The 57,180-nt window shown below is 69.8% G+C and carries 48 protein-coding genes, 1 tRNA gene and 2 pseudogenes (1 of these 51 only partly in view); 25 read left to right on the top strand and 26 right to left on the bottom strand.

Going from position 1 to position 57,180, the window contains the following annotated elements; all coding sequences use genetic code 11:
- Nucleotides 1-696, top strand: the 3' portion of a protein-coding gene (locus O3W51_RS05130; protein WP_269284135.1) for a VC0807 family protein. The gene continues 84 nt to the left of window position 1, outside the view; 696 of the gene's 780 nt are visible here — the last part of the coding sequence; its start codon lies beyond the left edge, outside the window; the stop codon is at nt 694-696.
- 38 nt (nt 697-734) lie between these two features.
- Here O3W51_RS05130 and O3W51_RS05125 read toward each other — a convergent pair whose 3' ends face one another.
- Nucleotides 735-1,529 (bottom strand): VIT1/CCC1 transporter family protein, encoded by a 795-nt coding sequence (locus tag O3W51_RS05125; protein WP_138354751.1) that lies wholly within the window; start codon nt 1,527-1,529, stop codon nt 735-737.
- Between the two features lie 36 nt (nt 1,530-1,565).
- Nucleotides 1,566-2,642: pseudogene (locus O3W51_RS05120) on the bottom strand (PTS fructose transporter subunit IIC); the annotation flags it as partial.
- Between the two features lie 112 nt (nt 2,643-2,754).
- On the opposite strand from O3W51_RS05120, the gene O3W51_RS05115 reads away from it, so the two are divergent.
- On the top strand, nt 2,755-4,299 hold the full coding sequence (locus O3W51_RS05115; protein ID WP_269284132.1) for a recombinase family protein: 1,545 nt from the start codon (nt 2,755-2,757) through the stop codon (nt 4,297-4,299).
- A 130-nt stretch (nt 4,300-4,429) separates the two neighbouring features.
- Here the strand turns inward: O3W51_RS05115 and O3W51_RS05110 are convergent, their stop codons facing one another.
- The 6 genes from O3W51_RS05110 to O3W51_RS05085 form a co-directional block, all read right to left on the bottom strand.
- Nucleotides 4,430-5,875, bottom strand: coding sequence for a replication initiator (locus O3W51_RS05110; RefSeq protein ID WP_164294444.1), 1,446 nt, complete (start codon nt 5,873-5,875; stop codon nt 4,430-4,432).
- Nucleotides 5,876-6,118: 243 nt separating this feature from the next.
- Nucleotides 6,119-6,790 carry a DUF2637 domain-containing protein gene (locus O3W51_RS05105; protein WP_269284129.1) on the bottom strand — a complete coding sequence of 224 codons (672 nt, stop codon included), beginning with the start codon at nt 6,788-6,790 and terminating at the stop codon, nt 6,119-6,121.
- A gap of 40 nt (nt 6,791-6,830) precedes the next feature.
- The gene (locus O3W51_RS05100; protein ID WP_164294379.1) at nt 6,831-8,231 is read right to left on the bottom strand and encodes an FtsK/SpoIIIE domain-containing protein; all 1,401 of its coding nucleotides are present in this window, start codon (nt 8,229-8,231) and stop codon (nt 6,831-6,833) included.
- On the bottom strand, nt 8,228-8,428 hold the full coding sequence (locus O3W51_RS05095) for a hypothetical protein (RefSeq protein ID WP_164294378.1): 201 nt from the start codon (nt 8,426-8,428) through the stop codon (nt 8,228-8,230). Before O3W51_RS05095 ends, O3W51_RS05100 begins: the two co-directional genes overlap by 4 nt.
- Entirely contained in the window at nt 8,428-8,622 is a 195-nt protein-coding gene (locus tag O3W51_RS05090; RefSeq protein ID WP_203724910.1) for a hypothetical protein, read from the bottom strand. Before O3W51_RS05090 ends, O3W51_RS05095 begins: the two co-directional genes overlap by 1 nt.
- Nucleotides 8,619-8,966 carry a hypothetical protein gene (locus O3W51_RS05085; protein ID WP_164294377.1) on the bottom strand — a complete coding sequence of 116 codons (348 nt, stop codon included), beginning with the start codon at nt 8,964-8,966 and terminating at the stop codon, nt 8,619-8,621. The genes O3W51_RS05090 and O3W51_RS05085 overlap by 4 nt, the downstream gene beginning before the upstream one ends.
- A gap of 189 nt (nt 8,967-9,155) precedes the next feature.
- On the opposite strand from O3W51_RS05085, the gene O3W51_RS05080 reads away from it, so the two are divergent.
- Entirely contained in the window at nt 9,156-9,686 is a 531-nt protein-coding gene (locus O3W51_RS05080; RefSeq protein ID WP_164294376.1) for a winged helix-turn-helix domain-containing protein, read from the top strand.
- Nucleotides 9,687-11,767: 2,081 nt separating this feature from the next.
- On the opposite strand, the gene O3W51_RS05075 is transcribed toward O3W51_RS05080, so the two are convergent.
- The gene (locus O3W51_RS05075) at nt 11,768-12,004 is read right to left on the bottom strand and encodes a hypothetical protein (protein WP_164294375.1); all 237 of its coding nucleotides are present in this window, start codon (nt 12,002-12,004) and stop codon (nt 11,768-11,770) included.
- A 1,055-nt stretch (nt 12,005-13,059) separates the two neighbouring features.
- Here O3W51_RS05075 and O3W51_RS05070 point away from each other — a divergent pair.
- A complete protein-coding gene (locus O3W51_RS05070; RefSeq protein ID WP_164294374.1) occupies nt 13,060-13,902 on the top strand; it encodes a helix-turn-helix domain-containing protein in 843 nt (280 codons plus the stop codon).
- A complete protein-coding gene (locus tag O3W51_RS05065; protein ID WP_164294373.1) occupies nt 13,881-14,096 on the top strand; it encodes a DUF397 domain-containing protein in 216 nt (71 codons plus the stop codon). The genes O3W51_RS05070 and O3W51_RS05065 overlap by 22 nt, the downstream gene beginning before the upstream one ends.
- A gap of 294 nt (nt 14,097-14,390) precedes the next feature.
- Here O3W51_RS05065 and O3W51_RS05060 read toward each other — a convergent pair.
- The 4 genes and pseudogenes from O3W51_RS05060 to O3W51_RS05045 all read right to left on the bottom strand — a co-directional run.
- Nucleotides 14,391-15,392, bottom strand: a pseudogene (locus O3W51_RS05060) (fructose PTS transporter subunit IIA); the annotation flags it as partial.
- A gap of 145 nt (nt 15,393-15,537) precedes the next feature.
- Complete coding sequence (gene pfkB / locus O3W51_RS05055) at nt 15,538-16,482, bottom strand: 1-phosphofructokinase (RefSeq protein WP_138354753.1); 945 nt, start codon at nt 16,480-16,482, stop codon at nt 15,538-15,540.
- On the bottom strand, nt 16,479-17,240 hold the full coding sequence (locus O3W51_RS05050) for a DeoR/GlpR family DNA-binding transcription regulator (protein ID WP_138354773.1): 762 nt from the start codon (nt 17,238-17,240) through the stop codon (nt 16,479-16,481). The genes pfkB and O3W51_RS05050 overlap by 4 nt, the downstream gene beginning before the upstream one ends.
- 238 nt (nt 17,241-17,478) lie before the next feature.
- Nucleotides 17,479-18,474, bottom strand: a complete 996-nt coding sequence (locus O3W51_RS05045; RefSeq protein WP_138354754.1) for a sigma-70 family RNA polymerase sigma factor — start codon at nt 18,472-18,474, stop codon at nt 17,479-17,481.
- A gap of 514 nt (nt 18,475-18,988) precedes the next feature.
- Here O3W51_RS05045 and O3W51_RS05040 point away from each other — a divergent pair.
- Both O3W51_RS05040 and O3W51_RS05035 read left to right on the top strand, forming a co-directional pair.
- On the top strand, nt 18,989-20,158 hold the full coding sequence (locus tag O3W51_RS05040; protein WP_138354755.1) for a questin oxidase family protein: 1,170 nt from the start codon (nt 18,989-18,991) through the stop codon (nt 20,156-20,158).
- Between the two features lie 138 nt (nt 20,159-20,296).
- Nucleotides 20,297-20,920, top strand: a complete 624-nt coding sequence (locus tag O3W51_RS05035) for a hypothetical protein (protein ID WP_164294369.1) — start codon at nt 20,297-20,299, stop codon at nt 20,918-20,920.
- 162 nt (nt 20,921-21,082) lie between these two features.
- Here the strand turns inward: O3W51_RS05035 and O3W51_RS05030 are convergent, their stop codons facing one another.
- Both O3W51_RS05030 and O3W51_RS05025 read right to left on the bottom strand, forming a co-directional pair.
- Nucleotides 21,083-22,609 carry an MFS transporter gene (locus tag O3W51_RS05030; protein ID WP_138354757.1) on the bottom strand — a complete coding sequence of 509 codons (1,527 nt, stop codon included), beginning with the start codon at nt 22,607-22,609 and terminating at the stop codon, nt 21,083-21,085.
- Between the two features lie 57 nt (nt 22,610-22,666).
- Complete coding sequence (locus tag O3W51_RS05025; protein WP_138354758.1) at nt 22,667-23,311, bottom strand: TetR/AcrR family transcriptional regulator; 645 nt, start codon at nt 23,309-23,311, stop codon at nt 22,667-22,669.
- A gap of 225 nt (nt 23,312-23,536) precedes the next feature.
- On the opposite strand from O3W51_RS05025, the gene O3W51_RS05020 reads away from it, so the two are divergent.
- Entirely contained in the window at nt 23,537-24,019 is a 483-nt protein-coding gene (locus tag O3W51_RS05020) for a MarR family winged helix-turn-helix transcriptional regulator (RefSeq protein WP_138354759.1), read from the top strand.
- 83 nt (nt 24,020-24,102) lie between these two features.
- Here the strand turns inward: O3W51_RS05020 and O3W51_RS05015 are convergent, their stop codons facing one another.
- Entirely contained in the window at nt 24,103-24,519 is a 417-nt protein-coding gene (locus O3W51_RS05015; RefSeq protein WP_138354760.1) for an organic hydroperoxide resistance protein, read from the bottom strand.
- A 106-nt stretch (nt 24,520-24,625) separates the two neighbouring features.
- Here O3W51_RS05015 and O3W51_RS05010 point away from each other — a divergent pair, with 106 nt between their 5' ends.
- The 5 genes from O3W51_RS05010 to O3W51_RS04990 all read left to right on the top strand — a co-directional run bounded on the left by O3W51_RS05010 (nt 24,626) and on the right by O3W51_RS04990 (nt 32,709).
- Nucleotides 24,626-25,111 carry a MarR family winged helix-turn-helix transcriptional regulator gene (locus O3W51_RS05010; RefSeq protein ID WP_138354761.1) on the top strand — a complete coding sequence of 162 codons (486 nt, stop codon included), beginning with the start codon at nt 24,626-24,628 and terminating at the stop codon, nt 25,109-25,111.
- Between the two features lie 108 nt (nt 25,112-25,219).
- Nucleotides 25,220-25,292, top strand: a tRNA-Arg gene (locus O3W51_RS05005).
- A 208-nt stretch (nt 25,293-25,500) separates the two neighbouring features.
- Nucleotides 25,501-27,795 carry a right-handed parallel beta-helix repeat-containing protein gene (locus O3W51_RS05000; RefSeq protein WP_138354762.1) on the top strand — a complete coding sequence of 765 codons (2,295 nt, stop codon included), beginning with the start codon at nt 25,501-25,503 and terminating at the stop codon, nt 27,793-27,795.
- A gap of 72 nt (nt 27,796-27,867) precedes the next feature.
- Complete coding sequence (locus O3W51_RS04995; RefSeq protein WP_269284099.1) at nt 27,868-30,177, top strand: right-handed parallel beta-helix repeat-containing protein; 2,310 nt, start codon at nt 27,868-27,870, stop codon at nt 30,175-30,177.
- Nucleotides 30,178-30,180: 3 nt separating this feature from the next.
- Nucleotides 30,181-32,709, top strand: coding sequence for a right-handed parallel beta-helix repeat-containing protein (locus O3W51_RS04990; protein WP_269284097.1), 2,529 nt, complete (start codon nt 30,181-30,183; stop codon nt 32,707-32,709).
- Here the strand turns inward: O3W51_RS04990 and O3W51_RS04985 are convergent.
- The 4 genes from O3W51_RS04985 to O3W51_RS04970 all read right to left on the bottom strand — a co-directional run bounded on the left by O3W51_RS04985 (nt 32,624) and on the right by O3W51_RS04970 (nt 34,356).
- Nucleotides 32,624-33,058 (bottom strand): PRC-barrel domain-containing protein, encoded by a 435-nt coding sequence (locus O3W51_RS04985; protein WP_138359353.1) that lies wholly within the window; start codon nt 33,056-33,058, stop codon nt 32,624-32,626. The genes O3W51_RS04990 and O3W51_RS04985 overlap by 86 nt on opposite strands.
- The gene (locus O3W51_RS04980; RefSeq protein WP_138359351.1) at nt 33,058-33,669 is read right to left on the bottom strand and encodes a PRC-barrel domain-containing protein; all 612 of its coding nucleotides are present in this window, start codon (nt 33,667-33,669) and stop codon (nt 33,058-33,060) included. The genes O3W51_RS04985 and O3W51_RS04980 overlap by 1 nt, the downstream gene beginning before the upstream one ends.
- Nucleotides 33,666-33,821: a hypothetical protein gene (locus tag O3W51_RS04975; protein ID WP_187144907.1), complete on the bottom strand. Its 156-nt coding sequence runs from the start codon at nt 33,819-33,821 to the stop codon at nt 33,666-33,668. Before O3W51_RS04975 ends, O3W51_RS04980 begins: the two co-directional genes overlap by 4 nt.
- A gap of 130 nt (nt 33,822-33,951) precedes the next feature.
- Nucleotides 33,952-34,356: a hypothetical protein gene (locus O3W51_RS04970; protein WP_187144908.1), complete on the bottom strand. Its 405-nt coding sequence runs from the start codon at nt 34,354-34,356 to the stop codon at nt 33,952-33,954.
- A gap of 198 nt (nt 34,357-34,554) precedes the next feature.
- Here O3W51_RS04970 and O3W51_RS04965 point away from each other — a divergent pair, with 198 nt between their 5' ends.
- Genes O3W51_RS04965 through O3W51_RS04955 form a run of 3 tightly spaced genes read left to right on the top strand, consistent with a single transcriptional unit; the run spans nt 34,555 to nt 37,278 of the window.
- Complete coding sequence (locus O3W51_RS04965; RefSeq protein ID WP_187145296.1) at nt 34,555-34,830, top strand: heavy-metal-associated domain-containing protein; 276 nt, start codon at nt 34,555-34,557, stop codon at nt 34,828-34,830.
- Nucleotides 34,827-34,973 (top strand): hypothetical protein, encoded by a 147-nt coding sequence (locus O3W51_RS04960; RefSeq protein ID WP_164294349.1) that lies wholly within the window; start codon nt 34,827-34,829, stop codon nt 34,971-34,973. The genes O3W51_RS04965 and O3W51_RS04960 overlap by 4 nt, the downstream gene beginning before the upstream one ends.
- A gap of 58 nt (nt 34,974-35,031) precedes the next feature.
- The gene (locus O3W51_RS04955) at nt 35,032-37,278 is read left to right on the top strand and encodes a heavy metal translocating P-type ATPase (RefSeq protein WP_187145297.1); all 2,247 of its coding nucleotides are present in this window, start codon (nt 35,032-35,034) and stop codon (nt 37,276-37,278) included.
- 36 nt (nt 37,279-37,314) lie between these two features.
- Here O3W51_RS04955 and O3W51_RS04950 read toward each other — a convergent pair whose 3' ends face one another.
- Entirely contained in the window at nt 37,315-37,728 is a 414-nt protein-coding gene (locus O3W51_RS04950; RefSeq protein ID WP_138359345.1) for an SsgA family sporulation/cell division regulator, read from the bottom strand.
- 148 nt (nt 37,729-37,876) lie between these two features.
- Between O3W51_RS04950 and O3W51_RS04945 the strand changes: the two genes are divergently transcribed.
- Both O3W51_RS04945 and O3W51_RS04940 read left to right on the top strand, forming a co-directional pair.
- A complete protein-coding gene (locus O3W51_RS04945; protein WP_198358478.1) occupies nt 37,877-39,100 on the top strand; it encodes a winged helix DNA-binding domain-containing protein in 1,224 nt (407 codons plus the stop codon).
- Nucleotides 39,101-39,205: 105 nt separating this feature from the next.
- Nucleotides 39,206-39,895, top strand: coding sequence for a rhomboid-like protein (locus O3W51_RS04940; RefSeq protein WP_198358479.1), 690 nt, complete (start codon nt 39,206-39,208; stop codon nt 39,893-39,895).
- On the opposite strand, the gene O3W51_RS04935 is transcribed toward O3W51_RS04940, so the two are convergent.
- Complete coding sequence (locus O3W51_RS04935; protein WP_269284083.1) at nt 39,879-42,290, bottom strand: D-alanyl-D-alanine carboxypeptidase family protein; 2,412 nt, start codon at nt 42,288-42,290, stop codon at nt 39,879-39,881. The genes O3W51_RS04940 and O3W51_RS04935 overlap by 17 nt on opposite strands.
- A 260-nt stretch (nt 42,291-42,550) precedes the next feature.
- Here O3W51_RS04935 and O3W51_RS04930 point away from each other — a divergent pair, with 260 nt between their 5' ends.
- The 3 genes from O3W51_RS04930 to O3W51_RS04920 all read left to right on the top strand — a co-directional run bounded on the left by O3W51_RS04930 (nt 42,551) and on the right by O3W51_RS04920 (nt 44,931).
- Nucleotides 42,551-43,264: a GOLPH3/VPS74 family protein gene (locus tag O3W51_RS04930; RefSeq protein WP_138353593.1), complete on the top strand. Its 714-nt coding sequence runs from the start codon at nt 42,551-42,553 to the stop codon at nt 43,262-43,264.
- 391 nt (nt 43,265-43,655) lie between these two features.
- Entirely contained in the window at nt 43,656-44,513 is an 858-nt protein-coding gene (locus O3W51_RS04925; RefSeq protein WP_138353592.1) for a helix-turn-helix domain-containing protein, read from the top strand.
- A gap of 208 nt (nt 44,514-44,721) precedes the next feature.
- Nucleotides 44,722-44,931, top strand: coding sequence for a DUF397 domain-containing protein (locus tag O3W51_RS04920; protein WP_138353591.1), 210 nt, complete (start codon nt 44,722-44,724; stop codon nt 44,929-44,931).
- 112 nt (nt 44,932-45,043) lie between these two features.
- Here O3W51_RS04920 and O3W51_RS04915 read toward each other — a convergent pair whose 3' ends face one another.
- The gene (locus O3W51_RS04915) at nt 45,044-45,883 is read right to left on the bottom strand and encodes a hypothetical protein (protein ID WP_138353590.1); all 840 of its coding nucleotides are present in this window, start codon (nt 45,881-45,883) and stop codon (nt 45,044-45,046) included.
- A gap of 173 nt (nt 45,884-46,056) precedes the next feature.
- Between O3W51_RS04915 and O3W51_RS04910 the strand changes: the two genes are divergently transcribed.
- The 3 genes from O3W51_RS04910 (at nt 46,057) to O3W51_RS04900 (ending at nt 50,316) form a co-directional block, all read left to right on the top strand.
- The gene (locus O3W51_RS04910) at nt 46,057-47,298 is read left to right on the top strand and encodes an aminotransferase-like domain-containing protein (protein WP_232485312.1); all 1,242 of its coding nucleotides are present in this window, start codon (nt 46,057-46,059) and stop codon (nt 47,296-47,298) included.
- 267 nt (nt 47,299-47,565) lie between these two features.
- On the top strand, nt 47,566-48,348 hold the full coding sequence (locus O3W51_RS04905; RefSeq protein ID WP_138353588.1) for an SDR family oxidoreductase: 783 nt from the start codon (nt 47,566-47,568) through the stop codon (nt 48,346-48,348).
- Between the two features lie 387 nt (nt 48,349-48,735).
- A complete protein-coding gene (locus O3W51_RS04900; RefSeq protein ID WP_138353587.1) occupies nt 48,736-50,316 on the top strand; it encodes a sodium:solute symporter family protein in 1,581 nt (526 codons plus the stop codon).
- A gap of 47 nt (nt 50,317-50,363) precedes the next feature.
- On the opposite strand, the gene O3W51_RS04895 is transcribed toward O3W51_RS04900, so the two are convergent.
- The 3 genes from O3W51_RS04895 to O3W51_RS04885 form a co-directional block, all read right to left on the bottom strand.
- Complete coding sequence (locus tag O3W51_RS04895; RefSeq protein WP_138353586.1) at nt 50,364-51,467, bottom strand: ADP-ribosylglycohydrolase family protein; 1,104 nt, start codon at nt 51,465-51,467, stop codon at nt 50,364-50,366.
- 240 nt (nt 51,468-51,707) lie between these two features.
- Nucleotides 51,708-54,302, bottom strand: coding sequence for a bifunctional FO biosynthesis protein CofGH (locus tag O3W51_RS04890; protein ID WP_138353585.1), 2,595 nt, complete (start codon nt 54,300-54,302; stop codon nt 51,708-51,710).
- Between the two features lie 112 nt (nt 54,303-54,414).
- Nucleotides 54,415-55,239, bottom strand: a complete 825-nt coding sequence (locus O3W51_RS04885) for a TIGR03619 family F420-dependent LLM class oxidoreductase (protein WP_198357773.1) — start codon at nt 55,237-55,239, stop codon at nt 54,415-54,417.
- A gap of 164 nt (nt 55,240-55,403) precedes the next feature.
- Between O3W51_RS04885 and O3W51_RS04880 the strand changes: the two genes are divergently transcribed.
- Nucleotides 55,404-56,963, top strand: coding sequence for a CehA/McbA family metallohydrolase (locus O3W51_RS04880; protein ID WP_138353583.1), 1,560 nt, complete (start codon nt 55,404-55,406; stop codon nt 56,961-56,963).
- The last annotated feature ends 217 nt before the right edge of the window (nt 56,964-57,180 follow it).

Genomic DNA, 57,180 nt, shown 5'->3' with positions numbered 1-57,180 from the left:
ATCCTGCCGTGGGTCACCTACGGGATGCTGACGGACCACGGTGTCGCGCAGGTTCCCGCACTGCTGATCATCTCCGGCTGGCCGGTGGTGGAGATGGTGGTGTACTTCGCGATCCACCGCCGCCTGGACGAGTTCAGCATCATGATCCTCGGAACGCTGCTGCTGAGCGCGGTCAGCGCGCTGGCCTACAACAGCACCAAGATGGTGTTCATCAAGGACTCGGCGCTGACCGGACTGCTCGGACTGGCCTTCCTGCTCAGCCTGTTCGCGAAGCGGCCGCTGATCTTCTACTTCGGCCGCAAGTTCGCGACCGACGGCACCGACGCGGGCGTCACGGCCTGGAACGGCCTGTGGGACAAGTACGCGGGCTTCCGCGCCACCCAGCGCATGCTGACGGTGGTGTGGGGCGTCACCTTCCTCGTGGAGTCCGGCATCCGCATCGCCCTGACGTACGTGCTCTCCACCGACACGATGGTGGGCGTCTCCGGCGTGCTGCCGTTCGTGTTCACCGCTGGGCTGGTCTTCTACACGATCCGCACCGGCAGGAAGGGCGAGGCCCGGCGGGTGGCCGCGGAAGCGGCGGAGGCCGCGGCGGCTCCGGCCGACGCCCCGGCGGCTCCGGCCGGCTCCGTCGGTCCGGCAGCTCCGGCAGCTCCGGCAGCTCCGGCAGCTCCGGCAGCTCCGGCCGAAGCCTGATGGCCCCGCCACGGGTCTCATCGCATGGGAGAATCGCGTCAGAGACCCGTGGCACCGAGCAGTGATCCGGCCGCGTACGTGACGGCCATCGCCGTCGCCCCGCCCGCCATGTTCCGCAGGACGGCGGGGCGGGCCGGCGCGCTGCCCAGCCGCGCGCTCTCCCACCCGCACAGCGCGAGCGCGATCAGCACCGCCACCACCGTGACGGACAGCCGCAGCGGCGGAGGCAGCAGCACGATCGCCAGCAGGGGCAGGAGCGCCCCCGCGGTGAACGCGGCGAAGCTCGCGGCCGCCGCGTGCCACGGGTTGGTCAGTTCGTCGGGGTTGATGCCGAGCTCGACCCGGGCGTGCGCGCCGAGGGCGTCGCGTTCGGTGAGCTGCTCCGCGACCTCGCGGGCGAGTTCCCGGGTCAGCCCGCGGTCCTCCAGCAGACCGGTGAGCTCGGCGAGTTCCGCCTTCGGCTCGGTGGCCAGCTCCTCGCGCTCCATGGCCAGGGCGGCCTGCTCGGAGTCGCGCTGGGTGCTGACCGAGACGTACTCCCCCGCCGCCATCGACAGGGATCCGGCCAGCAGTCCGGCCAGCCCGGCGGTCAGGATCGCCGAACGGGAGTCGGTGGCCCCGGCCACGCCGACGACCAGCCCGGCCGTCGACACGACTCCGTCGTTGGCGCCCAGCACCCCCGCCCGCAGCCAGTTCAGCCGGCTCGCGAGCCCGCCCGCGTGGTGCGGCTCACCGTGCTCCACCTCGCTGTGCTCCACCTCGCCCTGCTCCACGGGGCCGGCGCCGCCGTCCCGCTCACCGCTGTCCTCGCCGTTCTGCCCGCCGTCACTCATGCCGCGAGGGTCTCATTCCTGACCGCCCGCGGGCGGTCAGGCCGCGACCGGTGTCCTGGCGTCGTCCGGCACCGGCGGCGCCGCCTCGGGCGCGGCGGGCCTGCGCAGCCCCTTCAGCAGGACGACGAGGGCCGCGGTGACGACCGTGCCCGCCGCGACGGCGACCAGGTACAGCCACGGGTTGCCGATCAGCGGCACCACGAAGATGCCGCCGTGCGGGGCGCGCAGCGTGCAGCCGAAGGCCATCGACAGGGCGCCGGTGACCGCGCCGCCGACCATCGCCGACGGGATGACCCGTAGCGGGTCGGCCGCGGCGAACGGGATCGCGCCCTCGGTGATGAACGAAGCGCCGAGCACCCAGGCCGCCTTGCCGTTCTCGCGTTCCGTACGGGTGAAGAGCCGCCCCCGGACGGTCGTCGCCAGCGCCAGGCCCAGCGGCGGCACCATGCCCGCCGCCATCACGCACGCCATGACCTTGAGGCTGCCGTCGTTCGGGTCGGCCAGACCTCCCACGGCGAAGGCGTACGCGACCTTGTTCAGCGGACCACCCATGTCGAAGCACATCATCAGGCCGAGGACGACGCCGAGGATGATCGCGTTCGAGCCCGTCAGGCCGTTCAGCCAGTCGGTGAGCTGCTTCTGGAGCCAGGCGATCGGCTTGCCGACCACCAGGAACATCAGGAAGCCCACCACCGCCGAGGAGATCAGTGGGATCACCACGACCGGCATGATGCCGCGCAGCACCGGTGGGATCGCGATCCGCTGGATCGCCATGACGACGGTGCCCGCGAGCAGACCGGCCACCAGGCCGCCCAGGAAACCCGCGTTGATCGTCAGCGCGATGGCACCGCCGACGATGCCGGGGACCAGCCCCGGCCGGTCCACCATCCCGAACGCGATGTATCCGGCCAGGATCGGGACGAGGAACGTGAACGCGGTGTCGCCGATCTGGAAGAGCAGCGCCGCCCAGCTCGCGCCCTCGTTCCAGAGGAAGTGATCGGTGACGGAGGGCGCGGCGTTGATCTCGTAGCCGCCGATCGCGAAGGCGAGCGCGATCAGCAGCCCGCCGGCGGCGACGAACGGCACCATGTAACTGACGCCGTACTGTACCCAAGACACTTCAGCTTCACAATGGGGGTTTTCGGGCATGGCAGCGTCGTCCAAGTGGACTCTCCACCCTTCACTAGAGAAGGCCCTACGGGCCGGCCAGACAGTCGAGGAGTACGTGGGCGACCGTAAGCCCTGCTGCTCCTACGCCCGCATCAGTCAAGACAAGAAGAAGGAGATGGGGGTTGCCCGGCAGCACCTCAATAATGACGAGTTCGCTGGCATGCATGGATGCGTGATCGTCTACCGGTACACGGACAACGACATCACGGCAGCAGACCCGGACATCGAGCGGCCCGCCTTCCTCCGTTTGGTTCGGGATCTCCGCGCCCGGCGTACGGCCGAAGACATCAGAGTCGAGGGCTTGTTCGTGGTCGAAGAGGAACGCGTCGTTCGCCTTCCCGAAGACTATTTGAAACTGCACCGAGCGCTTACGGTGGACAAGTCCGGCGCTTTCGCAATCAAAGACACGAACACCTTTCTTGACGTCCATTCCGATTCCGAAATGATCCGGGGACTCCTGAACTCTGCGATGGGGGAGAAGGAAGTCACGAAGACCCGGCGTCGAGTCACGAGAAACATGCGCGACCAGGCGCTTGAAGGTATGCCGACAGGACGTCGCCGCTTTGGATGGAAGGGCGCCGATCCGAAGCTTGATCGTCCTACAAACAAATTCCTCGAACCGAAGGAAGCAAAGATCCTTAGGGAAGCCTTGGATCTTGCCCTGAAGGGGAAAAGCTGGGCAACGATTGTGCACCACTTTGAGGACAGTAAAGTCCCAACGGTTCGCGGCACTCGATGGACGACTACTCCAGTTCAGTACATGCTCACCAACCCCGCCATATGTGGTTACCGAATGATGTACGGCGAACTGGTAAGGGATCGAGAGCACGGAGAACCCATTGTCGGAAAATGGGAGACCATTGCGACTCCAGCGGAATGGCACAAGATGCTTCGGCGGTGCGACTCCTGGTTCAACCTCGAAGGCGACACTGCCTACAGTCGCTACCGTGCGAAGGTTAAAACCGAAGGAAAGAAAAATTATCAGCAACTAGCCGAAGCCACCCGGAAATTCATGCTCACCAATATTGCCCGTTGTGGGTATGTAGACGATGACGGCAACATGTGCCTTGCCAAAATGAAGGGGAACGGGCCGGGCGGATCCAACAAGCACGCACGCTACCGTTGCGGCGACACCCGATGCAATAAAGTCAGCCGACGAGCCGACCTCGTAGACCTCGCCATTGAGATGACCGTAATCAAGGTCCTCGAAGAGCAATTCTCGAATATGCAGCCAGAAGAACAGCTTTGGTACGGCGAAGGCACCCTCACTTCCCTACTCGCGAAACGAGAGGAAATTAAGAGTGCCTATAACGAGAGCCGCATCGGCATGACAGAGTATTTGGATTTCAAGGACACGAACGACAAACAGATCGCGGACTCACAGAAGGACCGGGAAGACTTCTACGCCGAACAGGCGGCCAAGAACCTCCTTGCCGGATTCAAAAAGGAGAAGTGGGAAAGCTTCGACATCAGGCAGAAGAGAACAGCCATAGGGACAATCTACCGCGCTGTGATCATTCACCCAATTCCCAAGGGAAGGTCACGAAGCGCGGAGTTCGACCCTAATCTGTTGGATCCGATCCCTAGGGAAACTCACTGAATCAGATCACGCAAAATCTCAAGCTGCTCCCGGCCTAGGCGGGGGGCAGCTTTTGCCTTCTCTGTGGCCCAGGCATCAATTCGCGCTTGAACGTCGTCCGTGCACGCAGGCGGGGTGTCAGTCGCAGTTGTCATGACTTCCCCTCGTACTTGAGCTGGGCGGCGAGGCCGTGTTGTTGGCGCACAGTTGCGGCGAGGAGTTCTTCGCCGGGGCTGTAGCCGTTGCCGAGATAGGCCCAGGAGGATTCGGTGATGAGGGTGGTGTTTTCTTGTTCGTGCTCGGGTAGGCCGGCACGGATGCGTTCGTGGGCGCGTTCGGTGCGCCAAGTGCGGCGTGCGCCGCGCAGTTCGCCGAGGGTGGTGGAGTAGCGGCGGGATTTGCTGGAGAAGTGGCCCCGGAAGCCGAGCATGTGGGCCCAGTGGCGGAGCTTGAGGTGTGCCAGGTCGGGGATTCCGCCGAGGTCCCAGGCTGTGCGGATCATTTGGCGAACGTGTCGCTGCACCACGAGGTGGACGAGGGGTTGGCCTTGTCCGGTGCCGTCACAGGGTTGGCACTCGGTGCGGCGTCCGTCAGTGAGGCGAAAGCCGCGACCTTTGCAGGTGGGGCAGGTCACCGAGCGGTCGAGGGTTCCCGCGGTTTCTGCTCCCTTGGTGGCGTACTTCGCGACGTAGGCCGCCACCTTGTGATCGGAGAGCTTGGTGGGTGACCGACTCAGAGATCGTGCGTCGATCTGACGCCCCCAGCGAAAGACGCGGGAGCCGATCGCGTCGTTGTCGTCCAGGCGTACGAACACGGCTTTCGCGGCGGCCCGGATCGCCTTGATCAGAACGAGGGTCGTGGCCTCCTCAGGGGGCTCTTGGTCGCTTCCCTCCGGCCCGTCGAAGCGGATGATCGCGTGATAGTGGACCAGGCCGCGCTTTTGGTACTCGGCGACTTTGGCGAACGAGATCCGCAGGACCTTGTTCAGGGCGCGCACGGTCATTTCCAGAGCGGCAGCGACAGCGCGGCGCAGGTAGACGGTGAAGCGCTGCCACAGGGCGGGGGCGTGCGCGTTCCACAGCACGGCGCCGCTGTAGTCGTAGCGGGTGGGGTTGATCGGGGTGCCCAAGGACGGGTCATCGGGGGTGTGGCGGTGTCCGCACTTGCAGGTGAGGCGGGTGCCGGTGGCGTTCTTGGCCCGGTTGTGGACTGCGCCGAAGGAGGGGGCGGTGAAGGTGGCGAACACCCGGGGGTGCCCGGAGACGGTCTCCGGGATGCCTTTGCCGCCGGAGAGCCCGGCTTTGATCAATTGGTAGGTGTCAGCAGCGTAGATACGGGAGCAGGCGGGGCAGCGCGAGGCACGGCGGTTGCCGCACGGCAGCAGGAGCCTGCCCGTGGGGTGGTCATCGGTGTTGAACACGTGCAGGGCTTCACCGGTGGCCGCGTTGAGCGTGGCGGAGTACCCGACGAGCTGAACGGGGTGGGTGCAGCCGCCGAGGCGGCCAATCTGCTCCTGGACGCGGTCGAAGTCGGGGAGCTGAGCCAGGGTGAACAGGTCACGCATGGCGGTGGTCATGACCGGGGCGGCCGGAGCCATCGGTTGGGGCAGGGCCGGGGGCGGGGTGCTGAGGGTGGCGTGTTGGGCAGGGGGGCACCACCGGGCGAGCAGTTCGTGTGCGGCCCGGCTGATCTGTTCCGGGGCGGTGGTGGTCATGGTGGCGGTGTCCTTCCTTGTGGGCAGGGGTGGCCCGGCCAGGAACCGTGCGTGTGGGCATGGCGGTTCCTGGCCGGAGCCACAGGGGGGGTTGTGCGGGGTGGGGGTTAGGCCGGCACGCAGGTCTCAGGCGGTGAGGTGCGCGTGCACGGCACCGGCCAGCGACGAGGCAACCCCGAGACGACTGGCCAGCTCCGGGGCGGTGATGTGCTGCCCGTGCCGTTGCTGATGGTCGGCAGCGATCCGGCGCCCGGCTTCCAGGAGCGGAGCGGGGACAGGACGGACAGCCCCAACCGGGACGGGTGCCGGGGCCGCAGTGGCGACCGTTGGGGCCGCAGCGGCGGGCATGGCCGGTTGCGGCGTAATCGCGGGAGCGGTTGCGGGGTCCGGGATGGTGGTGTGGAAGTGGGCCAGGAGCAGGGGGCCGACCTTGCCCCAGCCCAGGAGCAGGAGGGGTGCGACGGTGTCGAGGGCGGCGCGGCCGTAGTGCCGGGCGGCCAGGGGTTCGGCAACGTTGAGCGCCAGGGTGAGGAGTCCGCACACGTGCATGAGGCGTTGTGCCGGGGCGAGTTCGGCCGGGGCGACGCCATGCAGGGCCAGGTGGCGCAGGGCGACCAGCAGGCCGACCACGGACAGATCCACCATGGGGGCGATCAATGGTGCGATCGGGTGTGGGACGCCCAGGCGAAGCGCCAGGGACCAGACGTTGCCGAAGGAGAAGGTGAAGGCCAGGGCCGCGATGACCGCCATCACGGCCGTGACGATGCGCTGTGTGTTCCGGTCGGCGGTGGCGGTCATCGCGGGGTGTCCTCCCTTCGTTCTGTGGTCGGGGTCGGGCTTAGCGGCTGCCACGGGGGCGAGGGTGGTTCTTGAACATGACCGGGGGTGCGGCCAGGGACACGGCGAGCAGGTCCGTGGGGTCGGCGGTCAAGTGGGCGGTGTCGGCGGCGATCTGCGCGGCGTAGTACGGATCGACCTCCGGCATCCGGACCCGGATGAAGCCCTCCTGCCCCTGGGTGACCATCGCGGCAACGCCGACGTATCCGGGGTCCTGCAACAGCACCGGATTGGCGTCCGGCCAGTTGCGGATGTCCTCCCCCAGCGCGGCCACGGAGGCTTCCGCCGTCTTCTGTGCGAAGGACAGTCCGACCGGGCACACATCCCGGATGAACGTCGGGATCGCATCACCCGTGGCTTTCTGGGTGGCGAGGATGACCACCATCCCGATGGAACGGCCCTTCTTGACGAGGTCTTCCACCAGTCGGGCGTTTTCCGCCGCCAGCGCCGCAAGCGCCTTGGTCTTGGGGTCGCTGCCCTTGTGGTCACGGAAGTACGTATGCGCCTCATCAATGATCACGAGGACCAGCGGCCATTCCGGGGACGGGCCGACGTGCCACATGTTGGCCACCCCCAGCACCCGCCGGATGGTCGAGGACCGCTCACGCCGCAGCGCGACGAGCCGCTTAAGGAGCCGGTTGGCTTCCTCCAGGTCGTCACCGGCGAAGGCGAAGAAGCGTTTCACCATGTCGGCGTAGTCGCCCTCATCGGCCGAGGACACCTTCCCGTCCAGGACAACGATCTGTACCGCGCCCGAGGGCGCCAGGCGGCACACGATGGCGTTGACCAGGGACGTTTTCCCGTACCCGGGCAGGCCGGCCACGGTGATGCCGGGGATGTTGGACACCCGCAGCGTCACCAGCTCGGCGTACTCGTCCACCCCGAGATCCCACAGGCTCACGTCCGGCAGCGGCAGGCCGGAGGGGATGAACGTGGTCGGGACGATCAGGGGGTCGGTGCGCACCGCGCGCATGATGACCTTGCCGGGGCCGTTCTGCCGTACCGACAGCCGGGTGCATCCCCAGTCGTCCGCCAGGTATGCGGCCTTGTTCTTGAAGTCCTCCAGGCCCACGTTCGGCAGGCAGTTCGCGTGCACGATGACGCCGAATCGGTCCGGGACTGTCGAGATCTTGGGAGTCTTCTCCCGGGGCTTGGGTACCTGCCCGTCCTTGGCGGTCATCGAGGCCACGAGCGTGGGCTTCTTGTCTACGACCGACAGGCCCAGCATCAACGCCAGACGCACCCAGCGCCGCCGTATCCGTGCCGCCTGGCGGATGCTGGCCCGCATCTCGGTATCGGCCCGCAGGTAGCGGACGGCGATCCGGATGCCCAGCACCAGGAGCACCACCAGGCCAAGGGCCACGAGCAGCGGCGCATAGTGGGTGGCCGTTTCGGGGGTCATACCGCCCTCCTTTCGTTGTGGGTGTCGAACAGGAACTCGACCAGGGCCAACTCGAAATCGCCCCAGTCCGTCAGGTTGTCCAGCGGCGGATAGCCATGGGCCACGAGCAGCGCGCCCATCGACTTCACGAACTGTTCGGTGAACCGGTCATCGCCGGGCACGTGGTCCAGCGGGTAGGCGCGTGGCGGGCCGAACATCACGCGGCACCACCCCGGTAGAGGAACCTGAACAGGCCCACGTGCAGGTCGACCAGGTCCGGGCCCGTAGTGACGGGCGGGTAGCCGTGCGCCTCCAGGACCTTGACCACGTCGAGGAGCAGACCCGCCGTGAAGCGGGGATCGTCGTCATCCGATGCGAGCGGATAGACGCGCTCGGCAGGCACGGCGGTCACTTGACCAGCTCCAGGCCCTCAGCGCGGTAGGACAGGCCCACGTTCACCGAATCGCCCATGCCCTTGATCCCCCACGGGGCCGCGATCAGGCCCACAGGCCGCACCACCGCACCCGGGGCGAGCTTGTCCGGGATCTGCGACGCCGGAACGGTGATCTTCAGGATCTGTGCGCGCCCGTCAAACATCTCGACGAGGTTGACCACCGACAGCGCCTCACCAGACATCCGGTCGAAAGCCCGCTCCGGCGGCATCCCCTCAGCGGTGTCCTTCAGCTTGTCCACCGCCGCGACCGCGACCATGAACATCGATCCGGCGGTGTCGACCTTGGCGAATGCACGTGCCATGACTTGCTCCTTCGTTGAGCCGAACCCCGTTGGGTGCGGCGTGAGATCAACAGTGCCCGAACACTCTGGAGGAGTCAAGCGATCTAGATGACTCGGTTCGTTCGGAACGGCCTAGAGGTCATGCGGGCCGGGTTATCCACAGGGCGCGACAGGTGTTCAGGGTGGTCTAGATCGGACTATCCTCGGCCTATGACGCTGCCTGCCCACGGCCCGCGACCGCCGTACCAACTGGCCGCAGACAAGATCCGTGAGGACATCCGGACCGGGAAACTGCGCCCTGGCGAGCGTCTGCCGTCTGCACGTGAGCTCAAGGACGAACTCGGCATCGCCAACGCCACCGTGCACGCGGCGCTAAGGGTGCTGAAAGACGAAGGCTTGGTCTACTCCGTCCACGGCCGAGGCACCTACATCGCCGAGTCCAACTACAAGCCCGACCCCGTCGGCGAGTTCAAGTTCGACTACACCCCGCCCGCTTGGTACACGCAGAACACCGGCGAACCCCAAGCGACCGGCGAGAGCGACGAGGAAGCCGCGGAACCGGATCAGCCGGCCCCGGCCCCCGGAGGCGATCAGGCGTCCGCGATGACGGAATTCCTGATCGGCCTCCGAGACCAGATGCGCTCCATGAGCGCTCAGGTCACCGGGCTCACGCAGCAGGTGACCGAACTTGAGTCGAAGGTCCAGCGCCTAGAGCAGCAATCCGCACCTGAACACCCGTAAGGCGCTCGCGCACCTCGTCCAGCTCGGCCACCATCCGGGATCCCAAATCGGCTATCTCCCGCATCAGCCGTAGATCCTGTTCCGTCATCACCATTCCCCCGCTTCGCTGCGAACCCGTCCCACCACTGCTCTCACGCATCGCCAGCCCCCGCACCGCCGCCGGTTACCTCCGCAGGATCACGGACTGTAGAGCGGAAATCCGGCCGCACCAAACGACCTTGATCAACTTCGCGTGAGCGCGTTCCAGTCCCCCGTACGCAGTGGGACGCAGGCGGACGCAGCCGTACACAGGCGGACACAACAGCCGCTCCCACGCCGCTCATTCGCGTGATGGACATCACATTCCCTCCCCGTTAGATAGGCGCTTCGCGGTTCCTTCGACGACGACGGCAAGAGCCGCGCTTCGCTGTCCGCACGAGAAGCCTGGAACGGCAACATCACTGAAAACGTCACTGAAAAGCGCTCTCAAAGTCACAGTTCGGCATCTCCGTTCAGTGATGTTGCGAGTGCCGCTCCGCAGCAGTGGATTGCCCCAGAAACGCCGCACTCTCGCCGCCCTTCGTGCCGCTTGCTCGCCCACCGCACCCGCTAGCGGACCAGACACCGGGACACGGCGGATCTCGTGCCATGTCGGCAGCCTGGCACTCGCGCACACGAACAACCGGCCCTCACCCCCACCAAGGCCCTCTCCTCCCGCCAGGCGGTTAAGAACTTCGCTTTCGCGCCCGCCACACGGGACGACCCCTCTCCCGCTCAACGCCTGTCGCCTCACGCCATCACCTCTCATCGACCGACCCGCGAACTGAAATCGGTGCATTTGTTCAGCACCGCTTTTTTGTTCCTCACCCTGAGGAAGTGGCGAAAAAGGCCCCGATGTGACAGCGCGGCCCACGCGACTTGATATGACCTGCATCACAAGCGCGTCACTTCCTTCCATCGCCCGCCCCACGAACCGCCTTCCGTGGGGTCGGCAATAGAGGTGCCGAGAGCGGCGCATGCGTGACCCCCTCACCGCCCGAAGTTCTGTGACACCCGTCACGCACATGCGGATCCGCCTTCCTCCAGAGCCGCACTGCGCGGCCGAAGGGCCATCCACCCGGGGAAAGCGGACACCTCCCCCCTGTGGACAACTTTTCGCGCCGAAGGGACCGGTTCGCAGGCAGCACAGGCCAGGCGCACCGGTGACCTGGGCAAACGGGCGCCAAGGGGAAACTCTGGCCGTGTTCATGAACGAATCTTGCAAGGAAATGCCTGTGGATAGATTTCCGTGAACGCTCCACCAAAAGACTTGAAGGCCGCCAAAGGCCCATGAAACGTAAGAAAACTTTCCACGAATGTGGGGCATGACGCGCTATCGCATTGACGCGGCGCACGAGGAGGAGCCGACCGGCCGGAAGCGCATGACCGGGCTATCCAGTGCCTTCAACCGGTCGCAGACGACGAGGGGCACGCGCAGGACGAGAAGGCCGACCGACGGCACCAGCCACGTTCCGCAGCAGTGGCCAACGCCGGTCAGCGGCAGAGCTGTTAAGAGTTTCTTTACTGGATCAAGGCGGCCCGCTGACGCGGGCCGCGCGCGCTGGCGGCCCGTGGCCGCCGACGCTCCTGTCTCCGCCCCGCTCCGGCGACCTCGGGCCGCTCAGCGCGCAAGGACAGAGAAGCGGACAGCCAAGAGCAGGAAGCAACCCCGACAGCCCCACAGCAGCCCCACCAGGCCGCACCACGACACGCAGCAGACGCAGCCGGACAACCACACGACCAGCGCAGCCCACGACACCGCTACCCAGGAATCCGCAGGAAGCCTGCGCAGCAACAACCACCACCAGGACCACCGCCACTCAGGACCGGAGACCACGGCCACGGCCGACACCACGACGCGCCGTCACGCACAAGCCCATGGAGTGGCTGAGCACAGTGGAACTGCGGCGAGCCTCCCGCGCCAAGCAGGCCGGCACCCCGCCATCGTGGCTAGCGTTCCGTGGCTGGGGCCCAATCCGCCAAGGGGATCCAGCTCCGAAAGCACAGAGCCCCGGCCACGCACCACGGAGGGGAGTGCGTGACCGGGGCGACCTTGGGTTGTCCTAGGCGGACTGTTTCCGTTCCTTGCTCAGCCGCCGCACCTCGGCTCGTTCCTGGCGTGCCTCGGCCGCGCGCTTGACGCCTTCCTTGCGGCGGACCTCATAGCCATCCGGTTCGACCAGGTGGTAGCAAAGGCCGCAGACGTAGCCACCTTCCGGCCCTTCGATCACCGGTTGCAGACAGTTGCTACACCGCATGGTGGGGGACATATAGGCCCCCGTATTGGCGTCATTGCTCATGACTTCAGTGTGCCGCAACCGAGATGAACGGCAACAGCGGACGCGGACCGGGGTTGACACCGCCGGATGCTCCGCAGTTGCAGGACCAGCGACCGTCCGGACCCTGGATGACTGAAGCTCCACAGACTGTGCAGTTCATGACGACTCTCTCTGATATCGAAGTCTGATGATGCTTACGCGCTCGGCTGGATAGCCCACATGTGCGCCCTCCCTTCCTTGACGATGGCTGGCCCGCTCCCGGGCGGGGAATCTTCCTGCCGACCGGGAACGGGGGCATAGGGGCCACTACAGGCCGTGGGGTCTCCGCCGGTGCCGTCCGGGGCGCACGCCCTCGTGAGTAGGCCCACCAGGCCGGAACGCTTGCTGTCGGGGATCGGGCGCTTCCGTCTCAGCGATCATGAGTGAGTCAAAGATCTGATCGCGGAGCACCTGCGTGCAGAACTCGCACGCATAAACGTGACCAGTTGCACCGCCGAATGTTGCAGCGCCAATCCATAGGACGCGCGTCCGTCCCTGCCCGCACCAGAGCCAGCACCGGCCCGATATCCAGTGGTTTTGGTCGTCTGTTTGTGCGACCGGAGGCAGTCCCGCGACCGTCGGTATCTGTAAACCGGACATCATCGGGCCCACTTCCGTCGATCGTTTTCTACGGCGAGACGCAGGCTCAGTTCGGTTCGCACAGTCAGCCGCACAACATCGCACAGGCGCGCGTCCCAGAGGGCGCCCGTGCGGAGTTCGCGCAGCCTCGCAACGTCACCCTCGATGGCCGTCACAACGCCTAAACGGTGCAAGTTGGTGTCTCGTGCTGCCCGGCCCACCTCAACGTCTCCAGCGGCCCCCAAGGGTTTCCCGGGGCTCACTGCCATACGCTCCGAGATCCCTGAATCTGGGCACACTCTGCCTTGATCTCTGGATCGAGATGGTCCAAGGTCATCGGTCGGCCCTCGCTTCGCTGCTGACGTTGCTGTGTGTACTGCCAGCGTCGCCCTCAGGTGCGTACGCTCACCAGAGACAGGTGTCCCCAACTGGGATTGGGGACAAGGAGGAGAGCACGTATGCCGAAGCCCAGAGAGCTGAAGCCAGGACGCTCCGCGCGGGACCTGTTCGGAGCGGACATGCGTCGCTTAAGGGCCCGCGAGAAATGGTCACTTGCCGAGATGGCCGATCGACTGCCCTACAGCAAAAGCCACTTAGCTCGGATTGAGGGCGCCGAGATCCTGGCCCCGCCGGAGCTGGCGCCCCTATTGGACACACTTTTCAGCACTGACGAACACTTCGTCGGCCTGTTCCGTCTCGCCCGACGAGAGGCCCATCCGGGCAAGTACCGCCCGTACATGGAACTTGAGGCCGAAGCGGTCAAGATCGAGCAGTACGCCGCTCAGGCGGTCCCTGGCCTGCTCCAGACGGAGGAGTACGCCCGTGCGCTGCTTGAGTGCGACCGTGAAGCGACCGAGGAGCGGATTGAAGAGCTCGTCGCGGCCCGCATGAGTCGACAGGAGCTCCTGCGCCTTGACCCACCGCCGCACTCGTGGACGATCTTGGATGAGGCGGTGCTCCGCCGCACCATTGGCGGTTGCGCAGTAATGCAGGAGCAACTTGCCGCGCTCTTGCCGCTCGTGGACTCCCCAACCACGACGATTCAGGTGCTCCCGTTTAGCCACGGGGCGCATGCCCTTCTTGGTGGTTCGTTGACCCTCCTGACGCTGCCAGAGGGCGAGGTGGCTGCCTACGAAGAGGGCATCGACATGGGGCACCTCTACGAGGATTTAAGCGAAGTCCAAAAACGCCAGCGGGCGTACGATGCCCTGCGGGGATACGCTCCGTCGCCCCGCCGTGCCGCCGCCTTGATTTCATCGGCTTTGGAGGACTGCAAGTCATGCGAACCACCACCGACCTGAGCACCGCAGCGTGGCGGAAGTCCACCTACAGCAACACCAACGGCGGCGAGTGCATTGAGGTCGCTGACGGCATCCCTGGTGTCATCCCCGTCCGCGACTCCAAGGACCCCGAAGGGCCGGCCTTGCGCTTCTCACACGACGCATGGTCATCCTTCATTGCTGGCATCCAGGCCGCCGAGTTCCCTGCCACCTGACCCAGCCCACACGCCACCGCCGGAGCCTCTACTCGCTGCCGCCCTCCAAGTTCCGGGCCAGAAACGACGAAGACCCCCGACCGAATACAGCACAGGACGGGGGTCATCGCATGGGGTCGGGTCGGGGTTCCCTTCAGTCCCCCAGGTCGAGCCCCAGGCTGTCGGCCAACTCGCGAAGGACTTCCGGGGGGATGGCCGGGGTCTTAGCCGCCTGCTCAGTGGCCCAGCGCTCCAAGATTTCGTCCATGATGCTCCTGACCTGCGTCTTTCTGAAGTGTCTTGACTTCAGCACCTGACGCCGGTCATCAGCCACTTGCGCAGCCGCGTGCCGAAGCCTTCGGCGGACTCGTCGGGTTCGCCGGCCGTTCCGAACGGCGCATCGCTGCCGTCGGCGCCCGCCGGGTGTGCCGCGGCCGTCACCTCGCCGCGTTCCGCCCTGCCGCGCGCCTCGGCGATGAGCTCCGGTGCGCGGCTGATACCCGCCTTCACCCCGACGTCCACCGTCGGCTTCCCCGCGAAGCGCTCCTTGTCGCGGACCTCCACGTCATGGGCGAGGATCACCGCGTCCGCGGCCTCGATCGCCGCCTTCGGCAACTTCTTGAAGCCGGCCGAGCCTTGGGTCTCCACGGTGATCTGCACACCGGCGTCCCGGGCGGCGTTCTCCAGGGACTCCGCCGCCATGTACGTGTGCGCGATGCCCGTCGGGCACGACGTCACCGCCACGACGCGGAACGGCCGCTCCTGCGGAACGCCTTCGGCTGCGGTTTCCGGTGCGGCTTCCGATGCGGTGACGGCCTGGGTGGCCGGGGTGGCCGGCGGTATGACCTCCGGCTCCGCGGTCGCGGGCTCCGCTACCGGCCCGCCCGCGATCAGGGCCGCGGCCGTCGCCGGGTCTTCGGCCGTGCGCAGGGCCGCGGTGAACTCCGGGTCCATGAGGCGGCGGGCGAGGGCCGACAGGATCGTCAGGTGGTCGGTGTCGGCACCGGCCGGTGCCGCGATGAGGAAGACGAGGTCGGCCGGGCCGTCCGGGGCGCCGAAGTCGATACGGGTGGCGCTGCGGCCGAACGCGAGGGTCGGCTCGGCGACATGCGCGCTGCGGCAGTGCGGGATCCCGATGCCGCCGTCGAGACCGGTCGGCATCTGGGCCTCGCGCGCGGCCACATCCGCGAGGAACCCCTCCAGATCGGTGACGCGTCCGGCGGCCACCATCCGCTCGGCGAGCGAACGTGCCGCCGCTTCCTTGCTGTCGGCGGCCAGGTCGAGATCGACCAGCTCCGCGGTGATCATGGCACTCATCGCGCGGCTCCATTGCTCGCGTCCCCGCCCGGCGGGCGGAACGGACTGTGGGTGGAACGGGGTGCTGCGGCCACCGGGCAGGTCGGCTGCCCGGCGCCCGTCATACGGACGCCCGTTATGAAGGCGTCCGTAATGCCGGCGCCCCTCATGCCGGTTCCCGCAGCAGCCGGGAGAGGGGAACGTCCGCGGTCACGGTGACCGCCGACGGGTCGAGATCCGCCGGCGCCGGCATGACGCTGCCCGGCAGCTGCACGGCGGCCGCCCCATGGGCGACGGCCGAGGCGAGGGCCGCCTCCCCGTCGCCGCCCGCGCCGAGGAACCCCGCCAACGAGGCGTCCCCGGCCCCGACGTTGCTGCGGACCACCGCGACCCGCGCCTGCCCGAAGTACGTACCGGAGTCGTCGACGAGCAGCTGGCCGTCCGCGCCGAGGCTGGCCAGCACCGCCCGCGCGCCCAGGGCGCGCAGTTCTCCCGCCGCCTTCACCACGTCGCCGACCGTCGTGAGCGGCCGGCCGACGGCCGCGGCCAGTTCCTCCGCGTTGGGCTTGACGACATCGGGGCGCATCGCGAGCGCGGCGAGCAGCGAGGGACCCGAGGTGTCGAGGGCGACGCGGGCGCCGGCCCGGTGCGCGCGGGCGACGAGTTCGGCGTACCACTCGGGCGGCAGCCCGCGCGGGAGGCTGCCGCAGCAGGCGATCCAGCGGGCGTCGGCGGACCGGGTGCCGACCGCGTCGAGCAGTGCCTCCGACTCGGCGGCGGTGAGCGTGGGTCCGGCCGCGTTGAGCTTGGTCAGGGTCCCGTCCGGCTCGGCGACCGAGACGTTGACCCGGGTCGAGCCGGCGATGCCGACTCCCGCGACCTCGATGCCCTGCTCCCCCAACAGCCGGCCGAGCAGCGCACCTTCGGGACCGCCGATCGGCAGCACGGCGACCGTGCGCCGCCCGGCGGCGGCCACCGCGCGCGAGACGTTGACGCCCTTGCCGCCGGGGTCGACCCGGTCGGCGGTGGCCCGCAGCACGGCCCCGCGCTCGAGCGCGGGGATCTCGTACGTACGGTCCAGGCTCGGATTCGGCGTGACGGTGACGATCATGCGCGTACTACTTCCGTGCCCGCGCTCTCGATCGCGCGGGCTGCTTCGGGGCTGAGTCCCTGGTCGGTGATGAGCAGGTCGACATGGGAGAGGTCTCCGAAGCGTGCGAAGTTCCGCTGTCCGTACTTCGAGGAGTCGGCGAGCAGCACGACGCGCCGCGCGGCGGCGATCATCGCCCGCTTCACGGCGGCTTCGGCGAGGTCGGGGGTGGTGAGCCCGCCCTCGGCGGAGAAGCCGTTCGCGGCGAGGAACAGCACGTCGGCGTGGATCTCGCTGTAGGCGCGCAGCGCCCACGCGTCCACCGCGGCGCGGGTGCGGTGCCGGAGCCGGCCGCCGACGAGGTGCAGGGTGAGGTCCGGGTACTCCGACAGGCGCGCGGCGATCGGCAGGGCGTGCGTCACGACGGTGAGCCGTGAGTCGAGCGGGAGGACGGCGGCGAGCCGGGCCGCGGTGCTGCCCGCGTCCATGACGACGCTGCCCTCGGCGGGCAGTTCGGCCAGCGCGGCGCGCGCGATCCGGTCCTTCTCGTCGGCCGCCGTCGCCTCGCGCTCGGCGAGGTCGGGCTCGAAGTCGAGGCGCCCGGCCGGTATGGCCCCGCCGTGCACGCGCTGGATCAGTCCGGCCCGGTCGAGTGCCTTGAGATCGCGGCGGATCGTCTCCGGCGTGACGTCGAACTCCTCGGCCAGCGAGGGGACGTCGACGCTTCCGAGATCGCGGGCCCGCCGCAGGATCTCTTGCTGCCGCTCCGGGGCGTACATGTGGTTTTGCCTCCGCCTCATGCCCGAGTGTGTTGCTATGCCGTCACCGTACGCACGGTTCGACCGAAAGTAAAAACAAACAGGCATGCGGCGGATTCATTCGGACATAGGCGGGACGTCATGGCCAGGAAGGGGGCGATGGATCCCGGACCGGGTCCGGACATGGCCGAACCCCGGCGCGGGGGGGGTTGCGCCGAGGTTCGGGTTCAGGGGCGGCGGGGACGGACCCCGCCGCGGGTCAGGCGGCCTCGTACTCCAGGCCCGTGTCGCGGGCCATGCGCTTGAGGTCTGCCAGGGCGTGCTTCTCGATCTGCCGGATGCGCTCACGCGTCAGGCCGTGCTGCTTGCCGACCTCGGTCAGCGTCCGCTCGCGGCCGTCCTCGATACCGTACCGGGACCGGATGATCGAAGCCGTGCGTTCGTCGAGTCGGCCGATGAGCTCTTCGAGCTCCTCTCGGCGCAGCATGACGAGGACGGACTGCTCGGGAGAGGCGGCGGCGCCGTCCTCCACGAGATCCCCGAACTCGGTCTCGCCGTCCGCGTCCACGGACATGTTCAGGCTGACCGGGTCACGGGCCCAGTCGAGCACGTCATGCACGCGGGACGGCGTCGAGTCCAGCTCGGCGGCGATCTCCTCGTGCTCCGGGTCGCGCCCGTGCTCACGGTTGAACTCCCGCTGCACACGCCGGATCCGGCCCAGCTCCTCCACCAGGTGGACGGGGAGCCGGATGGTGCGGGACTGGTCGGCGATGGAGCGCGTGATGGCCTGGCGGATCCACCAGGTCGCGTACGTGGAGAACTTGAAGCCCTTGGCGTAGTCGAACTTCTCGACGGCGCGCACCAGGCCCGCGTTCCCCTCCTGGATGAGGTCGAGCAGCGGAAGACCGCTGCGCGGGTAGCGGCGGGCGACCGCTACGACGAGGCGCAGATTGGAGCGGATGAAGACGTCCTTGGCGCGGTCGCCGATGGCGACCAGCGCCTCCAGCTCCTCGCGATCGGCACCAGCCCCGGCACCTTCGACGAGCTGGGAGTCACCGGAGAGTATGCGCTCGGCGTAGACGCCGGCCTCGATCTCCCGGGACAGTTCGACTTCCTGCGCAGCGTCGAGCAGCGGCGTACGAGCGATCTCGTCGAGGTACATACCGACGAGGTCGCGGTCTGCGGCTTCCCCGCCAACGGCGCGGACGCTGCTGCTCCCGCCTGCGGAACGACGGGCGACGGCACGGGTTGCCATGCGTGCTCCCTTGCGAAGGTTCGGTCGGGTGTCGGTTGGAGCGGGACTCTTGATGCTGCCCTTCGGCTGCCCGCTCTGATCTGGATAACGACTGGAATCCGGACACAATTCCCCTGTCGATCACTGATTTTCGCGATCTTGCAGTATCCTGTGCCGCCACACAGCGAGGCGCAGCGCTGTGGGTGGCCGGGAAGCCCAGGTCAGGGCCGGTCGCGGGGCGATCCGGGGCCTTGGCGGACTTCCACGGCCGCTGTGCCCGTGAGACGCCGCTCACATCCGTGGCCCGTGACCGGCATCCGGTGTCGGCATCCACTGGCACCGTCCGCCGTCACTGTCCGCTGTCGGGTCCCGCGCCCGGGCTTCGCCGCCCGTGGCTGCTCTCCTACCCACAAGACGGCCCGTACCGCATATTGGTTGCCCAAACAGGCGAAGAAGCCCTGAATGACCCTGGTCCCCGGGACCTAGGTCCCCAGCCCGTTACGCCCCAATGGCACCCCGGCCTACCGTCGGCCCCATGGAACCCAGGCGTACGACCGACACGACCGGCGTCCTCGACGAGGCCCTCCAGCGACTGCACTCCACCGGCCCGGAATTCAACGGCTGGCTGACGAACCACGGCCCGATGGCCGTCGAGGCCCTGGTCCGGGGCGGCCACGCCGCCGAGGTCCACCGCTGGCTGGACTACTACCGCACCAAACTGGAGGATCCGCCGCGCCCCACCGAGCCGATCACCGCCGGCGGCTGGCAGGAGGCGCTCGGCGATCCGCGCAGGACCGCCGACTGGACGGAGTACTTCGTCCGCGAGACGAGCGAACGCCCGTGGCGCGACGTGCTGGCGCAGTGGTGGCCGCGGCTGCTTCCCGGGATCGCCGCCGGCGCCACCCATCCGGTGATCCGCGTCGGTCACGCCGTCCGCACCCTGCTCGCCGATGAGGCGGACAGGTCAGGCGCGGCAGGCAGGCCAGGCGGGGCAGGCGGGTCAGGCGGGTCAGGCGGGTCAGGCAGCAACGGGCAAGCGGTCGCGGCCGACGGCCCCCGGCTCGCCGAACTCGCCCACGGGCTCGGTTATTGGGCGGCCCGCAGCCTCCCGACACCCGGCCTCGCGCCGCTGTCCGGCACGGCCGCCCCGGCCGAGGCCCTGGACGGCGTCCCGCCGATAGCCGGCCAGGGGTCGGGGTACCGGGACGGCATCGCCCTGCTCGCCGACACCCCTGGCTGGACGGCGGCCAGCGCCTCGCTCCGCGCGCCCGCCACCCCGGACGAGGCCCGGGACCTGCTCGCCGAGCTGGTCAGGGCGGCCACGTACCGCTACGCCGCCTACGGCCACCAGAACCCGGTCATGCTGGTGCACGCCGCGACAGCGCCCAACGCCGTGCTGCGCACCCTCCCCGCGCTGCCGTCCGAACTGTGGGTGCCGAGCCTGGGCGCGGCCTGGGCGGCCGGCGCGGCCGTGACCGCGCTCTACTCGCCCACCGCGCCCACTCCCGCCGCCGGACTGCCCGAGCCCCCGGCCGGATCCGTGGCCGAGGCCTCCGAGGAACTCTTCGCGCGGGCGGTCCGGCACGGCGACGAGCACACGGTGAAGTTCGCCGACACCGCACTCGACGTGGCCGCCGCCACCGGCAGTACGGTCGCTCTCGTGGCAGCCGTCCGGGCGACCGAGCTGATCGAGCCCGCCCTGTAACGGACCCCACGACCCCAGGACCCCATGCGCGGGCATGGCGGGGGTTCTCCGGAGTCCACTCCGGGCGCCCCCGCCTTTCGTTTACGCTCGACGGCGCCCAGCTCTCGCGCCCGATCAGCTGAACGGAAGCCACCCACCATGCTCGTACGCCGCCTCCTGATCGGATCGGCCGTCCTGGCCGGCACCGTCACCCTCGCCGCCTGCGGTTCCGGGGACGGCGGCGGCACGAAGCCCACTTCTCCCGCCTCCACCCCGGCCTCCGCCACCGCCGCCGCTCCCGTTCCCGTCACCGGCGGCGCGCCCTGGCCCGCGCCCGCGGACGCCTCCGCCCGCGCCAAGGTGGCCGGACTGCCGATGCTGGGCGCCGAGGGCCAGGTGCTGCACATCCACAGCCACGTGGACGTACTGGTCAACGGCAGGTCCCTGGTGGTGCCCGCCGACATCGGCATCGACCTGGAGCAGCAGAAGATCAGCCCACTGCACACCCACGACACGACCGGCATCGTCCACATCGAGTCGCCGGTGCAGGCCGACTTCACCCTCGGCCAGTTCATGACCGAGTGGAACGTGCCGCTCACCAAGGACCGGCTCGGCCCTCTGAGGACCGGCGGCGGCAAGGAGCTGCACGTCTACGTCAACGGCAAGGAGCAGAGCGGCGATCCGGCCGCCGTCAAGCTCACCGCGCACGCGGAGATCGCCATCGTCTACGGCAAGCCCGGCACGGAGGTGCCGTCGGCCTACGCCTTCCCCGCGGGCGTCTGACCGTCGGAGAACCCTTGACGGCGCCCCTTTGACGGCGACCGTTCGACAGCCGACACAGGAAGGGCCCCGCCTCCGGTTGTCCGGAGACGGGGCCCTTCCTGGTTCCGCGTACTGACTTACTGCGTACTACTGACTACTGCTGACCACGGGTGTGGATCCTGATCAGTGAACGATGACCGGGATCGGCAGGCCCTCGGCCATCTCGTCCTCCAGGCTCTGGCCCGAGACCTCGCTGCCGGGGACGCCCGTGTTGATGAACGTCGCCGCGATGAGGGCCGCGAGCACCAGTGCGCCGAAGGCCCACCAGATCGCCGTGGAGAAGCCGTGCACGGCCGCCTCGTTCGCGAAGCCCACCTTGCCGAGCTTCCCGGCGGAGGCCAGGTTGGACGCGGCCCACGTGGTGGTGGCGCTGGCGGCGATGGTGTTCAGCAGCGCGGTGCCGATGGAGCCACCGACCTGCTGCGAGGTGTTGACCATCGCGGAAGCGATTCCGGAGTCGCGCGGCTGGACGCCGTGCGTCGCCAGGCTCATGGCCGGCATGAAGGCCGAACCCATGCCGAGACCCATCAGGACCAGGCCCGGCAGAACGATGCCCGCGTAGTTCGGGGTGGTCGAGATCTGGGTGAGGATCAGCATGCCGACGGAGGCGACCAGGAAGCCCGGTGCCATCAGCATGCGTGGCGGCACACGGAGCATGAGCCGGGTGCCGACCTGCGTGGAACCGACGATCATGCCCGCGACCATGGGCAGGAACGCGAACCCGGACTTCATCGCCGAGTAGCCCAGGATGTTCTGCAGGTAGAACGTCAGGAACAGGAACAGACCGAACATGCCGATGATCGCGATACCGAGCGACAGGTAGACGCCGCCACGGTTGCGGTCGGAGATGACGCGCAGCGGGAGCAGTGGCGCCTTCGCGCGGCTCTCGTAGAACACGAACGCCGCGAGCAGCACGACGGACGCGATCAGCAGGGCGATCGTCTTGGTGGAGCTCCAGCCGTCCTCGGCCGCGACGGTGAAGCCGTAGACCAGGGAGACCAGACCCAGGGTGGAAAGGATCACGCCGGGGATGTCGAGGCGGTTCGGGTTACGCGAACCGGCCGGCTCGTGCACCACCAGGTAGGCGCCGATGGCGGCGACGACCGCGAAGGCGATGTTGACGAAGAGCGTCCAGCGCCAGTTCAGGAACTCGGTGAGGACACCGCCGAGGATCAGACCCACAGCGGCACCGGCACCGGCGATGGCACCGTAGACACCGAACGCCTTGGCACGTTCCTTGGCATCGGTGAACAGCACCGCGAGCAGCGACAGGGCGGCCGGCGCGAGCAGTGCGCCGAACGCACCCTGCAGGGCGCGGGCGCCGAGCAGCATGCCGGTGTTGACGGCCGCGCCACCGATCGCGGAGGCGGCGGCGAAGCCGAGCAGACCGACGATGAAGGCGTTCTTACGGCCGAACAGGTCGGAGATACGGCCACCGAAGAGCAGCAGTCCACCGAACGCGAGGCTGTAGGCCGTGATGACCCACTGCTTGTTGGCGTCGGAGATGCCGAGGTCCGTCTGGGCGGAGGGAAGGGCGATGTTCACGATGGTCGCGTCGAGCACGACCATCAGCTGAGCGATCGCGATGAATATGAGTGCTTTCCAGCGCCGGGGATCCGGCTGCAGTGTCTTGTCGGGCATAGCAGGCATAGCTGTACTCACTAAGGGTGCGGAGGGGCAGGAAATGGGGACGTTTGTGGGAATTCGTCAGCGCTGCTGCTGCAGGTCCTCCAACGTCACGGCGGCGCCCGGTAGCGCCGACCACGCCGGGGCGCGCAGCCCATCGAGGAAGATCTGCAGGTGACGGTGCACGAACCGGTCCATGTCCATGCACGCCTTACCGGGCAGCGGTCGCGTGAGCTGCGTGATCGCAACCATCAGGTCACCGACGGCGATGTCGGTGCGGAGTTGGCCAGAGGTTCGCGCTCTGTCCATTATGTCCTCGATCGAGCGATTCAGCCGGTCACGAGCCGCGAAGATCGCCGGATCGTTCCCGTCGAAGGCCTCGGAGAGCATCGGGCACAGCGCGCCGACCCGGTCCTCCGCCGATTCGAAGACGAAGCGCCGCAGGGCCTCGAAGGCGTCGGGCTCCTGTGCGACCGCGGCCTCGGTCCGCTCGGTGATCCGCGCCATCACCGACAGGACCACCTCCCGGACGAGTTCGGCCCGGTCCGCGAAGTGCCGGTAGAGCGTGGCGTTGCCGACTCCGGCGCGGCGCGCGACCTCGTCCAGCGGGACCTCGGCCCCGTGCTCGACGAAGGCTTCGCGCGCGGCGGCGACGATCCGCTCCCGGTTGCGCGAGGCATCTGCCCGCAACCGGGGGGATCGCGATTTCACGGCGCTGCCGACCACCGGACACTCCTTCTGGCGAAAGGGGAAGGTGAAGCGGGGAATCAGTCCCCGCTTCGCTCTGACACCAGACTAAACGGGGAGATGGTCCCCGGATATTTCGGGTCCCCTGTGTGACCTGCGACACATTCCGGATCAACGTCCGCGACCAGGCGGCGAACGGCCGGTCGCGAGCCGTCCGGAGCGCTTTCCCGCACTTTCATTGAATCTTCAAGAAGTGGACATAGGATGGACAGCATGAAATGGCTGACGGAAGAAGAGCAGGCCTCCTGGCGCGCGTATGTGCACGCCACGACGCTCCTGGAGGACCACCTCGACCGGCAGCTGCAGCGCGACGCCGGCATGCCGCACATGTACTACGCGCTGCTGACCACGCTCTCCGACGCCCCCACCCGCCGGATGCGGATGACCGAACTGGCGCAGCAGACGAAGATCACCCGCTCCCGGCTCTCGCACGCCGTCACCCGGCTGGAGAAGAACGGCTGGATCGCCCGCGAGGACTGCCCCTCCGACCGTCGAGGTCAGATGGCCGTGCTCACCGACGAAGGGTACGCGGTGCTGGTGCGGACCGCGCCAGGACACGTCACGGCCGTCCGCTCGGCGATCTTCGACCGGCTCACCCCCGAGCAGGTCCAGCAGCTGGGCGAGATCTCCCGCATCATCGCCGAGGGCCTGCAACCGGAAGGCGCCGACCTGCCCTGGCTGCGGTGAGCCAAGGCGGATCGGCGCCTGTCGGAAAGCCAGGAGCGGGTCCGTGGGAACCGCTCGGTCATGCAACCGGCTGACTACGCCACCTACTCCACGACGATCTCGACGGTGATGTTCCCGCGGGTCGCCTTCGAGTACGGGCACACACCGTGCGCCTGCTCGACCAGCTTGCGGCCGATCTCGCCCTCCAGCTCCGCGGGCAGCTCCACGCGCAGCGTGACGGCGAGCTCGAAGCCGCCGTTCGCGGCATCGGCGCCTATGCCTACCTCGGCGGTCACCGAAACGTCCTTGGTGTCGACCTTCGCCTCACGCCCCACGAGCCCGAGCGCGCTGGAGAAGCACGCCGCGTAGCCGGCCGCGAAGAGCTGCTCGGGGTTGGTGCCCTTGCCGTTCCCGCCCAGGGCCGGCGGCATGGCCAGCTGCAGGTCCAGCTGACCGTCCGAGCTCACGGCCCGGCCGTCGCGTCCATTGGCCGTGGCCACAGCGGTGTACAGCGCACTCATCGGAACCATCCCTCTCCACACTTCACGGCCCGGTTGCCCCGGGCCGCGCTCAGCACTACTAGAGCACACAACTCAATTGTGCACAACTAAAGGGTACGCTGGTTACATGAGGACGACCGAAACGGCACCCGCCGAATACCTGCGACTGGACAACCAGATCTGCTTCGCGCTGCACGCGGCGTCCAGAGCGTTCGGCAGCCTCTACCGGACGGCGCTGCGCGACCTCGCCCTGACCTACCCCCAGTACCTGGTGATGCTGGTCCTGTGGGAACACGGCGAGCTGCCCGTCAAGAAGATCGGCGAGCATCTGCGCCTCGACTCCGGCACCCTCTCCCCGCTCCTGAAGCGCCTGGAGGCCGCAGGCCTGGTCCAGCGCGAGCGCAGCGCCCTCGACGAGCGCTCGGTCACCGTCCGCCTCACCACCGCGGGCGACGCCCTGCGCGAGCGCGCCCAGCGGGTCCCGGAACAGATCGCGACGGCCACCGGCCTCACCCTCACCGACCTGACCGACCTGCGCACGCGCCTCCACCACCTGACCACCACCCTGGACGCGGCCACCCCGGACCCGGCGGCCGACCCCACCCCCGAGTAACCCGGCCGCCCGACACCGCGGCCGCCCGACATCGCGGCCGTCCGACACCGCGGCCGCCGGGACCCGCCAGCGCCGGGCGCCCCGAATCCGCTAACCTGTCCTCACCCCGCCCCAGTAGCTCAGGGGATAGAGCACAGCTCTCCTAAAGCTGGTGTCGCAGGTTCGAATCCTGCCTGGGGCACACCATCCGCGAGGCCCTCCCGTCAGCACTGACGGGAGGGCCTTTCGCGTGGGCGGCGAAGTGGTCGGGATACCAATGGTGCCTGTGTGAATCGTGTGAAATGATCCGGCTCGGCTGACTGCCGAGGGTGGGGACTCCCGCCGAGTCGGCCGACGGGACATCCCGTTCACGCCCTTGGGGGGGCACTATCAAGACTCGTATCGGCGCCGTGACCGGCGCCGCACTCCTCGCCGCGCTCGCGATCCCTGCCGTAGGGCAGGTCAGCGCGAACGCGGCGACCACCGATCTCTATGTCAACAACGCCGCCGGCGCCCACTGCACGAACGGCGGCACCGGCACGCAGGCCGCACCCTTCTGCACCGTCCAGGCCGCGGCGGACGTCTCGCTGCCGGGCCAGACGGTGCACATCTCGCGGGGTGACTATCCGCAGAAGCTGAAGCTCACCAGGTCCGGCACCGCGGACGCGCCGATCACCTTCGTGCACACGACGGTCGACCGGGACGACTCCGACGACCGGGTGTCCATCGGCAACCCTGACGCTCCGACACCCGAGAACGGGCTGCTGGTCGCGGGGGCTCAGCACATCCGGGTCCAGAACCTGTCCATCACCGGCACCCTCGAGCCGATCCTCTTCGACCACGCGACCGACGTCTCGGTGACCCGGGCGAACACGTGGGGCGGCTATGAGGGCACCGCCGCGGTGCGCGTCAGCACCGGCTCCAGCAAGGTGACCATCGCGGGATCCCAGCTCGGTGGCAGCGACGGCCCCGGCGTCCTGGTCGACGAGGGCGCGACCGGCACGGTCGTCAGCACCAATCAGGTCGACACCCGGATCGTGGCGCTGGGCTCGCCCGGCACCGTCGTCGTCGGCAACACGGTGCAGTCGCACTGCAACGACGGGATCACCCTCGCCGGCGCCTCGACCGACGCGGTTGTCGAGAACAACGTGATCGACACGGGCGACACCGCCGACTACCCGACCAAGCCCTGCAAGGCAGGTGACTCGGACACCGGGCTGACCATCTCGGCGGCGGCAGCGCCGACCGCGAAGGTCGACTACAACGTCATCAGCCCGACCAGCGGCGGCCCGGCCTACGACTGGGCCGGCACGACGTACAAGGACCGGGCCGCCTTCACGACCGCGACCGGCCAGGGCACCCACGACTTCGTCGCCGATCCCACCATGCCGTACGACGGCAAGTCCCCGCAGATCGCCCCCTGGGTGGACTCGGCGGACGAGAACGCGCCCGGCGTCATCGACCTGGACGCCTGGGGCTGGCCGACGCTGGACGACCCGGTCGTGCCGAACACCGGTACCGGAAGCGGATTCCACGACCGCGGCGCGATGGAGTTCCAGAACTTCGGCGGCGTCTACACCCCGGCCGGCCCGACCCGCGTGCTCGACACCCGCGAGGGCGTCGGCACCGGCGGCGTCAAGGCGCCGGTCCACACCGGTTCCTCGGTCGACCTGCAGCTCGCCGGTGTCGCGGGCCTTCCGGCCACCGGCGTCCAGGCGGTGACGCTCAACGTCACCGTGGCCAAGCCCTCCAGCGGCGGATTCCTGACGGTGTTCCCGCACGGCGCGCAGCGCCCGACCGCGTCCAACCTCAACTGGACGCCGGGGACGACCATCGCCAACCTCGTCACGGTCCCCGTGGTCGACGGCAAGGTCTCCTTCTACGCCGGCGGCACCGCGGGCGCCGTCGATGTGATCGCCGACCTGGCCGGCTACTACAGCGCCAAGGGCAGCGTCTTCACCTCGGCAGGCCCGTCCCGGGTGCTCGACACCCGTGACGGCACCGGCACCGGCGGCGTCAAGGCCCCGGTCGCGCAGGGCGGCGCCGTCGACCTCCAGGTGGCCGGCGTCAAGGGCGTACCCGCGCAGGGCGTCACCGCGGTCACCCTGAACGTCACCGTGACGAACCCGGTCGGCGGCGGTTTCCTGACCGTCTACCCGCACGGCCAGGAGCGTCCGACCGCGTCGAACGTCAACTGGACCCCGGGCACGACCATCGCCAACCTCGTCACGGTCCCGGTGATCGACGGCAAGGTCTCGTTCTACGCCGGCGGTCCCACCGGAAGCGTCGACGTGATCGCCGATGTGGCCGGCTACTACAGCGCCAAGGGGTACAACACCTACCGGCCCGTCGGCCCCTGGCGGATCATGGACACCCGCTCCGACCAGTACGAGGAAGGCGAGCTGATCCGCAAGGCGGGGACCGTCGCCCCCGGCGCCACCCTGACCCTGTCGGCGCTGCCCGTTCCCGCCACCTCCGTCGTACTGAACGTCACCGTCACGCAGCCCGCGGCCGGCGGCTTCCTGACGGCCTACCCGGCCGGCGCGCAGCGTCCGCTTGCGTCGAACATCAACTGGACCCCGGGCCAGACGATTCCGAACCAGGTCGTCGTCCCGGTCGGGGCCAACGGCAAGGTCTCGTTCTACAACGGCAGCAAGGGTGCGGTGCACCTGGTGATCGACGTCTTCGGCTACCAGGCCCTCTAGGTCCTGCCGCGCTGATGCGGCCCCACCGCCTCCGGGCGGTGGGGCCGCTTTCGGCACTTCATCTCTTCGCCCATGGGGGGCATCATCAAGACGCGAACAGGCATGCTCAGCGCTGCCGTACTTCTCGGAGCCATCGCACTGCCGGCCGCCGGAGCACCGGGCGCCGCAGCCGTCCCGGCCAACATCTACGTGGACAACGCGGCCGCGGCCCACTGCTCGAACGCCGGCACCGGACTGCAGGACCAGCCGTTCTGCACCGTCCAGGCCGCGGCCGACGCCTCGCTGCCGGGCCAGACGGTGCACATCGCGACGGGGACGTACCCCGAGCAGGTCAGCATCACGAAGTCCGGTACGGCCGCGGCCCCGATCACCTTCACCGGCGATGTCTCCGAGTGGGGATCGATACAGGACGCCGCGATCATCGGCAGCTACGAAGCGACCGGGGGGACGGCGCGGGCGCTGTCCGTCACCAACGCCGAGCACATCAGGATCAAGGACCTCAACTTCGACGCCGTCGACGAAGGCGTGCACGTCGAGGGCTCCAAGGACGTCTCCGTCATCAACGGCACGGTGGCCGGGGCCCAGTCGGTCGCGCTGCGCGTGACCGGAGCGTCCGAGGACGTCACGCTCGGGAAGTTCAACCTCTGGGCCAACTCCGGCGCCGGCGTCGCTGTCGAGGCCGGTGCCCGGCGCACCGTGGTGACCGGGAACAGCCTCAACGCGAACGTCAGGGGCATTTCGGTCACGGACGCGCCGAACACGGTCATCGTGGGCAACTCGGTCTACAGCCACTGCCAGGACGGCATCGTGCTGGCCGGTACGTCGCCGAACGCGACGATCGAGAACAACGTCGTCACGACGGACAACTATTCGGGAACCTCGGACGGCTGCTCCGCGACCACCCGGGTCATGGTCGAGGCCGCATCCGTGCCCGGTACCAAGACCGACTACAACGTCATCAACACGTCCAACGGCGAGCAGGCCTACAACTGGTCGGGTACCAAGTACGCCAACCGTGCGGCGTTCACCACCGCCACCGGACAGGGCGCACGGGACGTCTTCGCCGACCCGACCGTCCCCAACGAGGGCGACCGGCACGCCAAGCCGCTCCCGACGGTCGACTCGGCCGACGAGAACGCCCCGGGGATGCTCACCACCGACGTCTACAGGACAGCCGCGCTCGACGACCCGATCACGCCCAACACGGGTACGGGGTCGGGCTACCGGGACCGCGGTGCGGAGGAGATGGGGAACCTCGGCAGCGTGTACACGCCTGCCGGGCCGACCCGTGTCCTGGACACCCGTGACGGCACCGGCGCTCCCAAGGGGCTGCTGAACTCGTGGATGGACGTTCAGCTGGGCGGCAAGGCCGGCGTCCCGGCGGCCGGGGTCACCGCGGTGACCCTGAACGTCACCGTGACCGGTTCGACCGGCGCGGGCTATCTGAAAGTGTTCGCGGCCGGGACGGGGTCCTTGTCGTCGGTCCTCAACTGGACCGCGGGCGAGACCATCGCGAACCTGGTCACCGTGCCGGTCAGCGAGGACGGCAAGGTCACGTTCGAGTACTTCGGCGCCGGCATGGGCGCCCACGTGATCGCCGACGTGGAGGGCTACTACAGCGCCAAGGGCAGCGTCTTCCATGAGACCAGCCCGGCACGCGCCCTGGACACCCGCGACGGCACCGGCGCCCCCAAGGGCGCCGTCAAGGCCGGCGGCACGGTGAACCTGCAGGTGACGGGCGCCAAGGGCGTACCGGCCAGTGGCGTGACGGCCGTGACCCTGAACGTCACGGTGACCGGCTCCACCGGTCAGGGGTTCCTCACGGTGCATCCGCACGGCCAGGCCCGCCCGACGGCGTCGAACATCAACTGGCCGGCCGGGAAGACCATCGCCAACCTGGTGACGGTCCCGGTCGTGGACGGCAAGGTCGCGCTCTACGTCGCGGGCGGCGGCAACACCACCCAGGTCATCGCCGACGTGGCCGGCTACTTCGACGCCACCGGGCACAACACCTACCGGAGCTACTTCACCGAGCGGCTCATGGACACCCGGGAGCCGACCACCGACGGCTGCACGGACAAGACGCGCCCGGCGTCCGCCATCCCCGCCGGCGGCACCCTCGAAATTACCAACTGCCTGCCCTGGGTCACGGGCCTGACGCTCAACGTCACCGTCACCCAGCCCGGCGCCGGCGGCTTCCTGACGGTGTACCCGTCGGGCCAGGCCCGTCCGCTCGCGTCCAACCTGAACTGGAACGCCGGGGAGACCATCCCCAACGCGGTCGTGGTGAAGGTGGGCAAGGGCGGCAAGGTCGCCTTCTACAACGGCAGCACGAAGCCGATCCACCTCGTGGTCGACCAATTCGGCTACCAGGCGGTCTGAGCCATGCCATACCTTTCAGCTCCTGGAGACCCCATCAAGACACGCGTAGGCGCCCTCACCGGCGCTCTCCTGCTCGGCGCGGTCGCGCTGCCCGCCCTCGGTACCGGGGGCGCGGCGGCGGCCGTCGTGAATCTGTACGTCAACAACGCAGCCGGTGCGCACTGCTCCAACGCCGGTCAGGGCACGCCGGCACAGCCGTACTGCACCATCTCGGCCGCCGCCGCGAAGGTGCTGCCCGGCGAGACGGTGCATGTCGCCGAGGGCGACTACCCGGAGCAGGTCACCGTCACCCGCTCGGGCACGGCCGAGGCCCCGATCACCTTCACAGGAATGGGCGGGCCCGGCCAGTACCGCGACAACCCCACCACCGTGGGCGGCGGCCTGGGCAGCTCGAAGGCCCATGCGTTCCTGCTCTCCGGTGCGGAGCACATCCGGATTCTTGAGATGACGTTGTCCGCCAAGCAGGAGGCGGTACTGGTCAATGGCGGCTCCGACATCACGATCTCCCGCAACCAGCTCGCGGGCGGCCTGGCGGCGGGTGACGTAGCCAGCTGGCCCACTGTCCGGATCGCGGGGGCCGCATCATCGGTGCAGATCCTCCGGAACAACGAAATAACCAGGGACGGATTCGCCAAGATGGACCCCGGGGTCCAGGGCACGGTCATCGCCGGCAATCTGATCTTCAGCACCCACCTCACCGGCATTGTGGCCGACGCCGCACCCGGCACCGTGATCGTCGCCAACACCATCTCCGCCGGGTGCCAGGACGCGATCGGGCTGGCCGGTGCATCCACCGGCGCGGTCGTCGAGAACAACGTGATCACGCATTCCGACACGGGCGAACAGCCCTGTGCGGGGGGCGGCACGGTCGCCGGTCTGCGCGTGGACACCGCGGCGACGAGCGGTACGAAGGTCGCCTACAACGCCTTCGACTCGAAGGACGACGGTCCCGCCTACAGTTGGGCCGACACGACGTACGACAACGTGTCCGCTTTCACCGCCGCCACGGGCCAGGGCGACCACGACCTCATCGGCGACGTCACGCTGGAGACCTGGGTGGGCGACTCCGGCGGAACGCCTTCCCCGCTCATCGACTCGGCGGACGAGAACGCGCCGGGTATGCCCACCACGGACCGTGTCGGGACCCGCGCCGTCGACGACCCGTGGGTCGCCGACACCGGCACCGGCTCCGGCCACCGGGATCGCGGGGCGATGGAACAGGACAACTTCGGTACGCGCTACACACCGATCGGCCCGGTCCGGGTCCTCGACACCCGTGACGGCACCGGCACCACCGGGGGTACCGTCCCGGCGGGCGGCACCGTCGAACTGCCGGTCGCCGGCCAGCACGGTGTGCCGGCGGACGGCGTCACGGCGGTGACCATGAACGTGACGGTCACCGAGCCGGTCGCGGGCGGCTTCCTCACCGTGTACCCGCACGGTGATGACCGGCCGACGGCGTCGAACCTGAACTGGACCCCGGGCCAGACGATTCCGAACCTGGTGACCGTGCAGGTGAAGGACGGCAAGGTGTCGTTCTACAACGGCAGCGCGGGAACCGTGCACGTGCTCGCCGACCTGCTCGGCTACTTCAGCACCACCGGAAGCGGCTTCACGCCGACCACGCCGTCCCGACTCCTCGACACCCGGTCCGCGGTGGGCGCCCCCAAGGGCCCGCTGGGATCCGGTGCCACGGTTGACCTGCAGGTGGCCGGCGTCAAGGGCATCCCGGCCAGTGGCCTGACCGCAGTGACCTTGAACGTCACCGCGACCGAGCCCAAGAGCGGTGGCTTCCTGACGGTGTACCCGCACGGCACCGACCGTCCGACCGCTTCGAGCCTCAACTGGTCGAAGGGGCAGACGATCCCGAACCTGGTGACCGTTCCGGTCAAGGACGGCAAGGTGTCGTTCTACAACCACAGCGACGGTGTACAGGTGCTCGCGGACGTGACCGGCTACTTCACCGCGTCCGGCGGCGACAAGTTCCACGCCGTAGCACCGCACCGGGTGATCGACACCCGGGCACCGTGGTTCGCGGACGGTGTCGGTGAATGGATACCGGCCGCGCCGGTCGGCGGCCATCAGACCCAGGGCGTCCGGGACGTCGCTTACTCGAACGCTGAGGCAGTGTCCTTGAACGTCACGGTGACACAGGGCACCCAGATCGGCTTCATGACGGTCTACCCGCGGGACTCCGCCCGTCCGACCGTCTCCAACCTGAACTGGACGGCCGGGCAGACCATCGCGAATCAGGTGGTCGTCGCGAACAACGAAGCGGGCATGAACAGCTTCTACACGCGAGTGCGGGCAGCGTCGAGCTCATCGCCGACCTCAACGGCTACTACGCCCCCTGATCCCCGGGAGCACACCACCGCGGCCCGGTCCCCGCTTCGGCGGGGGCCGGGCCGCGGTGCGTCGCGGGCGGGGTGCGTCGCGGGCGGGGTGGTCAGGGTTCGCGGAGGATCAGGGCGTAGGGGCCGAGGCCCAGGACGCGTTTGCCGGGGTGGTCGCCGGTCGTGGTGCGGATGGTGAGGAGCGCGCCGGTGTCGGCGTCGAAGTCGACGTCGGAGACGGTGCCGAGGGCCTCGCCGCGTTCGTCGAGGACGCGTTTGCCCGGCAGGGAACGGTGCTTGTCGGCGAGAGGGGCCAGTTCGCCCGAGGGGGTGCCGAGGGTGGCGCCGGAGCGGACGATGACGGCGTCGGGTCCGATGGCGTGGATGTGCTCCCAGACGAGGGTGTCGCCGGAGCCGTCGGTCTTCTTGAGCCGCAGGGCCACGACGGAGGCCGTCGCCGGGTCGACGACGAAACCGTCGACGATGCCGACCGTGCGGGCCTCGGTGGCGCTGACCACCTGGCGGCCGGCCGTTTCCGAGAAGAGCATCAGACCTCCGTCCTGCGGCGGGCGCGGTACGCCTGGACCGCCGCCGCGAACCCGGGAAGGTCGTCGGCGACGAACTCGGCCGCGGCCGCCGGGATGACCAGTGCCTCACCGGAGACCGCGGTGGTCTCGGAGAGCGGGATGAACACCTTGCGCCCCTGCCGGTCGAGGGCGTCCGAGGAGGCGATCTCGTAGCCCACGACGTGGGCCGTGGTGCCCTCGACGACCTCGACGACGACGTCGGAGATCCTGCCCAGGTCGGTGCCACCGTCGGTCAGCACCCGCGAGCCGAGTACGTCGCCGCGGCCGGCGGAGCCGCGTTCCAGGACGTCGGCCCTGCTCTCGAAGACGCTCTCGTCCTTGATCATCACGGCGTCGTGGCCGAGCCCGTGCACCCCCGACCACGGCAGGCTGTGCCGCAGCGGTCCGGAGAGCAGGCCGCGGCCGCTCAGGGTGAAGCCGGCGATCCGGCCGGCCGTGCCGTCGAAGACGAGGTCCTTGACCTGCGCGACAGCCGCACCGGCCAGTGTCACGACCGGCCGCTTGGTGATCTCCGAGGCGAGCATCATCGCGGAAGAGGAAGCGGGCCCGGGCTCGTGCGTCGGCGCGGTCATTTCACGCGTCCCTTCCCGGCCCGCCGGCCGATGGCGCCGCGGCGTACCGCGATCACCCCACCGCTGCGGCGCCGTGCCTGCACGCCCGCCGCCGATCCGGCCAGTACCAGCAGGACCGCCACCACGACGACGATCCAGATCCACCAGTCCATCGCGCACCACTCCCCGCAGAATCGGCAGAATCCGTAGCCCTCTCCTCCCCTTCCCCGATCCCCCTCTCCCACTCGCGGGGAGCGGAGAAGAGGAGGGGAGATGAGGGACCTGGGTGGCGACGACCCGCGGTCAGCTGCCGAGCGCGTGCGGCGCGCGGTGCTTGCGCGGCTGCTGCAGCGGCATCTCCGGGGCGGAGGTCCGCGCCGGGTGGGCGTTGTCGGTGCGCTGCTGCTCGACCCGGGCGGCGAGGGCGTCGCGCTCGGCGGCCGCCACGGCCGCGTCGTTGCGCGCCTCCTTGAGCTTTACCGCCTTGCGGCGGCGCAGCGCGGCGCCTTCGCCCGCCATCAGCAGGCTCAGGCAGCCGACCAGGGCCAGGGCGAGGCCGGCGCAGAAGATGGAGAGCGAGTTCATCGTGATGAGGTCATGGCCCAGCAGGGCGACCGTGTAGTCGGGCCCGCCGCCCAGGTTGCCCGCGATCAATAGTCCCGTGAGTGTTCCGGTCGCGGCGAGCAGCACCAATCCCAGGAACAGCATCCGAGTCACCTCCGGTTGTCGAACGGTGGCCGAACGTGGCCGAATCCGTCGCTGCGGCGCCTACCCGGTGAGCGGCGGGCCTAACGACGCGCGGGGGCCACAGCGGGTCCGGCTTCGCTTAATACCCTGGGGGGGTATATGGTGGTCACCAGTGGACGGCGACAGCCGTCACCGCACGAGACGCATGAGGAGAACGCCATGTCCTGCTGCTCCCCCGAGGGAACCTGCCACACCGACGGCGCGACCGACGAGTCGCAGGCCGCGGGCACCGTCGTGTACTCCGTCTCGGGCATGACCTGCGGCCACTGCGAGTCCGCGGTGACCAAGGAGCTCGCGACCGTCTCCGGCGTGACCGTCGTCAAGGTCGACGTCGCCACCGGGCTGGTCACCCTCGCGTCCGAGCAGCCGCTGGACGACGAGACGATCCGTGCCGCCGTCGACGAGGCGGGCTACGAACTGGTCGGCCGGGCGTGACCGCACCGGTCAGGCTGGGCGGCTATCTGCTGATCCTGCTGGTCGTCCTCGGCGCCGCGTTCGGCCTCGGCCGCGCGGTGCGGGGGGACGGCGGCGGACCGGCCGCCCCGGAACCGCGCCCGGCCTCGCACCAGGGCATGTAGGGCATGTCGGCCCTGTTCGAAGGACCGGCCCTGATCGAAGGAGTGGAGTGAAGTGGCGATGACCACGGCGGCTGCCGGCCGACAGGTGGAGCTGGAGATCGGTGGCATGACCTGCGCCTCCTGCGCGGCACGCATCGAGAAGAAGCTCAACCGGATGGACGGCGTCACCGCGACCGTCAACTACGCGACCGAGAAGGCCAAGGTCAGCTTTGACGGCGGCGTCGCCGTGGACGACCTCATCGCCACCGTCGAGGCGACCGGCTACAGCGCCGTGCTGCCCGCCCCTCCCGCTTCCGCCGGATCCGGTCCCGAGCAGTCCGCGCCCGACGAGCTCACGTCTTTGCGGCAGCGGCTGCTCACCGCGGTCGTGCTGGCCGTGCCGGTGATCGCGATGGCGATGGTGCCGGCGCTGCAGTTCGACAACTGGCAGTGGCTCTCGCTCACGCTCACCGCGCCCGTCGTCGTGTACGCGGCCTGGCCGTTCCACCGGGCCGCCTGGACGAATCTGCGGCACGGTGCCGCGACCATGGACACGCTGATCTCGGTGGGCACGCTCGCCGCGTTCGGCTGGTCGCTGTGGGCGCTCTTCTTCGGCACGGCCGGCATGACCGGGATGAAGCACCCCTTCGAGTTCACGATCTCCCGCGGTGACGGCAGCGGCAACATCTACCTGGAGGCCGCCGCCGGGGTGACCGCGTTCATCCTGGCCGGCCGGTACTTCGAGGCCCGCTCCAAGCGGAAGGCCGGAGCGGCGCTCACGGCGCTGCTGCAGCTGGGGGCCAAGGACGTCGCCGTACTGCGGGACGGACGCGAAGTGCGCGTCCCCACCGGCGAGCTGACGGTCGGTGATCGGTTCGTCGTCCGCCCCGGCGAGAAGATCGCCACCGACGGCACCGTCCGCGAGGGCAACTCCGCCGTCGACGCCTCCATGCTGACGGGCGAGTCCGTACCGGTGGAGGTCGCCCCCGGCGACGGTGTCACCGGCGCCACGGTGAACGCGGGCGGCCGGATCGTGGTCGAAGCCACCCGGGTCGGCGCCGACACCCAACTCGCCCGGATGGCACGGCTCGTCGAGGACGCGCAGAACGGCAAGGCCGCCGTGCAGCGGCTGGCCGACCGGATCTCGGCGGTCTTCGTGCCCGTCGTGATCGCGCTCGCCGTCGCGACCCTCGGCTACTGGCTCGGCGTGGGCGAGGGCGCCTCCGCGGCCTTCACCGCCGCCGTCGCCGTACTGATCATCGCCTGCCCGTGCGCGCTGGGACTGGCGACGCCCACCGCCCTCATGGTCGGTACCGGACGCGGCGCCCAGCTCGGCATCCTCATCAAGGGCCCGGAGGTCCTGGAGTCCACCCGCGCGGTGGACACCATCGTCCTCGACAAGACCGGCACGGTGACCACCGGCGTCATGACGCTCACCGAGGTGCACGTCGCCGAGGGCGAGGACGAGAAGACCGTGCTGCGGCTGGCCGGCGCCCTGGAGCACGCCTCCGAGCACCCCATCGCCCGGGCCGTCGCGACGGCCGCCGAGGAGCGCACGGGCGGCCCGCTGCCGGTGCCCGAGGACTTCGCCAACGTCCCGGGGCTCGGGGTGCAGGGCGTCGTCGAAGGACACGCGGTGCTGGTCGGCCGCGAGAAGCTGCTGACCGAGTGGACCGCGTTCCTGCCCGCGGACCTGGTGGCCGCGAAGGCCGCGGCCGAGGCCAAGGGCCGTACGGCGGTGGCCGTCGGCTGGGACGGGGCGGCCCGCGGGATCCTCGTCGTCGCCGACGCCGTCAAGCCGACGAGCGCGGAGGCCGTGACGCGGCTGCGCGCCCTCGGCCTCACCCCGATGCTGCTGACCGGCGACAACGAGGCGGTGGCGCGGGCGGTGGCCGAGGAGGTCGGGATCGCCGCCGACGATGTCATCGCCGAGGTCATGCCCGAGGACAAACTGGCCGTCATCAAGCGGCTGCAGGCCGAAGGCCGTTCCGTCGCGATGGTCGGCGACGGCGTGAACGACGCCGCCGCGCTCGCCCAGGCCGATCTGGGCCTGGCGATGGGCACCGGGACCGACGCCGCCATCGAGGCGGGCGATCTGACCCTCGTACGGGGCGACCTGCGGGTCGCGGCCGACGCCATCCGGCTGTCGCGCCGGACCCTCGGCACGATCAAGGTGAATCTCTTCTGGGCCTTCGGCTACAACGTGGCCGCCCTGCCGCTCGCCGCGGCCGGGCTGCTCAACCCGATGATCGCGGGCGCCGCCATGGCCTTCTCGTCCGTCTTCGTCGTCGGCAACAGCCTGCGCCTGCGCAGCTTCAAGGCCTGACCTCAAGGCCTGACCTCAAGGCCTGATCCAGCGCGCCTACTCGTCCGCGAGGAGCGCCGCCAGGTCGGCTTCCAGGTCGATGTGGCGGAGCTCGTCGCCGGGCGGGACGGCCGTGTACGAGCGGGTGAGGAAGTCCTGGACGTCCTCGGTGTCGAGCTGGAGCAGGGCGATGCCCTCCGGCGAGGAGAGTTCGATCATCGTCCGCCGCTTCCCGCAGGGCCAGACGTGCACGTCGCCCTCGCCCGACGGCATCCGGAGCCCGGCCGCCAGCAGATCGCGGGCGAACGTCCAGGTGACGTCCAGGCCGTCGAGCGTCGCCGATGCCGGGAACGACATCCGCGCGGCCAGCGGGTCGTCGCACTGGTAGATCAGAGTCGCGGCGATGACGCGGTCCCCGGCCGGGGACGCGCAGAGCCGGGCCCGGAGGGTCTGGTCGATGACGGTCAGCATGAGGTGTCCCTCTCCCGCTGGGTAGTGTCCACTCCTCTCCAAGACAGGGAAATCGGGCCGGGGATTACGTGACTTCGGTCCCGATCGCTGTGATGTGCGCCACGTGCCGCTCGGGGCCGCTGTCAGAGGTGCGTGTGAGCATGGGGACATGACGGGCGACGGGGCGGTGCGGCGGATCGGCGGGGACGAGCGGCGGGCGCGGCTGGGGGTGCGGCATCGCCTGGCGCCGGGGCTGCGCGCGAAGTCCGCGGAGCAGGTCACCCGGTCGCTGGTGGCGCTGCACGCGACGGACGCGGCGACGGTCTATCTCTCCACGGCGGCCCGGCTCACCGAGCCCGGCTTCACGGATGTGGAACGGGCGCTGTACGAGGACGGTTCGCTGGTGCGGCTGCTGGCGATGCGGCGGACGATGTTCGTCGTCACTCTGGACTCCGCACCGGTGGTGTACGCGGCGGCGTCCCGCGCGATCGCCGTGAAGGAACGGGCCGGGTTGCTCAAGCACCTCGCGGAGGGCGGCGGCTGGGACGGCGCCTGGCTGTCGGAGGTCGAGGAGGCCGTGGTCGCCGCGCTGGCGGTGCACGGCGAGTCGACCGCCGCGCAGCTGGGCGGGTACGAACCGCGGCTGCGCGAGCAGGTGGTCATCGCGGCCGGAAAACCGTACGAGACCCGGCAGAACGTGGCGAGCCGCATCATCCGGGTGCTCGCGGCGGAGGGCAGGATCACCCGGCGCAGACCGGTGGGGTCGTGGACGAGCAGTCAGTTCCGGTGGACGGTGGCCGAGCCGCTCTCCGAACCGCCCGCCGCCGAGGCGAAGGCCGCGCTGGCCCGTGACTGGCTGGCGGCGTACGGCCCCGGCACCGAGGCCGACCTCAAGTGGTGGACGGGTTGGACGCTGACGGACGTGCGCAAGGCACTGGCCGCGGTCGGCGCCCAGCAGGTCGCGCTGGACGAGGGCACCGGCTACGTACTCCCCGGCGATGTGGAACCCGCGCCGGCCGCCGCGCCGTGGGCCGCCCTGCTGCCGGGTCTCGACCCGACGCCGATGGGCTGGCAGCAGCGGGGCTGGTTCCTGCCGGACGAACACCGGCCCGCGCTCTTCGACAAGACCGGGAACGTCGGACCGACGGTGTGGTGGGACGGGCAGGTCGTCGGCGGATGGGCGCAGCGCCCGGACGGGGAGATCGTGTGGCGGCTGCTGCCCGGCCCCGGAAAGGGGTCGGGAAAGGGCGCGGGGAAGAGCTCGGGCAAGGGGCCCGGCAAGGAGGCGGTGGCGGCGATCGAGGCCGAGGCGGCGCGGCTCGGCGACTGGCTGGGGGACGTCCGGGTCACCCCGCGGTTCCGTACGCCGCTGGAGCGGGAACTGTCGGCCTGAGCGGACCGCGGGGGCCATGCGTGGCCCGGTGCCTTGCTGCCGTCCGGGGCGCGCCGGGAGTCATCAGAAGCCACTTATCGGACACATTCCGAGCACAATCCGAGCGTGGACACTTCCTGGCGGTCGCGCCTCACGTCGCTCCTGCGCGCCGTACGGTCCTACATCCGGAGCGCCCCCGGCACCTACATCTGGCTGGCCATCCTGTTCGTGACGACCGTCGTCATGCGCCATGTCTCGCCCTCCCAGCTGGACGAGCTGCTCGGCGAGCGGTCGACGAACCTGCACAACCTGTCGGAGGAACCGGTCAGGGCGCTGATCCGGAGCGCGCTGTGGATCAGCGGCGGCGGCTGGCTGTTCTACGCGTTCCTCTACACCGTCTTCCACGCCACCGCCGAGCGCTGGCTCGGCACCCTGCGCTGGCTGACCGTCGTCCTCATCGGCCATGTCGTGGCGACGTACATCAGCGAGGGCGTGCTGCTCTGGGCGATCCACCACGGCCGGGCGCCCCAGACCTCGGTCGACACCCTGGACGTGGGCGTGAGCTACGGCCTGGCGGTCGTCGAGGCCGTCCTGACGTACTTCCTCGTCCTCCGCTGGCGGTTCTTCTACGGCTTCTGCGTCCTGGGCTTCTACGGTCTCGCCCTGGTCCACGGCCGCACGTTCACCGACGTCGGCCACTTCACCGCCGTGCTGCTCGGCTTCGCCTGCTACCCGCTGACACGAGGGCGGCCGGGTCGCCTGGACCCGGCCGCCGTCTTCTCCCGTGCCGTCCGGCTGATCAGCCGAGACGGATGAGCTTGTCCCCGAAGGACGGCTCCTTGAGGTCCGACTGCAGTGCCACCGGCACCTTGGTCTCGCCCGTACCGCTGCCGAGGCTCAGCGTGCCGACCTCGGTCCCGGCCTTCGCCGAGTGCGGAACGCCGGACGTGCCGGCCGCCAGCTTCAGATCGGACTTCAGGCCCGACCAGCCGATCGCCGTCAGATCCTTGGTGGCGACCACCGGGGTCTTCCCGCCGAGACCGTCGTCCACATAGCCGACGACGTCGCCCTTCTTCACCACCACGGCCGAGGCGAGCGCGGCGCGCGCGCCCCTGACCAGCGTGTCGCTGGTGGACAGGGCGTACTTCAGCATGTCGTTGGGCGTCGATCCCTTGCGCTGCTGCAGCACCACACCGAGGATCAGCCGCGGCTTGCCGTCGATGGTCTTCTGCGCCGCCCACATCAGGGCGCCGGCCGCCGGGGTGCTGGAGCCGGTCTTGATGCCGATGACGCCCGGGGTGTCCGTCAGCAGCCCGTTGTTGTTGTAGATCCTGGACACGCCGGGGATGTCGGCGTTCTCCATGGCCACCACGGAGCGGAAGACCTCGTTCTTCATGACCGTCCGCGCCAGCATCAGCTGGTCGACCGCCGTGCTCTTCGTCGTCTCCTCGAACCCGCTCGCCCCGGTGTACGTGGTGTTCTTCATGCCCAGGTCGGCGGCGGCCTTCTGCATCTTGACGACGAAAGCTTCCTGCGTGCCGGAGTCCCAGCGGGCCAGCGCGCGGGCGATGTTGTTGCCGGACGGAATCAGCAGCAGCTCCAGCATCTGCCGCTCGGTGAACTCCTGGCCGAGCTTGACCAGCACCCTGGACTCGTCGACCGACGCCGCCTCGTCCGCGGCGGTCTGGTCGATCTTGATCTTCGGGCCGGTCTCCTTCCCCTTGAGCGGGTGGTCGCGGAGGATCAGGTACGCGGTCATCACCTTCGTGACGCTCGCGATCGGCACCGGGGTCTGCGCGCCGCGCACACCCATGTTCCCGACGCCTTCGACCTCGACGACCGACTGGCCCATCACGGGCCACGGCAGCGACAGCGGACCGCCCTGGAAGGTGTACGAGGACGCCGAGGTCAGCGTCAGCGCCGGGGCCGGCAGCGGACGGAGCGACTGCGCGACCGCGACGGCGATCAGCAGCAGCACCACCAGCGGCGTCCAGATCTTGAACCGCCTGACCACCGTCCGCAGCTTCGTCTGGGGCGGCGGCGGAGTGTTCGTCAGCTCCGCCAGCAGCTTCAGCGGCTGCGCGGGCGCCGGCGGCAACGGCATCTGCCGGGTGCCCTGCGGGCCGGCCTCGGGCTGCGCGTCGGGCTGCGCGTCGGGCTGCGCGTCGGGAGCCTGGCCGAACGCGGACGGCTTCGGCGCCGGCGCCGGGGCCGAAGGGGTCGATGGGGCAGCGGGGGCGGACGGGGCTGCCGGGACGGCGGCTGCAGGGGCGGCCGGGCGCACCGGACGCTCCACCTCCGGCCATGCGAGGGCGTACGGCGACGCTGACTGCTCCTGTGAGACCCGCGGGGGCTCCGCGGGGGATTCCGTGCGCGGGGCGGCCGGCACGTCCGCCGGGGCGCTCCTGGCGGCTTTCCACTCCGGCCTGCGGTCGGCAGGCTCGGCGGCGGGCGCGTGGACCGGCTCGGCCACCGGCTCCTGCGCCGGTTCTTCCACCGGTTCTTCCGCCGGCGCCTCCGCGGAAGCATCCCGGGGCTCGTCCTCGGGCTCGGCCGCCGGCTCGTCCCGGGGCTCGTCCTCGGGCTCGGCCGCCGGCTCGTCCGGGGTCTCGTCCTCGGGCGTGGCAGGCGCTCGGGGTGCGTCGAACGCTTCGGACGCTTCGGACGCGTCCTCAGCACCCACCGGCCTTGCGTCCTCGGGCTCGTCGGCCGCCTCGCCGACGGGCTCCTCGACGGACTCGTCAACAGGCTCGTCGGCCGCCGGCTCCGGTTCCGCAAGCGAATTCTCGGGAGCGTCCACGGCCGGAGAGACGGGCGCATCGGCAGGCGCTGCGTCATCCGTCCCGTCGTGCGCGTCCTCGGGGACCGTAGGTTCCGCGATGGCGTCGTCCGGGCCGGGTACGTCGTCCGGCGTATCCGGACCCGTGCCGGATGCAGACGCGCCCGACTGGCGCGGCAGGCTCCCGCGGCCGCTGTCCGCGTCCTCGCCACCGGCCCCGCCGGTGGTCCCGGAGGACACCGGGTGATCTTCAGGACGGGGGTCCGTGCCGGAGCCCGGGTCGTCGGACAGGCCGCCGTGCTCCTCGCGCACGGCTTCAGGCACCACATTCGGCCCACGGAACACCGTCAGCCTCGGATCAAGCGCCTTCTTGTCGGCCGCCACCCCCGACGACTCCTGCTGCTGCTCCCTGCCGGGGGACTCGCCCGCCACGCAGACCTCCTCCACACATCGCGAGGGGCGGTCCCGTGCACGACGCACGACGCCCCATCTCACTCCACCAGTTTCCAGTTCCCGGCCTGGAAGCCCCTAACAGACCCGCCGGAACCATTCGCGGCCCGTCTGCGACACCACCGCTCACCCCCTAGACGAGAACGACATACCAGTCGGTTCCATCCCGAACACTCCAGGCGCTCTCGACAGATGAATGTGAGAGGCGTCACCCTGTCATTCATCCACGCGGGGAGGCATGGATGGGCAAGAGCCGCAGAACGATTCCGGAAGAGCTGTTGCTGCTCGCTCTGGACCCGACGACCGGGACCACAGCGCAGCCGCAGTCGCTCGACCTCGGCCTCGCCGGGGCACAGCTCGTCGAGCTGGCCCTGGCTGGACGGATAGCCCCTGATGGGGATCGTATCGCCGTGGTACACCCACGGCCGACAGGAGATCCGACACTGGACTCCGCGCTCGAGCTGCTGCGCCGTCGTGGCAGTCCGGTTCGCGCTGTCCACTGGATCGGCGGGCCCCGCCTGGGGCTGCGCCAGACGTATCTCGCGCATCTGGAGCGGTGCGGCATGGTGCATGCCGTAGCGGGACAGATGTGCGGGGTGCTGCCGACGACTCGCTACCAGGCGAGCGACAGCGAGGTCAGCCGGGACATCAGAGCCCGGCTCGACAACGCGATCCGCACCGGCGTCCCGCCGGACCCGCGGACCGCGGCTCTCGCTGCCCTCGCCCACGCGGTGGGCCTCGGCAAGCACCTGTATCCGGGGAACGAGGGCCGGTCATCGCGATCGCGCCTGCGGGACCTGATCAGATACGACCCGATGGGCGGTCTCGTCGCGCACGCCGTCATGGACGTGCAGAACGGCGCCGCGGCACAGCCGAAGCGGGCTCCCGTGCAGGGACGGCCCGCGGCGGTGGGGTCGGCCGGGCACAACAGCATGGCCCGGGCCGGAGCGCGATAGCGGCGCCCCGGAGCAGTGCGCGGGGCGAAGTTCGCAGTTCGCGGTACCCGGCAGATGAGCAGCACGCAGACAGCAGGGACGGCAGGCAAGGGCACGGTGTCCGGCGGCAGGGACCGGACACCGAAGGCCCGCCGTCCTCAGCGACCCTCCCCCGGCCCTCGGGCCCGGGGAAATCCAGGGAGCCGCTACGACGCGCGGGGTGGGGCACCGGTCAACGCCGGTCCCCCACCCCGCGCGTTGCGTTTGCGCAGTTCGTACGACCAATCGCCAGCGCGGTGATGACCGGTAGTGGCAGGCTGCTGACCAGCAGTACGCACGCGGTAGGAAAAGCGTCACAAGTGCGGCAGAGAAGAAGTACGAGAAGTAGTCCGGAGCCGGAGGTGCACCACCCGTGGCGGCCAACGTTAATCCCACCGTCAGGCGACGCCGACTTGGATCGGAGTTGCGCAAACTCCGCGAGACCAAGGGGATGACCGCGGAGGAGGTGGCGGCCCGGCTGCTGGTCTCGCAGTCCAAGATCAGCAGGCTGGAGAACGGCCGCCGCAGCATCAGCCAGCGCGATGTCCGCGACCTGTGCGGCGTGTACGGCGTCGAGGACCAGAGAATCGTCGATTCCCTCATGCACATGGCGAAGGAATCCCGTCAGCAGGGCTGGTGGCACGCGTTCGGCGATGTGCCGTACAGCGTCTACATCGGCCTGGAGACCGAAGCGGAATCACTCCGGGTGTACGACTCGCTCGTAGTTCCGGGCCTTCTGCAGACCCGCAACTACGCCGAGGCGGTCATCGAGGGCACGCTGCCCGAGGCCACCCCCGAGCAGGTCGACAAGCGCATCGACATCCGGCTGCGGCGCCAGGAGCGGATCACCGACCCGGCCTCTCCGCTGCGGTTCTGGGTCGTCATGGACGAATCCGCGCTGCGCCGGGTGGTCGGCAGCAAGGACGTCATGCGCGAACAGCTCGAGTACCTCGTGCAGATGGGCTCACAGGCGCACGTCACCGTTCAGGTACTCCCGTACGAAGCCGGCGCACACCCCGGCATGTCGGGAAACTTCGCGATTCTCGAATTCCCGGACGCGACCGATTCCAGTGTGGTGTACATCGAAGGCGTGACCTCCGACCTGTATCTGGAGAAGCCGGTCGATGTCCACGGATACAGCGTGATGTACGAGCATCTCCGTGCACAGGCACTGAGTGCCGAAGCGAGCCGTCAGTTCATCGCGGACGCCGCGAAGGAATACGCGCGCTGAGGCGAGTTGAGGGTCGGCGAACCGTCAACACAGCTCTCCAACCCACCCTGGACTGGGAAAGGCGGGAGAGTACACCCCCGTCGGCTCAATACGGAAGAGTCACATGGAATATGCCATCCGGTCGAGTGAATAGACCCTGCGGTGGGTGATGTTGGCGAGTAGCTTCAGTCGCGTCAGAGCTGCACAACCAGAAAAGCTCGGAGCGATCATGGCAATTCAGCTGGGCAACACCAAGGCGTGGACCAAGTCCTCGCGTTCTCAGGGGAACGGCGCATGCGTGGAGGTGGCCTCACCCACCCTCAGCGCTGTCGCCGTCCGTGACTCCAAGGATCCCTACGGTCCGACCCTCGACTTCTCGCCGGAGTCCTGGGCAGCCTTCGTCACCGACGTCGGCCGGGGTTCGTACGACCTCGACTGACCCGGTGGGAGCAGCAGAACCGATCAGCAGTGCCGAAGAGCCCTCTCGTCCGGCCCGCCGTCCTGGCCGAGAGGGCCCACTGCGGGCCGTGAGAGGCCCGCACCCGGCTCCGCTAGCGGAGCCGGTCCACGTAGGTGTCCGTGCCGGGGACGGTGGGGACGAAGGGCGCTACCAGCTCGACGCGGCCCAGGCCGGAGGCGGCGACCTCGTCGTCCAGGCCGGTGAAATGGGCGTCCCACGCCTCGCGGGGATCCTGTTGCAGGAACCAGAGCAGCGTCAGACGGGTGTCGACCCCCTCGACCTGCTTCACGTACGTCATCCTGTCGCCGGGCAGCGGCGTCGGCTTGAAGATCGTCACCATCGCGGCCGGTGAGCCCGCGAGGCGCTTGGGCAGGTGCCGGGAGCGCAGCCACTCCAGCAGTTCCTCGCGCTGCTCGGCCGATTCGGCGTCGATGACCTCCACGACCAGCCCGGCGTAAGGGTGGTCGAGCGCGTGGAAGTCCCGGGGGCCGGCGGCGCCGTCGCGGTAGACGGTGGCGGAGTGGTCCTGGAAGGCCGTGAAGACATGGGTGCGGTCCTGGTAGACCCGGCCGTCCCGGTTGAGGCGCTTGTTGATGCCGACGGTCCACTTCATGTGGTCGTCGTAGCGGCCGGCGGTGACCCAGTAGGTGGAGATGTAGCAGCCCGCGGTGACGGGCTGGGCGACGGCGGACTTCTCCGGGTAGCGGAGCAGCTGCAGATCGCGGGTGGCGACCCAGCGGCGCCCGGCGTACATCCAGGGCATGGCCATCGCGCCCGCGATGAAGTGATCGTCCTCGTACCACCTGTTGTAGGCGTACTCATGGCCCGGCAGGGGTTCCACCATGGTGATCAGGGCGTGCCCGACCCGCACCCCGTACGGCCCGACGGAGGCCAGCTCCGCGTACACCTCGCTGCGCGTCTCATCTGTCATGCCTACAGGTGTAGCTGACGATACGTCAGATGGGGAGGGGTCGGTCGCGACCGCGCGACGGATCCGGCCGCGCGGGCTTGCCTGCCGAGCGGCACGCCGTCGCGAACCGTGCTCCTGTTTCGTATGTTGGTCAAATAGGTGGACACGCCACCGATTATTCGTAGGCTGCGCGCATGACGCGAATGCATCGAGCGAACCGAGCCGACGTCCCCGCCCTGGCCGCCCGCGCCGCTTCGGTCGGCGCGTCGCCGGTACGCGAGATCCTCGCGCTCACCGCGCGCCCCGAAGTGATCTCCTTCGCGGGCGGACTGCCGGCCCCCGAGCTCTTCGACGCCGAGGGGATCCGCGCCGCCTACGACCAAGTGCTCGCCGAGGCGCCCCAGCGCGTGCTCCAGTACTCCACCACCGAGGGCGACCCGGCGCTGCGCGGCGCCGTCGCCGCCCGGCTCGGGGCGCGCGGGCTCCCGACCGACGCGGACGACCTGCTCGTCACCGCCGGCTCCCAGCAGGGCCTGGCGCTCCTCGCCACCGCGCTGCTGGAGCCGGGCGACACCGTCCTCGTCGAGGACCCCACCTATCTGGCCGCGCTGCAGTGCTTCGGCTTCACGGGGGCGCGGGTGCTGCCGGTGCCGTCCGACGAGGACGGGATCGATCCCGCCGCACTGGAGGAACTCGTCGTCCGCGAGCGGCCGAAACTGCTCTACCTGATCCCGAACTTCCAGAACCCCACCGGGCGTACGCTCCCGCTCGCCCGCCGGCAGGCGGTCGCCGAGGTCGCCGCACGGCACGGGCTGTGGATCGTCGAGGACGACCCGTACGGCGAGCTGCGGTTCGACGGGGAGCCCGTGCCGTGGATCGCCTCCCTGGAGGCGGCCGCCGACCGTACCGTCCTGCTGGGCTCGTTCTCCAAGATCATGGCGCCGGGCATGCGGCTCGGCTGGCTGCGGGCGCCGGAGGCGCTGCGGCGTGCCTGCGTCATCGCCAAGCAGGCCGCGGACCTGCACTCGTCCACCGTCGACCAGGCCGCGGCGGCGCGCTATCTCGCCGACCGCGACCTCGACGCCCATCTCCACCGCGTGCGCGGCGCGTACCGCCTGCGGCGCGACGCCCTGCTGGCCGGCCTGCCGGCCGCGCTCCCGGCGGGCAGCGCCTGGAACCGGCCCGACGGCGGGATGTTCCTGTGGGTCCGGCTGCCGGACGGCTTCGACGCCACCGCCCTGCTGCCGGTCGCCGTCGCGCACGATGTCGCGTACGTCCCCGGTGCCCCCTTCTACGCCGGCCCCGGCGACCCGGCCACCCTGCGCATGTCCTTCACGACGCACACCCCCACCGAGATCACGGAGGGCCTGCGGCGCCTCGCCAATTCCCTGACCGCAACGTCGGCACCTACGGTGCGCCGACCCGTCCGAACGTGAGGTGACCGGGGCCGGCCGGGGGCACCCCCGGCCGGAGGTTGGGGGGAGGGGTTACTCGAAATGCTGCCGAGCTATTTGTGAGCCGGCTGGGGGCGCCCCCGGCCGAAGGTTGGGGGACCGTAAACAGTCGATGTCGAAGCCCCGCCCCGGAGGACCCTGGCACCGGCACCCGCCCGGCGCGGGGGTGGCGTTCTGGTCGACATGGCCCTAACCTGACGATCCGTCAGAACTGCTCGGGTCAGAACTGGAACCGCGCCGGAGGCACGCATGTTGCTGTCAGGAAAGACCGTGGTCGTATCCGGGGTCGGCGCCGGGCTCGGGCAGCGCGTGGCCGTCACCGCCGCGCGCGACGGCGCGAACGTGGTGCTCGGGGCGCGGACCGAGGCGCAGCTCGCGAAAGTGGCGGAGGAGATCGACCCCGAAGGGTCGAAGGTGGCGTGGCTCTCCACCGACATCGCCGAAGGCGACCAGTGCGAGGCGCTCGCGGCGCTGGCGGTCGAGCGGTTCGGCGGGATCGACGCGGTTGTGCATGTCGCCGCCATGGACGGCTACTTCGGCGGTCTGGAGGACGCGGACTTCGCCTCGTGGCAGCGGGTCCTGGACGTCAATCTGCTCGGCACCCTGCGGCTCACCAAGGCGTGCCTGCCGGCGCTGAAGGCGCACGGCGGTTCGGTGGTGATCATCGGGACGCAGTCCGCGGTGGCGGCGCCCTCGCAGGTGCGGCAGGCGGCGTACGCGGCGTCCAAGGGCGCTCTGACGTCGGCCATGTACTCGGTGGCGCGCGAGCTGGGCCCGTACCGGATCCGGGTGAACACGGTGCTGCCCGGCTGGATGTGGGGCCCGCCGGTGCAGGCGTTCGTCCAGTTCTCGGCACACACCGAAGGCGTGTCCGAGGACGAGGTGCTGGGCCGGCTCACCGAGCGGATGGCGCTCCCGGAGCTGGCGACGGACGGGGACGTGGCGGAGGCCGCGGTCTTCCTGGCCTCCGACCGGGCTCGTGCGATCACCGGGCAGTCGCTGCTGGTGAACGCCGGCGAGCTGATGCGGTAGCACTCGGCGGCAACGCGGCCCGGCGTCCCTCCAGGACGCGGCGGACACGCAGCGGCAATCGGCGCGACCGGCCCCCTCCTCTCTCTACCGCGCGGGATCCCGTTCCCGCGCGGTACTTCGTCATGCCCCGCAGGACGTCCAGCGAAGTGCCCGCTCATCGTGTGTTCGCGGTCACGGTCACGACAATGCCAAGGAAGGTCAAGAACGAGTAAAATCGTTCGGCTTTCTGATTTCTGTTCAGACTCTTGAACGCGGAGACCCTTGACCGACCTCCCTGACAGGGGGTTCAATCCCGGAAGTCCCCACTCCCGCACGGGGGCACCCGCCGCAGCGAACGTCACAGCGAAGTGCGTTTCACGTTCACAAGGCGGACCCCCTGGAGGGGACATGAACAATCTCGACTGGGCCGTACTCATCGCCTACTTCGGCGTGATGATCGCGATCGGAGTCTGGTCGCACAAGCGCATCGACGATGTCGGCGACTACTTCACCGCCGGCGGCAAGATGCCCTGGTGGCTGGCGGGCATCTCGCACCACATGTCCGGTTACAGCGCGGTGATGTTCACCGGATACGCGGGCATCGCCTACAAGTACGGGGTGACGTCCTACGTCACCTGGTCCTTCCCGATCGCGATCGGGATCGCCATCGGCGCCAACCTGTTCGCGCCCCGGATCAGCCGGCTGCGCTCCCGGCTGCATGTCGCCTCGCCGCTCGAATACCTCAAGAACCGGTACAACCTCACCACCCAGCAGGCGCTCGCCTGGTCCGGTGTGCTGCTGAAGATCGTCGACGTGGGCGCCAAGTGGGCGGCCATCGCGACCCTGCTGTCGGTGTTCACCGGCGTCACGATCACCCAGGGCATCGTCATCACCGGCGCGATCACCGCCGTCTACTGCACCGTCGGCGGTCTGTGGGCCGACGCGCTCACCGAACTGGGGCAGTTCGTCATCCAGCTGCTGGCCGGTCTCGCCATGCTGGTGGCCGCCCTCAGCAAGATCGGCGGCATCAGCGGGATCTGGAACGTCTGGGACGACCCGAAGCTGCAGGGGCACACCAGCGGCACCGCGGGGCCGTACACGCTGATCTTCCTGCTGGCGTATCTGTTCATCAAGACCTTCGAGTACAACGGCGGCATGTGGAACCAGGCCCAGCGCTACATGGCCACCGCCAACGCCAAGGAGGCCGTCCGCTCGGCCCGGCTCTCCGCCGCCCTGTGGTTCATCTGGCCGCTGGTGCTCTTCTTCCCGATGTGGGTCTCCCCGCTGCTGGTGACCGCCAAGAAGCCCGACGGGTCGGACTCGTACGGCCTGATGGTCGAGCAACTGCTGCCGCACGGACTGCTGGGACTGGTCGTCGTCGGCTTCTTCTCGCACACCATGGCCATGTGCTCCTCCGACGCCAACGCCATCGCGGCCGTCGTCACGCGCGACATCGCCCCGGCGTTCTCCAAGACGGCACGGGCCTGGACCCAGCGCGCCGGACTGATCGCCGCGCGGCTCACCACGCTCGCCTTCCTCGGCCTGTCCATGGCGATCGCCACCCAGGTCAACTCGCCCACCTTCAAGGACATCATCACCATCGTCATCAAGTGGGTGGCGGGACTGATGGGGCCGATCGCCATCCCCTTCATGCTCGGCCTGCTGCGACCGTTCCGTAAGTCCGGGCCGACCGCCGCGCTCACCAGCTGGGCGATGGGTCTCCTGGCGTTCTACCTGCTCAACTACCCGGTCAATGACGCGATCGACGGCGGGGTGAACCTGGAGTACCAGATCTCGGTACCGCTCGCCGTCTCGCTCGTCCTGTACATCGTCATCGGCTTCATCAAGCCGGAGGACACCCCGGAGCGGGACGCGCTGCTGGAGAAGATCAACACGGACGGTGGCGGCGACAGCGGTTCCGCCGCGGCCGCGGCCGTCCCGGAGCCGGCCAAGCCGCAGGACACGGCGGCGGTCCCCGCCAACGACTGAGGCGGCGGCTACGAAACGTAAGGGCCGGTCCTCCAGGGGACCGGTCCTTACGCGTTCGGGTAGCGCTCCAGCCAGGACGGTGACGACCCGGCCGGGCCGTGCAGCGCCGGGGCCTGTGTCATCTCCATCGCGAAGTCGTCGGCGAGCTGCAGGATCGTGCCGCGCCCCTCCAGCTCCGCTATCCACGACGGCGGCAGCGCCGTCTCGCCGTGCTGCGCGCCCAGCAGGTTGCCGCAGACCGAACCGGTCGAGTCGCTGTCCCCGCCGTGGTTCACCGCCAGCAGCAGGCCGTGCCGGACGTCCTCGGCGACGAGCGCGCAGTACACGCCGATCGCCAGCGCCTCCTCCGCCGTCCAGCCCTCCCCCAGCGACTCCACGCGCTCCGGTGACGGCATCCCCTGCCGGACGGCGCCCAGCGCCCGCTGCAGGGCGTCCGTGGTCTCCTGGTGGTCGGGGCGCGAGCCGAGCAGCGCCAGCGCGTGCTGCACGGCGCCGTCGAGCGCGTCGCCGCGCGCCAGCCCGTGCACGATGACGGCGAACGCACCCGCGGCCAGCTGCCCGGTGGGGTGGCCGTGGGTCTGCGCCGCGCACTCGACCGCGAGCTGGAACACCAGCCCCGGCTCCCAGCCGACCAGCAGCCCGAACGGCGCCGAGCGCATCACCGTGCCACAGCCCTTGGAGTCGGGGTTCTTCGGATGCTCGACGGTGCCCATCCGGTCGTCTCCGAGCCCGTTCAGGCACGCCCGGCCGGGCGCGCGGCGCGCGTACAGCCACTCCTCGCGCGCCAGCCAGCCGGTGTCCTTGCGGCGCTCGTCGGGCCCCCAGTCGCTCTGGGTGGCCGCCCAGCGCAGATAGGCGCGGTGCACGTCGGTGGGCGGATGCCAGGCGCCGCTGTCGCGCCGCACCTGGGCCCGTATCAAGCCTTCCGTGGTGAAAAGGGTCATCTGGGTGTCGTCGGTGACCGTGCCCCGGCGGCCGAACGCCGGCACGAAGTCCGTGACGCCGTCCGGGCCGTGCTCCGCCCGGATCGCCTTCAGCGAGTCGAACTCGATGCCCGCGCCCAGCGCGTCGCCGATCGCCCCGCCGAGCAGGCAGCCGCGTACGCGGCTGCGGAAATCCTGCTGCTGCGCCCGTCCCCAAACCGCCGTCAAAGCGAGCCCCTTCGGTCAGCAGCTGTCAGTCGCAGCACGATAGTCGACATTGCCGCTCACGTCCCGTGTCCCCGACGGCACAGGGGGTGCACCGGCCAGGGCTCGTCGCACGCCCCCACGGCCCGTCGCACGCCCCCTGTCCGTACGCCGTCCGCCCCCATCACGGATGCCGTCCGTCCCCTCCACCGCCGTCCCCTCCACCGCCGGCCCCTCCACCGCCGTCCCCTCCACCGCCGTCCCCTACGCGTCGAGCACCGGCAGCAACTCCGGCAGATGGCCGTCGGAGGCGAGGCCCGCCGCCTGGCGCTCCGCGGAGACCTCGCCGTACAGGGTGGTGCGCTGACGGGCCGGCCGGCCGGCCGATTCCGCGATGGCGACCAGGTCCTGGATCGACCGGTAGGAGCCGTAACTGGAGCCGGCCATCCGGGAGATGGTCTCCTCCATCAACGTGCCGCCCAGGTCGTTCGCCCCGGAGCGCAGCATCTCCGCCGCGCCCTCCGCGCCCAGCTTGACCCAACTCGTCTGGATGTTGGGAATATGGGTGTGCAGCAGCAGCCGGGCCATCGCCGTGACCGCCCGGTTGTCCCGCAGCGTCGGGCCGGGGCGGGCGATACCGGCCAGGTAGACGGGCGCGTTGGTGTGGATGAAGGGCAGCGTCACGAACTCCGTGAAGCCGCCGGTCTCCTGCTGGATCTCGGCGAGCAGCCGCAGATGGCCCAGCCAGTGGTGCGGCTGGTCCACATGCCCGTACATCATCGTGGAGGACGAGCGCAGGCCCAGCGAGTGCGCGGCCTTCACGACCTCCACCCACGTCGCCGTCGGCAGCTTGCCCTTGGTGAGGACCCAGCGCACCTCGTCGTCCAGGATCTCGGCGGCCGTGCCGGGGATCGAGTCGAGCCCGGCCTCCTGGGCCGCCGCCAGCCAGTCGCGGATCGACATGCCCGTACGCGTCGCCCCGTTGGCGACCTCCATCGGCGAGAAGGCGTGCACGTGCATGCCCGGCACGCGCTCCTTCACCGCCCGCGCGATGTCGAAGTACGCGGTGCCCGGCAGGTCCGGGTGGATACCGCCCTGCATGCACACCTCGGTCGCGCCGACCTCCCACGCCTGCTCGGCGCGGTCGGCGACCTGCGACAGGGACAGCGTGTACGCGTCCGCGTCGGTGCGGCGCTGCGCGAAGGCGCAGAACCGGCAGCCGGTGTAGCAGACGTTGGTGAAGTTGATGTTCCTGGTGACGATGTACGTGACCTCGTCGCCGACCGTGTCGCGCCGCACGTCGTCCGCGATCCGGCACAGCGCGTCCAGCGCCGGGCCGTCCGCGTGCAGCAGCGCGAGCGCCTGCTCGTCGGTGAGCTTCGTCGGATCGTCCGCGGCCGTCGCGAGCGCGGACCGTACGTCCCCGTCGACGCGGTCCGGCACCATGCCGGGCGCCGCCTGCTCGCGCAGCGACTCCCAGTCGCCGTACACGTCGTCGAAGTCGTCCCTGCGGTCGCCGGTGCGCCCGGTGGTGTCGATCGTCGCGTGCAGGTCGGTGCGGCCGGTGGCCGTGAACGCCTCGTCCGGCTCCTGCCAGAGCAGCCCGACGGGCTTCGCGTCCTCGTCCGCCAGCGCCGTTTCGGGGTCCGCGAGGGCCCGGACGTGCGGCAGCAGCCGCGGGTCGAGCCACGGCTCGCCGCGCTGGATGAACTCGGGGTAGATCGTGAGCCGCTCGCGCAGCGTGAACCCGGCGGCGGCGGTCCTCTCGGCCAGCTCGTCGATGTTCGGCCACGGGCGCTCGGGGTTGACGTGGTCGGGGGTCAGCGGGGACACCCCGCCCCAGTCGTCGATCCCCGCGTCGATGAATCGCGCGTACTCCCCGTCCACCAGGTTCGGCGGCGCCTGGACGCGGGCCGCCGGGCCGAGGAGCAGCCGGGCGACCGCGATCGCCGCCGCCAGCTCCTCCAGCTCCGCGTCCGGCATGCCGCGCATCGCCGTGTCCGGCTTGGCGCGGAAGTTCTGGATGATCACTTCCTGGATGCCGTGGTACTGGCGGGCGATCTTCCGTATCGCGAACAGTGATTCGGCGCGCTCCGCGTATGTCTCCCCGATCCCGATCAGAATGCCGGTGGTGAACGGGACGTTGGAGCGGCCGGCGTCCTCGAGGACCCGCAGCCGTACGGCCGGGTCCTTGTCGGGCGAGCCGTAGTGCGGGCCGCCGGGCTCGGACCAGAGCCGGGTCGCCGTCGTCTCCAGCATCATGCCCATCGACGGCGCGACCGGCTTGAGACGCTGCAGGTCCTGCCACGACAGAACGCCGGGGTTCAGGTGCGGCAGCAGTCCAGTCTCCTCCAGCACCCGGATCGCCATCGCGCGCACATACGCGAGCGTGTCGTCGTACCCGTGCGCGTCCAGCCACTCCCGCGCCTCGGGCCAGCGCTCCTCCGGACGGTCCCCGAGCGTGAACAGGGCCTCCTTGCAGCCCATTTCCGCGCCCTTGCGCGCGATGTCGAGGACCTCGTCGGGAGACAGGTACATCCCGTGCCCCTCGCGGCGCAGCTTGCCGGGCACCGTCACGAAGGTGCAGTAATGGCACTTGTCACGGCACAGCCGGGTCAGCGGGATGAAGACCTTCCGCGAGTACGTGATCACCCCGGGACGGCCGGCCGTCTCCAGGCCCGCGTCACGCACCCGGGCCGCGGTCGCGGACAGGTCCACCAGGTCGTCACCACGTGCCTGCAGCAGCACCGCCGCCTCGGCGGTGTCCAGCGCGACTCCGTCGCGGGCACGCTTCAGCGCGCGCCGCATGCCGTTGGTAGTGGGGGTCGGCTCCTCGGGGCGGGACAGGCTCATGGTCATCTCCCGAGCATAGGTCGCTGCCCGGCACGCGGGGTCATGGCATTTGCTATGGCGTTGGCCACCCGGGGGGCGGTGTGGGTCGCAGGGACCGCGCGTGGTCGTACGGCGCGGGTCACAGGAACCGCGCGTAGTCGTCCAGCACGCGCAGCACCTCGTCCTCGCCGGCCGGTGGCAGCTGGACCACGCACTCCTCGATGCCCAGCTCACCGAAGTGCGCGAGCTTTCCCTCGGTCGGGCGCACCGCCGACGGAACGATCTGCGGCCCGCCCGGTCCGCGGCCCGCCCCGTCCCATACCTCCCGCAGCCGCGGCAGCGCGTCGGCGAGGCCGCCGCCCCCGATCGGCATCCAGCCGTCCGCGTAGTCCGCGATGTGTCCGAACAGTTTCGGCCCGGCGGCCCCGCCGACCAGCGTCCGCAGCGGACCCACCGGCTTCGGATGGGCCTGGCTCGCCGCCACCGACGCGAACTCCCCCGCGTACGCCGTCGGCTCGGGCGCCCACAGCGCCCGCATCACCCGCATCCGGTCCCGTACGAGATCGCGCCGGCGCGCCCACTCCACTCCGTGGTCCGCCGCCTCCTCCACGTTCCAGCCGAAACCCACCCCGAGCGTGAACCGCCCGCCCGAGAGGTGGTCGAGCGTCGCGATCTGCTTCGCCAGCACGATCGGATCGTGCTGCGCGACCAGCGTGATGGCGGTCCCCAGCGCGATCCGCCGGGTGACCGCCGCGGCGGCCGCGAGCGCGGTGAACGGGTCGAGCGTCCGCCCGTACTCGCGCGGCAGCGGCTCCCCCATCGGCGCCGGCGTGGTCCTGGCCACCGGAATGTGCGTGTGCTCCGGCAGGAACAGCCCGGCGAACCCGCGCTGCTCCAGTTCCTCGGCGAGGCGCACGGGGCCGATGGTCTCGTCGGTCAGGAAGATCGTGGTGTTGATCCGCACGGGCAACCTCCGGTTGAGGGTGGAGTCGAACTTCGTTCAGCTACGTGTGCGTTTGCATGCGATCCGGTCATCCGCCGGCCGCTCGCCGTTCCGGCCTCCGACGCTCCGGAGTAGAACAGTTCGCTGCGGAACCTCCCACCCCTCTCGCCCAGGAGGCACGACGGATGGAACGACGCGAAGTTCTCAAGTTCACAGCGCTCGCGGGAGCCACCGGAGTGTTTACGCTGGCTCCTGTGAGCTTCGCTGGAGCCGAGCCCGCGGGCGCGGGTGCGCAGGACAGCGCCCCCGCGGCCGAGGAGACCCGTACCGTCACCGGGCATCTGCCCACGGGTGTGGCGGACTTCGTCTACCTGCCCGTGAACGTGCCGCACGGCGTCCGTGAGATCGCCGTCTCGTACACCTACGACCGGCCGGCCGTGCCCGTCGGAACCGTCGGCAACGCCTGCGACATCGGCATCTTCGACCAGCACGGCACCGCGCTCGGCGGCAAGGGCTTCCGCGGCTGGTCCGGCGGCGCCCGCACCGCATTCACGATCAGCGCCGAGCAGGCCACGCCGGGGTATCTCGCGGGACCGGTCTCTCCCGGCACCTGGAACGTCGTCCTCGGGCCGTACACCGTCGCCCCACAGGGGCTGGACTACTCCGTCACCATCACCCTGCGCTACGGCCCGCGGGGCACCACCCCGGCGCCCACCTACCCGCCGCAGCACGCCAAGGGGCGCGGCCGCGCCTGGTACCGCGGCGACTGCCATCTGCACACCGTCCACTCCGACGGGCAGCGCACCCCGGCCGAGGTCACCGCCGCCGCGCGCGCCGCCGGACTCGACTTCATCAACACCAGCGAGCACAACACCACGTCCGCGCACTCCGTCTACGGGCCGCTCGCCGGCGACGACCTGCTCGTCCTCACCGGCGAGGAGATCACCACCCGCAACGGCCACTACCTGGCCATCGGCACGGACCCCGGCGTCTGGTTCGACTGGCGCTACCGCGCCCGCGACGACGCGTACGCGCGGTTCGCGCGCAAGATCCGCGGGGCGGGCGGCCTGGTGGTGCCGGCCCATCCGTACGGGATCTTCCCCGCCAGCCAGTGGAAGTTCGGCTACGACCAGGCGGACGCCATCGAGGTCTGGAACGGCCCCTGGGGCCCCGACGACGAGCTCTCCCTCAACACCTGGGACAACCTCCTCACGGCGTCCACCCGCGGCGACGGTCACTGGATCCCCGCCATGGGCAACTCGGACGCCCACCGCGAGCCGCAGGTCGTGGGCCTCCCCCAGACGGTCGTCCTCGCGGACGGCCTTGACCGTGCGGCTCTGCTCGCGGGAATCCGCGCGGGGCGCAGCTGGCTCGCGGAGTCGTCCGACGTCCAGCTCGCTTTCACGGCCACCGGGCCGCATGGGGAGCATGCGGGGATCGGGGAGCGGCTGGTGGTGGGGGCGGAGGACGTCGTGACGGTGCGGCTGGAGGTGTCGGGGGTGCCGGGGGTGCCGGTTGGGGGCGGGGTGTTCGGGGCGCAGGTGCGGTTGATGACGGACGAGGGCCAGATGTTCGCCACGCAGCTTGCTCCCTCCGGGGCGGGTTCCGTTGAGTGGCGGACGACGGCGTCGCTGGCGGCGTACGTCCGGGCGGAGGTGCGGCATCCGGTTACTGACGGTGGGGTGAGTGGGCTTCCGGGGGCGGTTGCTGCGCTGACGAATCCGATGTGGCTGGACGTTCGGTAGGGGTCGGGGGCCGGGCCCTCCGGGGGAGGGGTCCGAAATCGTATATTTACGGGCCTGGCGGCCCACAAATACACGGCAGCATTTCGGACCCCTCCCCCTGCGGCCCCGTCCCCCTCACGTCACAACCGGCGCACTGATGCGGGTGCCGATACACGTGCATCGGGTCCGTCCCCCGCCCCTTCACGTCCGCGGGTGCGGGGGCGGGTGCGCCACCGCC

This window comes from Streptomyces sp. H39-C1 (assembly GCF_027158125.1).
In the GTDB taxonomy this organism is placed as follows: Bacteria; Actinomycetota; Actinomycetes; order Streptomycetales; family Streptomycetaceae; genus Actinacidiphila; species Actinacidiphila fildesensis.
The sequence above is the reverse complement of the archived record's forward strand: the minus strand, read 5'-3'. Positions and strand labels throughout refer to the sequence as shown.

Coding starts and splice junctions, on each gene's coding strand:
- O3W51_RS05125 (WP_138354751.1), bottom strand. CDS start 1,529: ATGAGTGACGGCGGGCAGAACGGCGAGGACAGCGGTGAGCGGGACGGC.
- O3W51_RS05110 (WP_164294444.1), bottom strand. CDS start 5,875: ATGGCTCCGGCCGCCCCGGTCATGACCACCGCCATGCGTGACCTGTTC.
- O3W51_RS05105 (WP_269284129.1), bottom strand. CDS start 6,790: ATGACCGCCACCGCCGACCGGAACACACAGCGCATCGTCACGGCCGTG.
- O3W51_RS05100 (WP_164294379.1), bottom strand. CDS start 8,231: ATGACCCCCGAAACGGCCACCCACTATGCGCCGCTGCTCGTGGCCCTT.
- O3W51_RS05095 (WP_164294378.1), bottom strand. CDS start 8,428: ATGTTCGGCCCGCCACGCGCCTACCCGCTGGACCACGTGCCCGGCGAT.
- O3W51_RS05085 (WP_164294377.1), bottom strand. CDS start 8,966: ATGGCACGTGCATTCGCCAAGGTCGACACCGCCGGATCGATGTTCATG.
- O3W51_RS05080 (WP_164294376.1), top strand. CDS start 9,156: ATGACGCTGCCTGCCCACGGCCCGCGACCGCCGTACCAACTGGCCGCA.
- O3W51_RS05075 (WP_164294375.1), bottom strand. CDS start 12,004: ATGAGCAATGACGCCAATACGGGGGCCTATATGTCCCCCACCATGCGG.
- O3W51_RS05070 (WP_164294374.1), top strand. CDS start 13,060: ATGCCGAAGCCCAGAGAGCTGAAGCCAGGACGCTCCGCGCGGGACCTG.
- O3W51_RS05065 (WP_164294373.1), top strand. CDS start 13,881: ATGCGAACCACCACCGACCTGAGCACCGCAGCGTGGCGGAAGTCCACC.
- pfkB (WP_138354753.1), bottom strand. CDS start 16,482: ATGATCGTCACCGTCACGCCGAATCCGAGCCTGGACCGTACGTACGAG.
- O3W51_RS05050 (WP_138354773.1), bottom strand. CDS start 17,240: ATGTACGCCCCGGAGCGGCAGCAAGAGATCCTGCGGCGGGCCCGCGAT.
- O3W51_RS05045 (WP_138354754.1), bottom strand. CDS start 18,474: ATGGCAACCCGTGCCGTCGCCCGTCGTTCCGCAGGCGGGAGCAGCAGC.
- O3W51_RS05040 (WP_138354755.1), top strand. CDS start 18,989: ATGGAACCCAGGCGTACGACCGACACGACCGGCGTCCTCGACGAGGCC.
- O3W51_RS05035 (WP_164294369.1), top strand. CDS start 20,297: ATGCTCGTACGCCGCCTCCTGATCGGATCGGCCGTCCTGGCCGGCACC.
- O3W51_RS05030 (WP_138354757.1), bottom strand. CDS start 22,609: ATGCCTGCTATGCCCGACAAGACACTGCAGCCGGATCCCCGGCGCTGG.
- O3W51_RS05020 (WP_138354759.1), top strand. CDS start 23,537: ATGGACAGCATGAAATGGCTGACGGAAGAAGAGCAGGCCTCCTGGCGC.
- O3W51_RS05015 (WP_138354760.1), bottom strand. CDS start 24,519: ATGAGTGCGCTGTACACCGCTGTGGCCACGGCCAATGGACGCGACGGC.
- O3W51_RS05010 (WP_138354761.1), top strand. CDS start 24,626: ATGAGGACGACCGAAACGGCACCCGCCGAATACCTGCGACTGGACAAC.
- O3W51_RS04995 (WP_269284099.1), top strand. CDS start 27,868: ATGGGGGGCATCATCAAGACGCGAACAGGCATGCTCAGCGCTGCCGTA.
- O3W51_RS04990 (WP_269284097.1), top strand. CDS start 30,181: ATGCCATACCTTTCAGCTCCTGGAGACCCCATCAAGACACGCGTAGGC.
- O3W51_RS04985 (WP_138359353.1), bottom strand. CDS start 33,058: ATGCTCTTCTCGGAAACGGCCGGCCGCCAGGTGGTCAGCGCCACCGAG.
- O3W51_RS04980 (WP_138359351.1), bottom strand. CDS start 33,669: ATGACCGCGCCGACGCACGAGCCCGGGCCCGCTTCCTCTTCCGCGATG.
- O3W51_RS04975 (WP_187144907.1), bottom strand. CDS start 33,821: ATGGACTGGTGGATCTGGATCGTCGTCGTGGTGGCGGTCCTGCTGGTA.
- O3W51_RS04970 (WP_187144908.1), bottom strand. CDS start 34,356: ATGCTGTTCCTGGGATTGGTGCTGCTCGCCGCGACCGGAACACTCACG.
- O3W51_RS04965 (WP_187145296.1), top strand. CDS start 34,555: ATGTCCTGCTGCTCCCCCGAGGGAACCTGCCACACCGACGGCGCGACC.
- O3W51_RS04955 (WP_187145297.1), top strand. CDS start 35,032: ATGACCACGGCGGCTGCCGGCCGACAGGTGGAGCTGGAGATCGGTGGC.
- O3W51_RS04950 (WP_138359345.1), bottom strand. CDS start 37,728: ATGCTGACCGTCATCGACCAGACCCTCCGGGCCCGGCTCTGCGCGTCC.
- O3W51_RS04945 (WP_198358478.1), top strand. CDS start 37,877: ATGACGGGCGACGGGGCGGTGCGGCGGATCGGCGGGGACGAGCGGCGG.
- O3W51_RS04930 (WP_138353593.1), top strand. CDS start 42,551: ATGGGCAAGAGCCGCAGAACGATTCCGGAAGAGCTGTTGCTGCTCGCT.
- O3W51_RS04920 (WP_138353591.1), top strand. CDS start 44,722: ATGGCAATTCAGCTGGGCAACACCAAGGCGTGGACCAAGTCCTCGCGT.
- O3W51_RS04915 (WP_138353590.1), bottom strand. CDS start 45,883: ATGACAGATGAGACGCGCAGCGAGGTGTACGCGGAGCTGGCCTCCGTC.
- O3W51_RS04910 (WP_232485312.1), top strand. CDS start 46,057: ATGACGCGAATGCATCGAGCGAACCGAGCCGACGTCCCCGCCCTGGCC.
- O3W51_RS04905 (WP_138353588.1), top strand. CDS start 47,566: ATGTTGCTGTCAGGAAAGACCGTGGTCGTATCCGGGGTCGGCGCCGGG.
- O3W51_RS04900 (WP_138353587.1), top strand. CDS start 48,736: ATGAACAATCTCGACTGGGCCGTACTCATCGCCTACTTCGGCGTGATG.
- O3W51_RS04890 (WP_138353585.1), bottom strand. CDS start 54,302: ATGACCATGAGCCTGTCCCGCCCCGAGGAGCCGACCCCCACTACCAAC.
- O3W51_RS04880 (WP_138353583.1), top strand. CDS start 55,404: ATGGAACGACGCGAAGTTCTCAAGTTCACAGCGCTCGCGGGAGCCACC.